Source organism: Streptomyces atratus (genome assembly GCF_900119365.1).
In the GTDB taxonomy this organism is placed as follows: domain Bacteria; phylum Actinomycetota; class Actinomycetes; order Streptomycetales; family Streptomycetaceae; genus Streptomyces; species Streptomyces atratus_B.
On record NZ_FPJO01000009.1, the window covers coordinates 114,505 to 172,175 of the forward strand.

The 57,671-nt window shown below is 69.3% G+C and carries 40 protein-coding genes and 4 pseudogenes (2 of these 44 only partly in view); 13 read left to right on the top strand and 31 right to left on the bottom strand.

The window, feature by feature from the left end:
- On the bottom strand, positions 1-559 hold the 5' portion of the coding sequence (locus tag BT364_RS17625; protein WP_072486131.1) for a lysine N(6)-hydroxylase/L-ornithine N(5)-oxygenase family protein. Its footprint begins 794 nt before the window's first position; only the first 559 of its 1,353 coding nucleotides appear in the window; the start codon lies at positions 557-559; its stop codon lies beyond the left edge, outside the window.
- Positions 560-804: 245 nt separating this feature from the next.
- Here BT364_RS17625 and BT364_RS17630 point away from each other — a divergent pair, with 245 nt between their 5' ends.
- The gene (locus BT364_RS17630; protein ID WP_072486132.1) at positions 805-1,752 is read left to right on the top strand and encodes a methionyl-tRNA formyltransferase; all 948 of its coding nucleotides are present in this window, start codon (positions 805-807) and stop codon (positions 1,750-1,752) included.
- A 55-nt stretch (positions 1,753-1,807) separates the two neighbouring features.
- On the opposite strand, the gene BT364_RS17635 is transcribed toward BT364_RS17630, so the two are convergent.
- From BT364_RS17635 to BT364_RS17660, 6 genes are all read right to left on the bottom strand, one after another.
- Positions 1,808-2,398 (bottom strand): hypothetical protein, encoded by a 591-nt coding sequence (locus BT364_RS17635; RefSeq protein ID WP_072486133.1) that lies wholly within the window; start codon positions 2,396-2,398, stop codon positions 1,808-1,810.
- 14 nt (positions 2,399-2,412) lie between these two features.
- Positions 2,413-3,576, bottom strand: coding sequence for an ROK family glucokinase (locus BT364_RS17640; protein WP_072486134.1), 1,164 nt, complete (start codon positions 3,574-3,576; stop codon positions 2,413-2,415).
- A gap of 132 nt (positions 3,577-3,708) precedes the next feature.
- Positions 3,709-4,569 carry an ATP-binding cassette domain-containing protein gene (locus BT364_RS17645; protein WP_072486135.1) on the bottom strand — a complete coding sequence of 287 codons (861 nt, stop codon included), beginning with the start codon at positions 4,567-4,569 and terminating at the stop codon, positions 3,709-3,711.
- Positions 4,566-5,618, bottom strand: coding sequence for an ABC transporter permease (locus tag BT364_RS17650; RefSeq protein WP_072486136.1), 1,053 nt, complete (start codon positions 5,616-5,618; stop codon positions 4,566-4,568). The genes BT364_RS17645 and BT364_RS17650 overlap by 4 nt, the downstream gene beginning before the upstream one ends.
- Positions 5,615-6,628, bottom strand: a complete 1,014-nt coding sequence (locus BT364_RS17655; protein WP_442759020.1) for a sugar ABC transporter substrate-binding protein — start codon at positions 6,626-6,628, stop codon at positions 5,615-5,617. The genes BT364_RS17650 and BT364_RS17655 overlap by 4 nt, the downstream gene beginning before the upstream one ends.
- Positions 6,629-6,804: 176 nt before the next feature.
- Complete coding sequence (locus BT364_RS17660; RefSeq protein ID WP_072486138.1) at positions 6,805-7,563, bottom strand: GntR family transcriptional regulator; 759 nt, start codon at positions 7,561-7,563, stop codon at positions 6,805-6,807.
- Positions 7,564-7,696: 133 nt separating this feature from the next.
- On the opposite strand from BT364_RS17660, the gene BT364_RS17665 reads away from it, so the two are divergent.
- Positions 7,697-8,719, top strand: a complete 1,023-nt coding sequence (locus BT364_RS17665) for a Gfo/Idh/MocA family protein (RefSeq protein ID WP_072486139.1) — start codon at positions 7,697-7,699, stop codon at positions 8,717-8,719.
- A gap of 93 nt (positions 8,720-8,812) precedes the next feature.
- Here the strand turns inward: BT364_RS17665 and BT364_RS17670 are convergent, their stop codons facing one another.
- The 7 genes and pseudogenes from BT364_RS17670 to allB all read right to left on the bottom strand — a co-directional run bounded on the left by BT364_RS17670 (position 8,813) and on the right by allB (position 15,358).
- Complete coding sequence (locus BT364_RS17670; RefSeq protein WP_072486140.1) at positions 8,813-10,009, bottom strand: cytochrome P450 family protein; 1,197 nt, start codon at positions 10,007-10,009, stop codon at positions 8,813-8,815.
- A 63-nt stretch (positions 10,010-10,072) separates the two neighbouring features.
- Positions 10,073-10,255, bottom strand: a pseudogene (locus BT364_RS17675) (response regulator transcription factor); the annotation flags it as partial.
- A 112-nt stretch (positions 10,256-10,367) separates the two neighbouring features.
- Positions 10,368-11,585: a sensor histidine kinase gene (locus BT364_RS17680; RefSeq protein WP_072486141.1), complete on the bottom strand. Its 1,218-nt coding sequence runs from the start codon at positions 11,583-11,585 to the stop codon at positions 10,368-10,370.
- Positions 11,586-11,695: 110 nt separating this feature from the next.
- Positions 11,696-12,259: pseudogene (locus BT364_RS17685) on the bottom strand (DMT family transporter); the annotation flags it as partial.
- 45 nt (positions 12,260-12,304) lie between these two features.
- Positions 12,305-12,634: a putative quinol monooxygenase gene (locus BT364_RS17690; protein ID WP_072486142.1), complete on the bottom strand. Its 330-nt coding sequence runs from the start codon at positions 12,632-12,634 to the stop codon at positions 12,305-12,307.
- 262 nt (positions 12,635-12,896) lie between these two features.
- A complete protein-coding gene (gene alc / locus BT364_RS17695) occupies positions 12,897-14,012 on the bottom strand; it encodes an allantoicase (RefSeq protein WP_072486143.1) in 1,116 nt (371 codons plus the stop codon).
- A 2-nt stretch (positions 14,013-14,014) separates the two neighbouring features.
- A complete protein-coding gene (gene allB, locus BT364_RS17700; RefSeq protein WP_072486144.1) occupies positions 14,015-15,358 on the bottom strand; it encodes an allantoinase AllB in 1,344 nt (447 codons plus the stop codon).
- A gap of 362 nt (positions 15,359-15,720) precedes the next feature.
- Between allB and BT364_RS17705 the strand changes: the two genes are divergently transcribed.
- Positions 15,721-16,521, top strand: a complete 801-nt coding sequence (locus BT364_RS17705) for an IclR family transcriptional regulator (RefSeq protein WP_072486145.1) — start codon at positions 15,721-15,723, stop codon at positions 16,519-16,521.
- Positions 16,522-16,575: 54 nt separating this feature from the next.
- Here the strand turns inward: BT364_RS17705 and BT364_RS17710 are convergent, their stop codons facing one another.
- Entirely contained in the window at positions 16,576-17,256 is a 681-nt protein-coding gene (locus BT364_RS17710; RefSeq protein ID WP_072486146.1) for an ABC transporter ATP-binding protein, read from the bottom strand.
- Positions 17,253-18,347 carry an ABC transporter permease gene (locus tag BT364_RS17715; RefSeq protein WP_072486147.1) on the bottom strand — a complete coding sequence of 365 codons (1,095 nt, stop codon included), beginning with the start codon at positions 18,345-18,347 and terminating at the stop codon, positions 17,253-17,255. Before BT364_RS17715 ends, BT364_RS17710 begins: the two co-directional genes overlap by 4 nt.
- A 110-nt stretch (positions 18,348-18,457) precedes the next feature.
- On the opposite strand from BT364_RS17715, the gene BT364_RS17720 reads away from it, so the two are divergent.
- Together BT364_RS17720 and BT364_RS17725 are read left to right on the top strand one after the other, a co-directional pair.
- Positions 18,458-19,669 carry a sensor histidine kinase gene (locus tag BT364_RS17720; RefSeq protein ID WP_072486148.1) on the top strand — a complete coding sequence of 404 codons (1,212 nt, stop codon included), beginning with the start codon at positions 18,458-18,460 and terminating at the stop codon, positions 19,667-19,669.
- Complete coding sequence (locus BT364_RS17725; protein WP_072486149.1) at positions 19,666-20,310, top strand: response regulator; 645 nt, start codon at positions 19,666-19,668, stop codon at positions 20,308-20,310. Before BT364_RS17720 ends, BT364_RS17725 begins: the two co-directional genes overlap by 4 nt.
- 21 nt (positions 20,311-20,331) lie before the next feature.
- On the opposite strand, the gene BT364_RS17730 is transcribed toward BT364_RS17725, so the two are convergent.
- Positions 20,332-20,634, bottom strand: a complete 303-nt coding sequence (locus tag BT364_RS17730; RefSeq protein ID WP_072486150.1) for a DUF5955 family protein — start codon at positions 20,632-20,634, stop codon at positions 20,332-20,334.
- Positions 20,635-20,892: 258 nt separating this feature from the next.
- Between BT364_RS17730 and BT364_RS17735 the strand changes: the two genes are divergently transcribed.
- Complete coding sequence (locus BT364_RS17735) at positions 20,893-21,498, top strand: nucleotidyltransferase family protein (protein ID WP_072486151.1); 606 nt, start codon at positions 20,893-20,895, stop codon at positions 21,496-21,498.
- 241 nt (positions 21,499-21,739) lie between these two features.
- Positions 21,740-23,359 carry a malate synthase A gene (gene aceB / locus BT364_RS17740; RefSeq protein ID WP_072486152.1) on the top strand — a complete coding sequence of 540 codons (1,620 nt, stop codon included), beginning with the start codon at positions 21,740-21,742 and terminating at the stop codon, positions 23,357-23,359.
- A gap of 84 nt (positions 23,360-23,443) precedes the next feature.
- Here aceB and BT364_RS17745 read toward each other — a convergent pair whose 3' ends face one another.
- The 6 genes from BT364_RS17745 to BT364_RS17770 all read right to left on the bottom strand — a co-directional run bounded on the left by BT364_RS17745 (position 23,444) and on the right by BT364_RS17770 (position 35,752).
- Positions 23,444-25,570: a DEAD/DEAH box helicase gene (locus BT364_RS17745; RefSeq protein ID WP_072486153.1), complete on the bottom strand. Its 2,127-nt coding sequence runs from the start codon at positions 25,568-25,570 to the stop codon at positions 23,444-23,446.
- Positions 25,567-26,898 carry a BREX system ATP-binding protein BrxD gene (gene brxD / locus BT364_RS17750; protein WP_072486154.1) on the bottom strand — a complete coding sequence of 444 codons (1,332 nt, stop codon included), beginning with the start codon at positions 26,896-26,898 and terminating at the stop codon, positions 25,567-25,569. Before brxD ends, BT364_RS17745 begins: the two co-directional genes overlap by 4 nt.
- Complete coding sequence (pglZ, locus tag BT364_RS17755; RefSeq protein ID WP_072486155.1) at positions 26,895-29,630, bottom strand: BREX-2 system phosphatase PglZ; 2,736 nt, start codon at positions 29,628-29,630, stop codon at positions 26,895-26,897. The genes brxD and pglZ overlap by 4 nt, the downstream gene beginning before the upstream one ends.
- Entirely contained in the window at positions 29,630-33,487 is a 3,858-nt protein-coding gene (locus BT364_RS17760) for a BREX-2 system ATPase PglY family protein (RefSeq protein ID WP_072486156.1), read from the bottom strand. The genes pglZ and BT364_RS17760 overlap by 1 nt, the downstream gene beginning before the upstream one ends.
- Positions 33,488-33,611: 124 nt before the next feature.
- Positions 33,612-34,238 carry a hypothetical protein gene (locus tag BT364_RS17765; RefSeq protein ID WP_072486157.1) on the bottom strand — a complete coding sequence of 209 codons (627 nt, stop codon included), beginning with the start codon at positions 34,236-34,238 and terminating at the stop codon, positions 33,612-33,614.
- A gap of 92 nt (positions 34,239-34,330) precedes the next feature.
- Positions 34,331-35,752, bottom strand: coding sequence for a PIN-like domain-containing protein (locus tag BT364_RS17770; protein WP_072486158.1), 1,422 nt, complete (start codon positions 35,750-35,752; stop codon positions 34,331-34,333).
- A gap of 295 nt (positions 35,753-36,047) precedes the next feature.
- On the opposite strand from BT364_RS17770, the gene BT364_RS17775 reads away from it, so the two are divergent.
- Positions 36,048-37,607 carry a hypothetical protein gene (locus tag BT364_RS17775; RefSeq protein WP_072486159.1) on the top strand — a complete coding sequence of 520 codons (1,560 nt, stop codon included), beginning with the start codon at positions 36,048-36,050 and terminating at the stop codon, positions 37,605-37,607.
- Between the two features lie 70 nt (positions 37,608-37,677).
- On the opposite strand, the gene BT364_RS17780 is transcribed toward BT364_RS17775, so the two are convergent.
- Together BT364_RS17780 and BT364_RS44210 are read right to left on the bottom strand one after the other, a co-directional pair.
- A complete protein-coding gene (locus BT364_RS17780) occupies positions 37,678-39,585 on the bottom strand; it encodes an ATP-dependent nuclease (protein ID WP_256259967.1) in 1,908 nt (635 codons plus the stop codon).
- A 130-nt stretch (positions 39,586-39,715) separates the two neighbouring features.
- Entirely contained in the window at positions 39,716-40,309 is a 594-nt protein-coding gene (locus BT364_RS44210) for an ATP-binding protein (RefSeq protein WP_371268602.1), read from the bottom strand.
- Between BT364_RS44210 and BT364_RS17790 the strand changes: the two genes are divergently transcribed.
- Complete coding sequence (locus BT364_RS17790; RefSeq protein ID WP_072486264.1) at positions 40,224-41,852, top strand: IS200/IS605 family accessory protein TnpB-related protein; 1,629 nt, start codon at positions 40,224-40,226, stop codon at positions 41,850-41,852. The genes BT364_RS44210 and BT364_RS17790 overlap by 86 nt on opposite strands.
- 5 nt (positions 41,853-41,857) lie before the next feature.
- On the opposite strand, the pseudogene BT364_RS40155 reads toward BT364_RS17790, so the two are convergent.
- The 4 genes and pseudogenes from BT364_RS40155 to BT364_RS17805 all read right to left on the bottom strand — a co-directional run.
- Positions 41,858-42,001 (bottom strand): annotated as a pseudogene (locus tag BT364_RS40155) (ATP-binding protein); the annotation flags it as partial.
- 162 nt (positions 42,002-42,163) lie between these two features.
- Positions 42,164-42,460, bottom strand: coding sequence for an AAA domain-containing protein (locus tag BT364_RS43020; RefSeq protein WP_371268603.1), 297 nt, complete (start codon positions 42,458-42,460; stop codon positions 42,164-42,166).
- Complete coding sequence (locus BT364_RS40160) at positions 42,343-44,487, bottom strand: DEAD/DEAH box helicase (RefSeq protein ID WP_256259969.1); 2,145 nt, start codon at positions 44,485-44,487, stop codon at positions 42,343-42,345. The genes BT364_RS43020 and BT364_RS40160 overlap by 118 nt, the downstream gene beginning before the upstream one ends.
- Positions 44,481-45,632, bottom strand: a complete 1,152-nt coding sequence (locus BT364_RS17805) for a hypothetical protein (protein ID WP_072486162.1) — start codon at positions 45,630-45,632, stop codon at positions 44,481-44,483. The genes BT364_RS40160 and BT364_RS17805 overlap by 7 nt, the downstream gene beginning before the upstream one ends.
- Positions 45,633-46,148: 516 nt before the next feature.
- Between BT364_RS17805 and BT364_RS17810 the strand changes: the two genes are divergently transcribed.
- Positions 46,149-46,985: a helix-turn-helix domain-containing protein gene (locus tag BT364_RS17810; protein WP_072486163.1), complete on the top strand. Its 837-nt coding sequence runs from the start codon at positions 46,149-46,151 to the stop codon at positions 46,983-46,985.
- Positions 46,982-47,188, top strand: coding sequence for a DUF397 domain-containing protein (locus BT364_RS17815; protein ID WP_072486164.1), 207 nt, complete (start codon positions 46,982-46,984; stop codon positions 47,186-47,188). Before BT364_RS17810 ends, BT364_RS17815 begins: the two co-directional genes overlap by 4 nt.
- A 69-nt stretch (positions 47,189-47,257) precedes the next feature.
- On the opposite strand, the gene pglX is transcribed toward BT364_RS17815, so the two are convergent.
- Entirely contained in the window at positions 47,258-50,971 is a 3,714-nt protein-coding gene (gene pglX, locus BT364_RS17820) for a BREX-2 system adenine-specific DNA-methyltransferase PglX (RefSeq protein ID WP_371268604.1), read from the bottom strand.
- Positions 50,972-51,377: 406 nt separating this feature from the next.
- Here pglX and BT364_RS41570 point away from each other — a divergent pair, with 406 nt between their 5' ends.
- Both BT364_RS41570 and BT364_RS43025 read left to right on the top strand, forming a co-directional pair.
- Positions 51,378-51,797, top strand: a complete 420-nt coding sequence (locus BT364_RS41570; protein WP_072486165.1) for an effector-associated constant component EACC1 — start codon at positions 51,378-51,380, stop codon at positions 51,795-51,797.
- Positions 51,794-55,609: pseudogene (locus BT364_RS43025) on the top strand (caspase, EACC1-associated type); the annotation flags it as partial. The gene BT364_RS41570 and the pseudogene BT364_RS43025, both read left to right, overlap by 4 nt.
- A gap of 896 nt (positions 55,610-56,505) precedes the next feature.
- On the opposite strand, the gene BT364_RS17840 reads toward BT364_RS43025, so the two are convergent.
- Positions 56,506-57,671 carry the 3' portion of a DUF3320 domain-containing protein gene (locus BT364_RS17840; RefSeq protein ID WP_072486168.1) on the bottom strand. The gene runs 5,599 nt beyond the window's last position, so 1,166 of the gene's 6,765 nt are visible here — the last part of the coding sequence; its start codon lies off the right edge, out of view; it ends in the stop codon at positions 56,506-56,508.

A 57,671-nucleotide genomic window follows, 5' to 3' on the forward strand; every position in this document is an offset into this window, starting at 1 on the left:
GGTCACCGCGCTCGACGCCCGCCGGCATGAGGGGGCGCAGCCCGGTGCCGATGACGAGGTTGCGGGCCCGGTGGACCTCCAGCCCCTCCTCCGACCGGACGGTCACGTCCAGGTACTCCACGACACCGTCGTGGACGAAGGGCGTGACGGAGACGACCTCGTGGCCGTAGGAGACCATGTCGTCGACCTTGGCCGCGGCCCACTCGAAGTAGTCGTGGAACTCCACCCGCAGTGGGAAGAGGTTCTTGTGGTTGATGAAGTCGATCAGCCGGCCCTTGCTCTGCAGATAGCAGAGGAAGCTGAACTCGCTGGCCGGGTTCCGGAGCGTCACCAGGTCCTTGAGGAAGGAGACCTGCATGGTCGCGTCGTCGATCAGCATGCCGCGGTGCCAGCCGAAACCAGGCTGCTGCTCGAAGAAGTGAGCGGTGACCGGCTCCTGCCTGCCGACGCCTGAGTTGTGCTCGCTCAGCGCAATCGCCATGGCCACATTGGAGGGGCCGAAGCCGATCCCGATCAGGTCGTGGACCAGTGGTGCGTCGCCAGGAAGAACCTGTGACATGTCACTCCCATCGTGCGGGAAAGCCGCCTGTCAGGCGTAGGGAAAGTACGAGAGGCAGGCACGCCGACCGGGCCGCCCGCCAAACTTAGGTGAGCCTAAGCTAATCACGCGAGGTTGTCGATAGAGCAATCCGGCATCGACGCACTGACGGACCGTCAACCACGGGCCGGGATAACCTTGTTGCAAACTAAGGTAAGCCTTGCTTTACTTGCTGCCGGTCTATCCCTGCCCTGAGGAGGAACCCCATGCGGGTCGTCATGTTCGGTTACCAGACCTGGGGCCACCGCACCCTGCAAGCCCTCCTGGACTCCGAGCACCAGGTGGTTCTGGTCGTGACGCACCCCAAGAGCGAGCACGCGTACGAGAAGATCTGGAGCGACTCCGTCGCCGACCTCGCCGAGGAGCACGGCGTCCCGGTGCTGATCCGCAACCGCCCGGACGACGAGGAGCTGTTCGAGCGCCTCAAGGCGGCCGACCCGGACATCATCGTGGCCAACAACTGGCGGACGTGGATCCCGCCGCGGATCTTCGGCCTCCCGCGCCACGGCACGCTGAACGTGCACGATTCGCTGCTGCCGAAGTACGCCGGCTTCTCCCCGCTGATCTGGGCCCTGATCAACGGCGAGTCCGAAGTGGGCGTCACCGCGCACATGATGGACGACGAGCTCGACGCCGGCGACATCGTCCGCCAGGAGGCGGTTCCGGTCGGTCCCGCGGACACCGCCACCGACCTCTTCCACAAGACCGTCGACCTCATCGCCCCGGTCACCATCGGCGCGCTCGACCTGATCGCCGGTGGGCAGACGGAGTTCACCAAGCAGGACCGCACCCTGGCGAGCTTCTTCCACAAGCGGTCCACCGAGGACGTCCGCATCGACTGGAACTGGCCGGCAAAGGACCTCGAACGCCTGGTCCGCGCCCAGTCCGAGCCGTACCCCAGCGCCTTCACCTTCCACAAGGGCAGGCGTCTGGAGGTCCTCGCCGCGGTGGTGTCCCAGAACCGCTACGGCGGTACGCCCGGCCGCGTCTTCTACCGCGAGGGCGAAGGCGTGGTGATCGTCGCCGGAGCCGACGCCCGCACCGGCCGCAACCACGGCCTGGCCATCACACGCGTACGCACCGAGAACGGCCGGGAGATGCCCGCGACGGAGTACTTCACCTCCATGGGCGGCTACCTGACCGACCGCCCCTGACACACCGTCGTCTCCAGGGTCCCGGGGTGCCCCTCCCTCGGGCCGAACGGTCGGGTCAGGGGGTCGCCGCGGACACGACGTAGACGACGGGGTTCATCGGATCGGTCATGTTCACCATGATGTCCTGGGTGGGCCGCGGGTCCTTGTTGGTGTGCGTGGTGCCCGCCCACTCGACCCCGGGACCGAACTTCCAGCCCGAGACCTGCTGGTCGCGGGCGCCGATGGTCACCTTGCCGGGCTCCAGGTCGGAGCGCCCGCTGCCCATCCGGCCGAGGAAGCGGTCGAGCCCGGCGGAGGTGGTGCGGAACTCCACGTACAGCCGGCTGGCCTTCCAGTTGTTGGTCTCGTAGTACTGCACGTCCAGGGAGTTGCCGGGCATCGGCAGCTCGAAGATCCGGCGCTGCATCCGGGACGGCCAGCCCTCCCGGAGCCCCTGCGCGGAGGCCTCGGCCTCCTTGTTCTGACCGGCGCGGCGGCTCTGCCCGGCAGAGATCAGCAGATAGCCGGCCGGGATGCCGATGAGCAGCACGATGATGGTCGCCGTGATCAGCCGACGGCGGATCATCCGGCGCCGGTCCTGCGGCGGCCGGCCGTCGTCGGGCGGCGAGGACTGACGCGGCAGGACGGGGTGCTCGGCGGCGGTCATGTGTCTGGGAATCCCTAGGAGGTGCGGGTGTTGCGCGTATTACGGATGGTGCTCGCGGCCTGGTCGTAGATCTGGGCGTACCGCTCGTACCGCTCGACGCGGCGGCGGTTGGTACGGCGGAATCTGCGGGCCACCAGCCGGGCCAGGTCCGCGGCGCCGACCATACCCGCCTCCGGGCCGAGCTGTGCCTTGGCGATCCGGGCCTCGGGCCGGTAGCCGCGGCCGGTGAGATGGCGCTTGAAGGCGTCCCTGGCGGGGCCGATGAGCAGGTCGTCGGCGGCGCTGACACCGCCCCCGATGACGAAGCAGGAGGGGTCGAGCGCGGCGGCCAGGTTGGCGATGCCCACGCCGAGCCACTGGCCGATGTCCTGGAGCAGCTCGACGCACATCGCGTCGCCCTCGCGGGCCAGTTCGGTGATGAGCGGCCCGGTGATGTCGGGGATGTTGCCCTTGACCCGCTCGATGATTCCGTGGGCCACCGGGGAGTCCGCGGCGGCCAGCTCCTTGGCCTCCCGGACGAGCGCGTTGCCGGAGCTGTACTGCTCCCAGCAGCCGCGGTTCCCGCAGGGGCAGCGGTGGCCGCCGGGCACCACCTGCATGTGGCCGAACTCACCGGCGACGCCGTACTTGCCGCGCTTGACCTGGCCGTCCTCCAGGATCGCGCCGCCGATGCCGGTGCCGAGCGTGATCATGACGAGGTGGTCCTCGCCGCGGCCGGCGCCGAAGCGCCACTCGGCCCAGGCGGCGGTGTTGGCGTCGTTGTCGACCATGACGGGGACGACGAGGCGGGAGGCGAGGGCGTCGCGCAGGGGTTCGTCGCGCCAGGCGAGGTGCGGGGCGAAGAGCACCTTGGAGCGGTCCGCGTCGACCCAGCCGGCCGCGCCGATTCCGACGGCGTGCACATCGTGCCGGTCGGAGAGGTCCAGGACCAGCTCGACGATGGTGTCCTCGACGACCTTGGGGCTCTTGGACTTGTCCGGCGTCTCGGTGCGCAGCTGCTCCAGGATGTTGCCGTCCGCGTCGACGACGCCCGCCATCACCTTCGTACCGCCGATGTCGATGCCGACGGTGGGGACCCGCGGGGCCGTGAGGTGCGAGCGCCGCTCCCGGGTGCCCACGGTCCGCAGGACGGTGGCGCGGGCGGAGCCGCGGTGTGTGAAGTCGCGGTACGTGCTCATCGTCCCTGCGGGGTCTGGGGGAGCCGGGGCGGTGCTCCCGGCGGCGGACTGCGCCCGTCGGCCTCGATTCTGCCACTGCCCGCGCACCGGGGCTGGCGGACCGGTGGGTACGGGGCCGGTGCCGGCCGGGGGCTACTCGGGCTTGCCGGGGACCGGGTGGCCGCCGAGACGGGTCGGTGCGGGGGCCCGTTCCAGCTCGTGGCTGAGCTCCTCCAGCTCGCTGCCGCCCGCCATCTGGCGGGTCAGCTCGTCCAGCGTGACGCTCGCCCTGGTGTGGCTGCCGGACATCGCGCCGCGCTTCAGCAGCACGAAACGGTCACCGACCAGATACGCGTGGTGCGGGTTGTGCGTGATGAGGACCACGCCGAGACCCGCGTCGCGGGCGGCCGCGACGTACTTCAGCACGACCCCGGACTGCTTGACGCCGAGCGCGGCGGTGGGCTCGTCCAGGACGAGGACCTTGGCGCCGAAGTAGACGGCCCGGGCGATGGCGACGCACTGGCGCTCGCCGCCGGAGAGGGTGCCGATCGGCTGGTCGACGTCGCGCAGGTCGATGCCCATGCGCAGCAGCTCGGAGCGGGTGGTCTCACGCATCAGCCGTACGTCGAGGCGCTTGAAGGGGCCGGAGCCGGTGGTCGGCTCGGAGCCGAGGAAGAAGTTGCGCCAGACCGGCATCAGGGGGACGACGGCCAGGTCCTGGTAGACCGTGGCGATGCCGCGGTCCAGGGCGTCGCGCGGGTTGGCGAGGGTGGTCTCCTCGCCCTCGATGAGGAAGGTCCCGGCGTCGTGCCGGTGCAGCCCCGCGATGATCTTGATCAGGGTGGACTTGCCGGCGCCGTTGTCGCCGAGCACACAGGAGATCTCGCCCGCGTGGACCTCCAGCGAGACGTCCGTCAGGGCCTTGATGTTGCCGTAGTACTTGCTGACGTGGTCCAGCTCGACGAGCGCCCGGTGGGGCGCCTCCTGGTCGGCCGGTGCCTTGGGGGCCGTCACTTCGTCGCCTCCGCGCGCTTGCGTACCCATGCGTTGAGCAGGGTGGCCAGGAGCAGCATGGCTCCGAGGAAGAACTTGAACCAGTCCGGGTTCCACTCCGCGTACACGATGCCCTTGCTGGTCATGCCGAAGATGAAGGCACCGACCGCGGAGCCGATCGCGGAGCCGTAGCCGCCGGTGATCAGACAGCCGCCGATGACGGCCGCGATGATGTAGATCAGTTCGTTGCCGACGCCCTCGCCGGACTGCACCACGTCGAACGAGAACAGCAGGTGCTGGCCGGAGACCCAGGCGGCGAAGGCGACCCCGAGGTAGAGCCCGATCCTGGTGCGGATCACGGGGACGCCGACCGCGCGGGCCGCGTCGGCCTCGCCGCCGACGGCGAAGATCCAGTTGCCGAAGCGGGTGCGGAGCAGGATCCAGGTGGCGATCGCGACGAGTACGGCCCACCACAGGATGGTGACCTTGAACTCGACGCCGCCGACGGTCCACTGCGAGGCGAAGACCTTGCGGGCCGAGTCGAAGCCCTCCATGTCGCCGATGGCCTTGGTGGACACGGTCCCGCTGATCAGCTTGGTGAAGCCCAGATTGAGGCCGGTCAGCATCAGGAACGTACCGAGGGTGATGATGAAGCTCGGCAGTTCGGTGCGGGTCAGCATGAAGCCGTTGAACGCCCCGATGGCCAGGGTGACCAGCAGTGACACGAAGACGCCGACCCAGACGTTCGCCGTCATCTGATAGCTGAACATCGACGAGATCAGCGCGGAGCTGGTGACCAGCACACCGGCGGAGAGGTCGAACTCGCCGCCGATCATCAGCAGCGCCACCGGCGCCGCCATGATCCCGATCGTCGAGGCCGCGTACAGCACCGTGCCGAGGCTGGAGGCGCGCAGGAAGCTGTCGGCGACGATCGAGAAGAAGATGAAGACGGCCGCGGCACCGACCACCGAGCCGAGCTCGGGGCGGCCGAGCAGCCTGCGCAGCGGTGAGGTGCGCATCAGCCGCTCGTCGGTCCCGGCCGGCGCGGACGGCCCGGCGATCGTGCTCATCGGGTCCCCCGCTTCGTGTACTGGGCGAGTTCGGCGGCGTCCTTCGAGGTGATGATCTGCGGCCCGGTGAGGACCGGGCGGCCGCCACCGAGGACATTGCCGTTGTAGCGGTGGAGCCAGAGCAGGTCGACCGCCTCGTACCCCTGGAGGTAGGGCTGCTGGTCGACCGCGAAGCCGAGGGTCTTGTCCTGGAGGGCCGTGGCGACCTTGGCGTTCAGGTCGAAGGTGTCGATCTCGGCCTTGCTGCCCGCGGTCTTCTTCGCCTTGACGGCGGCGTCCGCGAACGGCGCGCCGAGGGTGACGACCGCGTCGATGTTCTTGTCGGCCTGGAGCTTGGCCTCGATGGACGCCTGGACGTCGGGCATGTTGGTGCCCTCGACGTAGAGGTTCTGCATCTGTCCGTCGAAGGTCTTCTTCGCTCCGGCGCAGCGCTGCTCGTGGCCGACGTTGCCCTGCTCGTGCAGGATGCAGAGCGCCTTCTTGCGGCCCCGTGCGTTGAGCTCCTCGCCGACCGCCTCGCCCGCGATGGACTCGTCCTGGCCGATGTGGGTGAGCGCGCCGAACCGCTCGGACTCCGCGGAACCCGAGTTCACCGTGATCACCGGGATCCCGGCCCTGGTGGCCTTGGCCACGACGTCCTTCATGGCATCGGGCTTGGCGAGGGTGACGATCAGCCCGTCGACCTTCTGGTCGATGGCGGCCTGCACCAGCTGGGCCTGCTGCTGCGCCTCGTCGTTGTGCGAGTACAGGAACTTGATGTTGTCCTTGACGGCCGCCTGCTCGGCACCGCGCTGGACGATGTCCCAGAAGGTGTCCCCGTCGCCCGAGTGGGTGACCATGGCGAAGGTCCAGCGGGGCGTGTCCACCGCGGCCCGGCCCTCGGCGGCGGCGCGGGCCGCGCGTTCCTCCGCCCGCTTGCCACCGGTACTGCTGCATCCCACGAGGGAGGCCCCGAGCACCGCCGCAAGCACGGCGCCCATCGCACGTACCCCTGTCCGAACCCTTGCCACGACGCCGTGCCCTTCTTGTGCTGCTCGCTGTGCTGCTTGGAGTGGCCGGGGATGGTGCACACCCGGCCCGGCTGGCCAAGTATCCCCGAGCGGTCGGCGGCGCCGCCCGGCAGGGGCGGGAGGCGTGTGTCGGCACCGGGGCGTACGGGGACGTCGACGGAGCCGTGCGGCCGTCGTCACCGTACGAGCAGCTGGAAGTCGAAGCTGTAGCGCGAGGCCCGGTAGATGTGGGAGCCGAACTCGACGGCCCGTCCGGTGTCGTCGAAGGTGGTGCGCTCCATCGTCAGCAGGGCGGCGCCCTCCGTCTCGGCGAGCCCGGCCGCCTCGTCGGCGGTGGCGAGCCGGGCGCCGACGGTCTGGCGGGCGCTGTGCAGGGTGATCCCGGCGCCGCGCAGCAGCCGGTACAGACCGGTGGCCTCCAGCCGTTCGGTGTCCAGGTCGACGATCCCGGGCGGCAGGTGGTTGCGCAGCAGCGCCAGCGGCTCGCCGTGGGCGTACCGCAGCCGCTCGACGAGGTGTACGCCGGTGCCTTCGGCGACCGCGAGGGCCTCGGCCACCTCGGGGCCGGCGGGCTCGACGGTGTTGCGCAGGACGCGGGTCGTGGGGTGCCCGCCCGCGGCCTCCAGGTCGTCGTAGAGGCTGCTCAGTTCGAGCGGGCGCCGGACCGTGCTGTGCACGACCTGGGTGCCGACGCCGCGGCGGCGGACCATCAGCCCCTTGTCGACCAGCGACTGGATGGCCTGGCGGACCGTGGGCCGGGACAGGCCGAGCCGGGCCGCGAGCTCGATCTCGTTGCCGAGGAGGCTGCCGGGGGCGAGCCTGCCCTCCTCGACGGCCGCTTCCAGCTGCTGGGCCAGCTGGAAGTACAGGGGGATCGGGCTGGTGCGGTCCACTCCGAGTTCAAGTGCGGCGGGGTCGGTGGTGGGTTTGGACACGCGTGGAGGGTAACCCTCACGTCAGAACCTCCGGTAGTCCGGTCGTCCTGTTGTCCGGACAGCAGGACGAATAAGCCGCACCTTGTAAGGACATATGGTTGACAGCGCAGCCGGCGGGCGGCACGTTGGATCCATGCGTATCGGACTCATCGGCACCGGCCGGATCGGTTCCTTCCACGCGGGCGTGCTGGCCCGCCATCCCGAGGTGGACGCCCTGGTGGTGACGGACACCGACGCGGCGCGGGCCGCCGAGGTCGCGCACCGCACCGGCGCGACGGCCGTGCCGGGCGCCGCCGAGGTGTTCGGTGCGGGGGTGGACGCGGTGGTGATCGCCTCGGCCACCTCGGCGCACGCGGGGCTGATCGGCCGGGCGGCGCGGGCGGGACTCCCGGCGTTCTGCGAGAAGCCGATCGCCCTGGACCTGCCGGGCACCCTGGGCGCGCTGCGCGAGGTCGACCGGGCCGGGAGCGTACTCCAGCTGGGCTTCATGCGCCGGTTCGACGCGGGCTACCGGGCGGCCCGCGCCGCCGTGCGGGCCGGTGCGCTGGGCAGGCTGCACACCGTGCGGGCGGTGACGATGGACCCCGCCCCGCCGCCCGCCGCGTACCTCCCGCTCTCCGGGGGGCTGTACCGGGACTGCCTGGTCCATGACTTCGACATGCTGCGGTGGGTGACGGGCCGCGAGGTGACGGAGGTGTACGCCACCGGGTCGGACGCCGGGCCCGGGATGTTCCGGGCGGCGGGCGACGTCGACACGGCGGCGGTCCTGCTGACCCTCGACGACGGCACCCTGGCCACCGCGGCGGCCACCCGCTGCAACGGCGCCGGTTACGACGTACGGATGGAGCTGGCGGGCGAGCTGGACCAGATCACGGTCGGCCTGGACGGCCGCACACCGGTCACCTCGGCCGAGCCGCAGGGCCCGCCGGCCCCCGCCAGCCCCTGGCCCGGTTTCCTGGAGCGGTTCGCTCCGGCGTACGAGGCCGAACTGGACGCGTTCGTACGGGTGGTGCGGGGTGAGCTGCCCAATCCGTGCGACGGCCGGGAGGCGTGGTTCGCGCTGCTGGTCGCGGAGGCGTGCGAGGTGTCCCGCCGGGAGCGCCGCCCCGTGACGATCGCGGAGATCGCCGACGGCGCGGCGCAGCCCTCCGCCTGAACGGCGCCGGGCCCGGCGTCCGGTTTCGGCCGGCTGTCGAGCACCTTCCACGCCATCCGCAGGTCAAGTCCGGTCATGACGGAGCTCCTTGTCTCACCAGCGGACGGGCAGCCCGCGCACCCCGCGCATCAGCATCCCGGGAATCCAGTCCAGCTCCCCGGCCGCCGCGTCCGGCGCGAGGGAGGGGCACCGCTCCAGCAGCGTACGGATCGCGATCCGGCCCTCCAGGCGGGCCAGCGGCGCACCCACGCAGAAGTGCACGCCGTGGCCGAAGGCCAAGTGCCCCTGGGCGTCGCGGCGGATGTCGAAGGTGTCCGGTTCCGGATAGCGGCCGCGGTCCCGGTCGGCGCCCGCCAGGGACACCAGGACCGGGGCGCCCGCCGGAATGACCCGCTGCCCGATCTCGACCTGCTCGCGGGGATAGCGGAACGTGGCGTTCTCCACCGGACCGTCGTAGCGCAGCATCTCCTCGACCGCGCCCCCGATCAGCTCCGGGTCGTCCAGCAGGGCCGCCAGCTGGCCGGGGTGGTCGAGCAGCGCCCGTACACCGTTGGCGATCAGGTTGACCGTGGTCTCGTGTCCGGCGACCAGCAGCAGGAAGGCCATGCCGACCAGTTCGTCGGGCGAGAGACCGTCGCCCTCCTCGTCGCGCGTCCTGACCAGAGCGCTCATCAGGTCCTCGCCGGGCGAGCACCGCTTGTCCTCGATGAGTTCGCGGAGGTACTCGTTCATGGCGCGCACCGCCTCGAACTCCTGCTCCGGCGAGGCGGGGGTGATGACACCGCGCGACAGCCGGCGGAAGGCGCCGCGGTCCAGGTCCGGCACACCGATCAGCTCGCAGATGACGGTCATCGGCAGCGGGAAGGCGAGCGCTTCGACGAGATCGGCGCGCCCGGCGGGCACCATCGCGTCGAGGAGCTCGTCGGTGATCTGCTGGACGCGCGGGCGCAGGGCCTCGACCCGGCGGGCGGTGAACTCCCGGGCGACGAGCTTGCGCAACCGGGTGTGGTGGGGCGCGTCCAGCTCCAGCATGTTGAGGAAGATGGGGTCGCTCTCGGCGGGCGCGCCCGGCAGGCCCCGCCAGTCCTTGGCGAACCGCGGGTCGGCGAGGGTCGCGCGGGCCTCGTCGTAGCCCACCACCAGCCAGACGCGCTCGAACTCCTCGGTGCGCACGGTGTGCACCGGGCCCGCGGCCCGCAGCTTCTCGTAGTACGGATACGGGTTCGCGGTGAAGTCCGCGAACCCGCGCAGATCGACATCGACCTCGGCACGGCCACTGGCATCGGACATGGGATCGCCCCTCCCGGTCTGACGGCTCGTTCGGACCGGTCGCTCCGGACCGGCCGGTTCAGCCTATGTCGCCGGCTCCGCGCCGTCGTCGTCGAGCAGGCCCGCGTCGTGCACCAACAGCGCGATCCGGACACGGTTGTTGAAGCCGAACCTGGCCAGGATCCGGGACACCTGCGTCTTCACGGTCGCCACGCTGAGATAGAGCGTCGCGGCGATCTCGGCGTTGGAACGGCCGCGACGAGCAGCCGGACCGGCTGCGCCGCGGGGTCCATCGGGGTGCGGGTGGTCATGACGACAACCGTAGCCAGCCCCGGCCGCCTCACGCGCCGGGGACCGTCGGTCCGGGCCGGTGCGAGGGTCAGGCCGGCCACGGCAGCGAGGCCCGGACGCGGAAGCCGCCGTCCGGTCGCGGCCCGTGACCGAGGCTGCCCCCGGCCAGGGCGGCACGTTCCGTGAGGCCGATGAGCCCCTGGCCGGAACCGGGGACCTGCTCGAAGGGTTCGGTGGGCGCCGGATTGCACACCTCGACGGTGAGCCCCTCGCCCCGGGCGCCGGTGACCGTGACGGTGACCTCGGCGCCGGGTGCGTGTTTGCGGGCGTTGGTCAGGCCCTCCTGGGCGATGCGGTAGACGGTGCGGCCGGTGGCGGCGGGGGCCGTGGCGGGGTCGACGACGCGGTTGTCGAGGACGACCTTCATGCCGGCCAGCCGGGACTCGGAGATCAGCGACTCCAGCGTGGCGAGGGTGGGCTGCGGCCGGTCGCCGTCGCTCTCGCCGGGGCTGCGCAGGACTCCGATGATCTCGCGGAGGTCCTGGAGCGCCTCGTGCGCGCTGTCCCGGATGACCCCGGCCGCGCGGGCCACCTCGGCCGTGGGTGCGTCGGGGCGGAATTCGAGGGCGCCGGCGTGGACGCTGAGCAGGGTCAGCCGGTGGGCGAGGACATCGTGCATCTCGCGGGCGATGGCCTCGCGGGCCAGCCGCTGCGCCTGTTCGGCGCGGAGCTCCGCCTCGGCCTCGGCCCGGCGGGCCCGCTCGCGCAGGGTGACGACGAGCTGGCGCCTGGACCGTACGACCATGCCCCAGCTGATCACCAGCAGGGGCAGCAGCACTCCGACGACCGTGGCCCCGGTGAACGAGGTATCCGGATCGGGGCGCAGATACGGCTGTACGGGGGCGAGGGCCAGGGCGAGCGCCCCGATGGCCGCCACGGGCCGGAACGGGCGGTGCACGGCCACGCCGAACAGCGCGACGAGCACGGCCCCCGCCGAGACCGGCTCGACCGCGGCGACCAGGACCAGGGCCACCGCGACACCGACCGGCCACCGCCGCCGCACCCACAGGGCACAGCAGGCCAGCGCCCCGATCACGACGTCGGCGAACAGGACGCCGTCGGGGGTGGTGGGGTCGGCTTCGATCGCGGCCGCCGCGAGCACGCCGATCAGGGCCGCACAGAGGAAGGCGGTGAGGTCGACGGCCCAGTCCCGCACGGTGCGCCGGGAGCGGCCGCGCCGGTCGCCGGGCAGCTCGGGGTCGGCCATCGCCGAGGGCAGCAGCCAGCGGTACTCCGTACGCGTCATGCCACAAAACTACCCAGACCGGGCGGATGCCCCCGGCCGCACGGACGCGTCGAGCGACCAAAGTCGCTGAACACGAGACTTTCGGACCGGGCCGGAGGCCGCCGCCCGGCTCAGGGAGCGGCCGGAGTCACCGCCCGGCGGCCCCAGGCGGTCCCGGCCAGGACGAGCACCGCACCGACCCCGCCGAGCACGCCGAGCCGTTCGCCGCCGATCGCGATGCCCACGGCGGCGGCCCACAGCGGCTCCGTGCCGAGCAGCAGGCTGACCCGGGACGGCGAGGTGCGGCGTACCGACCACATCTGCACGAAGAAGGCGAAGAGCGTGCAGAAGACGGAGAGGAAGAGCAGCCCGTCCCACTCCCGGACACCGAATCCCGCGGCCACGGTCCACGGCGCCTCCCCCGTGCCGGGCAGGGCCGCGAGCACGGCGAAGACGGCGACCGAGCTGCCGAGCTGGACCGTGGTCAGCGACAGCGAGTCGGCCCCCTGCACCGACTTGATGCGGGCCATCAGCAACACGTGGACGGTACGGGCGAGGGCGGCCACCAGCATCAGCAGGTCGCCGACGGACGGAGTGGTGAATCCGCCGCCCTGGGTCAGCAGCACGACACCGGCGACGGAGAGCGCCGCGGCGGCGAGGAAGGCCCTGGGTGGCCGGACGCGGGTCACGGCGGCCACGCGGCCTGACCGGTCCTTTCGAGGCCCCGGCGGCCCAGGGATTCATCGCGAGCGCGGGGTGACCTCCGCCATCCGGGACCAACCCTCGCCCGGCACCTCGACGTTGATGATCTCCGGGGTCTCGGCGACGAGATCCGCCATCAGGTCCATGGCCGAGGCGAAGTGCTCGGACTTCACATGGGCCTCACCGGCCTCGGGGGAGGCGAAGGCCTCCAGCAGGACGAACTGGTCGGGGTTCTCGACGCTGTACGACCACTCGAAGAAGACATTGCCCGGCTCCTGCCGGGTGGCGAGGGTGAAGGGCTCGACGGCCGGGAGCCAGTTGTCGCGCTCTTCGCTGCGGACGGTGAACTTGACGGCGATGAAGATCATGCGTCAAGGGTCGCATATGCCCCGGAGGCGGACTCATCGGGCACACCCGGATGGCGCCGGACGGGCTGGACACCGGCCCGTCCGCCGACAGGGCCTAGCAGGGCCTGTCCGGCGGATCATGGCCGGGGTCACGGCGTCTGGCACGGCACCTCGCGGCGTTGCCGGAACGTCCGAATAGCTCCGCTATCAAGACGCTCCGGCGCCTTGCGATGCACCGCACCAGACGCCGCGCCCTGTCCGACCCTGATCCGCCGGACAGGCCCTAGCCTCCCAGCTCGCGGTGGCGGGCCGTCAGCCGTGCGGCGCCCTCCTCGGTCGGTGAGCCGAACAGCCGCAGCCGGGAGATTCCGCCGTCCGGGAAGATGTCGATCCGGATGTGCGTGGCCCGGACCGCCTCCGGCAGGACGAAGCGGTGGTCGGTATCGGGCTGCAGCCGGGTCCGGGGCAGCACCTCGGTCCAGTCGCCGCTCTCGCCGTCACGGGCCCAGAGGCTCGCCCAGCCCGCCGCGTTGCCCTTCAGATACGCGGTGTCGATCTCGGCCGCTCGGATCTCCGCCTGCTCGACGAGCCGGTAGCGGATCCAGTCGTTGCCCCTGTCGCGCCGGCGGCGGGTCTCCCAGCCGTCGTCCATCTTGCGGGACCGGCCGGGCCGGATGGTATTGGTGGCCGGGGAGTAGAAGCGGTCGGAGGCATCCTCCACCGTGCCGCCGTTCTCCAGGGCGACCAGGTCGAAGGTGCCGAGGGCGGCCAGCCAGGCGGGGTCGGGGGTGACCTCGCCGTACACCCGGAGGCGGGCTATTCCGCCGTCGGGGTGCTGGTTGACCCGCAGATGGGTGACGCGCTGCTCGGCCGCGACCACGAAGCCGTTGGCCGCGTGTCCGCCAACGGCCGTACGGGGTACGAGCGTTGTCCACTCGACCTCGGGTGCGAGGAGTTCCTCGGGCGAAGGGGAGCCGGGCACACAGGCCGCCTCGACGGAGACCGCCTGCGGGTAGTTGCCGCGGAAGTGGGCGGTGTCGACGACGATGCCGCGGACGATTCCGGGCGCGCCGAGCCGCACCAGCGCCCAGTCGTGGTCCTCGTCCGCGGGGTGCGGCACGTCCGCGCTCGCGCCGCGACGGCGGCGGGTCTCCCAGCCGTCCATGATCTTGCCCTTGTGGCCGAAGCGCTCGGGGTCGAACTCGGCGGGCTCCGGCCTGAGCAGGTTCTCGCGCTCGGCGAAGAACTCGTCGTTGGCGGCGATCACACCCGCGCCGAGCCGCCGGTCGGCGAGGTCGACGAGGCCGGTGAAGGGGAAGCCGGCGGTGCGGTAGTCGGCGTACGGGTCGCCGCCGCCGTACGGGCTCGCGTCACCGGTGAAGCGCTCGGTCGCCGTCATGGTCACTGGTTCCTTTCGAGGAGTCGGCCGGTGGGTCCGGCGACCGTGCCGTCGGCCGCGATCCGTTCGCCGCGCAGCCAGGTCGACTTCACGACGCCGTACAGGGTCCTTCCGGCGTACGCGGTGACCTGGTTGCGGTGGAAGAGTTCGGCGGGGTCGACGGTGAACGTGTCGTCGGGGGCGAGCACCGCGAAGTCCGCGTCCCGGCCGGCCTCGATGGCGCCCTTCCGGGTCAGCCCGGCCAGTTCGGCGGGGGCGGCCGACATCCAGCGGGCGACGTCGTCGAGCGAGTGTCCACGCTTCCTGGCCTCGGTCCAGACGGCGGGCAGTCCGAGCTGGAGGGAGGAGATCCCGCCCCAGGCGGAGGCGAAGTCCGGCGTCTTGAGGTCGGTGGTGCACGGCGAGTGGTCGGAGACGATGCAGTCGATCGTCCCGTCGGCCAGCCCCTCCCACAGCGTGTCCTGGTTGGCGGTCTCACGGATCGGCGGGCAGCACTTGAACTCCGTGGCGCCGTCCGGAACCTCCTCGGCGGTGAGGGTGAGGAAGTGCGGGCAGGACTCCACCGTGATCCGTACGCCCTCGCGCTTGGCGGCCGCGATCATCGGCAGGGCGTCACTGGAGGACAGGTGCAGGACGTGGACGCGGGCGTTCAGCCGCCCGGCGTGCGCGATCAGGCCCTCGATCGCGGTGTTCTCGGCGTCGCGCGGCCGGGAGGCGAGGAAGTCGGCGTACGCGGGGCCGCTGCGCTGCGGGGCGGAGGCCAGGTGGCTCGGGTCCTCGGCGTGCACGATCAGCAGCCCGCCGAATCCGGCGATCTCCGCCATGGAGCGGGCCAGCTGTTCCTGGTCGAGCTCCGGGAACTCCTCGACGCCGGAGGGCGAGAGGAAGCACTTGAAGCCGAACACCCCGGCCTCGTACAGCGGCCGCAGGTCCTTGACGTTGGACGGGATCGCGCCGCCCCAGAAGCCGGTGTCGATGTGCGCCTTGGGGGCGGCCACCTGCTGCTTGGTGCGCAGGTGGTCGACGGTGGTGGTCGGCGGGAGGGAGTTGAGCGGCATGTCGAGCAGGGTGGTGATGCCGCCCGCCGCCGCCGCGCGGGTGGCGGTGAAGAAGCCTTCCCACTCCGTGCGGCCCGGATCGTTCACATGGACATGCGTGTCGACGAGTCCGGGCAGCAGGACGTCGTCGCCGAAGTCCTCCAGCCGGGCACCGGCCGGCACCCCGGTGTCGTACGGCAGGACGGCGTCGATTCTCCCGTCGGCGACGGCGACCGCTGCGGGGCGTGTCCCGCCCGGGGTGACCACACGCGTCGAGCGCAGTACCAGCTTCACGTCCGCACCGGACACCCGTGCTCCTCACTTCGGACTTTCGAACGCCGATGAATTCAACGAACTGTTGAAGGAGTCTTCACTCGGGATTCGGGCCCGTCAAGACCCCACTTTCCTCGCCGGACGGTCGGCGGGCCACCCCTCGCCCACAACCGGAGATTTCCACAAAGCAAAAGACCCATTTCGGAGAGCGGAACGTAGCATGGGACCAGTGCGGTCGCGCAGAACTGCCCCGCCGACTGCCGACACCGGGACAAACAGGCTCTGACCGGCCAGGACGCCGCACCCGGAGCAGTGCGCCGACCGGGAACCGCCCGGTAGGCTGCTGGGTGCCTCGCCGGGCGGGGCACCCGCTCTTCCGCCTCGAAAGGACCGTTGACGTGCCGCCGTCCCACGCCAGCACATCCGACTCCAAGCCCGCCGCGTCCAGCGGTGGTGTGCAGTCCCTTGAGCGTGCCTTCGATCTGCTGGAGCGGATGGCGGACGCGGGGGGTGAGGTCGGGCTGAGCGAACTCTCCGCGAGCAGCGGGCTCCCGCTGCCGACCATTCACCGCCTGATGCGCACGCTGGTGCTCTGCGGATATGTGCGCCAGCAGCCCAACCGGCGCTACGCGCTGGGCCCTCGGCTGATCCGGCTCGGCGAGTCCGCGTCCCGGCTCCTCGGCACCTGGGCCCGCCCCTACCTCGCCCGCCTGGTCGAGGAGACCGGCGAGACCGCGAACATGGCGCTGCTCGACGGCGACGAGATCGTGTACGTGGCGCAGGTGCCGTCCAAGCACTCGATGCGCATGTTCACCGAGGTGGGCCGCCGGGTGCTCCCGCACTCCACCGGGGTCGGCAAGGCGCTGCTGGCGCACACGCCCCCGGAGGAGGTACGCGCCCTGCTCGCCCGTACCGGAATGCCGGCCGCCACCGAGAAGACGATCACCACTCCCGACGGCTTCCTCGAAGCGCTGGAGCAGGTCCGCCGGGTCGGTTACGCGGTCGACGACAACGAACAGGAGATCGGGGTCCGCTGCCTGGCGGTCTCCGTCCCGGACTCCCCCACTTCGGCGGCGATCTCGATCTCCGGTCCGGCGGGCCGGGTGACGGACGCGGCGACGGAGCGGATCGTGCCGATCCTCCAGCAGGCCGCGAAGGAACTCTCCGACGCGCTGGCGAGCAGCGGCTCCACCGGCTGAGACAACGCGAGAAGGGGGTAGGTGGCACCGGCCACCCACCCCCTTCTCCCCTTCTCAGACCGGTTCGGGCGCCGTCAGGCGGCCGTCGTCCATCCGGACCGTGCGGTCCGCCCGGTCCAGATGGATCAGGTCGTGGGTGACCAGCACCGTCGCCGTCGACCGTTCCCGGGTCAGCGCGACCAGCAGGTCCAGCACCGCCGCGCCCCGCTCGTGATCGAGCGCGCTGGTCGGTTCGTCGACCAGCAGCACCGCCGGGTCGTTCATCAGGGCCCGCGCGATGTTGATCCGCTGCCGCTGTCCGCCCGACAGCTGATGCGGCCTGCGTCCGGCCTGGTCCGCCAGGCCGACCGCGTCCAGCAGTTCCAGCGCCCGGCCGCGGGCTCCGCGTACCGCGCCGCCCGAGAGGTGCGTCATCACCTGGAGCTGTTCGGCCGCCGTGAGCGAGGGCAGCAGGTTGGGCTGCTGGAAGACGATGCCGATCTGCTCCCGGCGCAGCTGTGCCTGTTGCGCGCGGCCCAGGCCCATGGTGTCCGTACCGGCGACGGCCACCCGGCCCTCGTCCGGGGTGACCAGGGTCGCGGCCACCGCGAGCAGGCTGGACTTGCCGGAGCCGGAGGGTCCGACGACCGCGGTGAGCGTCCCCGCGGGCACGTCCAGCGAGATCCGGTCGAGGGCGGTGAGCCGGCCGTCGCCGTCCGGGTAGGTGAGGGTGACGTCGGCGAGGGTGAGGGTCATCGGGCACTCCCGAGTGCGGTGAGCGGGTCGACGGCGGTGATCCGCCGGATGGACAGGGCCGCCCCGAGCGCACCGAGGACGATCATGACGGCCGCCGGGACCAGGACGGTCGCCGCGTCGAGGACGAACGGTACGGCCCCGCCGCTGATCAGGGCGCCGAGCCCGGAGGCCAGCGCGGTGCCCACGCCCGTACCGATGACGAGCATCACGACGGCCTGCCCGAGCGCGTCGCGCAGCAGATACCGGGTGGAGGCGCCGAGCGCCTTGAGCACGGCGACGTCGCCGCTGCGCTGGATCGTCCAGACGGTGAAGAAGGCGCCGATGACCAGGGCGGAGATGGCGAACAGGAAGCCGCGCATCAGCTGGAGCGAGCCGTTCTCGGCCTGGTAGGAGCCGATGGCGGTGAGCGAGTCGGCGAGGGAGAGCGTGCTGGTGCCGGCGGCCTTGTCGCCCGCGCCGAGATCGGCGCCGTCGGTGGTGGTCAGGGCGATCACCGTGGCGTGCCGGGCCCGGCCCTCCCCGTCGCCGCCGAACCGCTGCCAGTCGTCGAGCGAGGTCCACACGACGGGTGTGTGGCTGTACGAGGCGTCCCCCGCGACGGCCGCGACGGTGACCTCGGTGGAGCCGAGCCGCAGCCGGTCACCGGCCCCGATCGCCAGGTCCTCGGCGGCCTGCCCGGACAGCACCACCTTCCCCGGGCCGACCCGCGCGCCACCGGTGGGCGCCAGGCCCCCGCCGGGCTCGACCCCGAACGCGGACACCGCGGCGGTGTGCCCGCCCCGGACGGCGGCGGCGTTGAGCGTACGAATGCCGAGCGGTTCCGCGCCGCTCACACCGGGACGCTTCGCCCAGCTCCGCCAGGCACTCTCCTCGACGGTCGAGTCGGTGAAGGACACCGACCGGCCGTCGGGCGGGGCGGCGAAAGCCAGATGGTCGGCGTTCAGCCCGGTGACGGCCGAGGTGTTCTCCCGGGCCAGACCGGCGGTGAGCCCGGACAACAGGCCCACGAGCAGCGTGATCAGCATCACGACCGTGCCCATGAGCGCGAACCGGCCCTTGGCGAACCGGAGATCTCTCCATGCGACGAACATGCCCCCAGCCTCGTCGTCCGGGCCGCCGGAAACATCGCTCGGCGGTGGGGCCCGACATCAACCTTTCGATTGACCGGCCCCTGCCGGCCCGCGTCTACGCTGGACGAATCATGGATACCCACGCCCACCCCCCGGTCACCGCCGCGCTGCGGCTGTGTCTGCACGCGCTGCTGGTGGGGCTGCTCGCCCTCGCGGCGGTACGGGCCGTCGGCGACGGCACCCCGCATGCCACCGCCGTGGTCGTGGTGGCATGCCTCATGGCCGCCCTGTACGCGGCGGGTGCGCTCGCTCCCGCCGTACAGCCGCGCACCCGGGCCGCCGCCCTGTGGCTGGCGGCCCTCGGCGCCGTATGGCTGGCGCTGCTCGTCCTGTCGCCGGACAGTCTGTGGGTGGCCTTCCCGCTCTACTTCCTGCAACTGCATCTGCTGCCGACGCGCTGGGCGCTGCCGGTCGTCGCCGCCACCGCCCTCGCCGCCATCGCGGGCTTCGTGCTGCACGGCCAGGCCGTCAACCCGGGCACCTTCATCGGGCCGCTGCTCGGGGCGGCGGTCGCGGTCGCGACGGTCCTCGGGTACGAGGCGCTGTTCCGGGAGAGCGAACGGCGCCGGGAGCTCATCGAGGAGCTGATGTCGACCCGGGCGGAGCTGGCCGAGGCGGAACGCACCGCGGGCACGCTGGCCGAACGCGAGCGGCTGGCCCGCGAGATCCACGACACGCTGGCGCAGGGCCTGTCCAGCATCCAGCTGCTGCTGCGCGCCGCCGAACGCACCCTGGACGCCGACGCCCCCGCCACCACGCACGTCCGCCGGGCCCGCGAGGCCGCCCAGGACAATCTCGCCGAAGCCCGCCGCTTCGTACGCGCCCTGTCGCCGCCGGACCTGGAGAACGGCTCCCTGGCGGCCGCCCTGGAACGCCTCTCGTCCCGCACGACCGGCCCCGGCCTCACGGTGCAGTTCGCGGTGAGCGGCACGCCGGTGGAGCTGCCCACCCCGTACGAGGTGGCGCTGCTGCGTACCGCCCAGTCGGCGCTGGCCAACACGGTGCGGCACGCCGGGGCCCGGCGCGCGGAGATCACCCTCAGCTTCATGGACACCTCGGTGTCGCTGGACGTCGTCGACGACGGCCGGGGGTTCACCCCGGGCCTCGGGCCGGTCGCCGCGGACCAGGAGACCGGGGGCTTCGGACTGCCCGCGATGCGTGCGCGGGCCCGTTCGCTGGGCGGCACCCTCAGCGTCGAGTCGGCCCCCGGTCAGGGCGCCGCCGTCGCCCTCACCCTTCCCCTCCCGATCCCCGACGGCCGGACAGGACAGGACGCCGCATGACCACCCCCGCCGACACCCCCATCAGGCTGCTGCTCGCCGACGACCACCCGGTGGTGCGGGCGGGGCTGCGGGCCGTGCTCGACTCCGAACCCGGCTTCCGGGTGGTCGCCGAGGCGGCCACCGCCGAGCGGGCCGTCGCGCTCGCCGCGGCCGGCGGCTTCGACGTCGTCCTGATGGACCTCCAGTTCGGCGCGGGCATGCACGGCTCGCAGGCCACCGCCGCCATCACGGCCCAGCCGGACGCGCCCCGGGTCCTGATCCTCACCACGTACGACTCGGACGCCGACATCCTGGCCGCGGTCGAGGCGGGCGCAGCCGGCTATCTGCTCAAGGACGCCCCGCCGGAGGAGCTGGCGGCGGCGGTACGCACGGCCGCGGCCGGCCGCTCGGCGCTCGCGCCGGCCGTCGCCCACCGGCTGATGGACCGCATGCGGACACCCGCGGAGGCCCTGACCAAGCGCGAGCTGGAGGTCCTGCAACTGGTCGGCGAGGGGCTGTCGAACCTCCAGATCAGCAAGCGGCTCTTCCTCAGCCAGGCGACCGTGAAGTCCCACCTGGTGCACATCTACGCCAAGCTGGGCGTGGACTCCCGCACCTCGGCGGTCGCGGCGGCGACGGCCCGCAGGCTGATCCGCCGCTGAACCCGGCCGCCGCCCTGCCGGTCAGCCGCGCGGCGGCTCACCGAAGAGGTCGACGGCGACCCGTACGTCCCTGAGCGCGGAGGCCAGGGCGCTCACCGAGCCGATCGCCCCCGCGATCAGCAGCAGCGAACGGCGCAGGCGCGGAATCTCGGGCACACCGCCCACCGCCATCGCGTTCAGTGCGGCCAGTTCGTCCTCGGCGATCCCCCGGTCCGGGAATTCGCCCGGATGCCCCGCCAGCTCGCGGCGGAGCCGGGAGACGGCCGTGCGCAGCTCGGTCACCCTCGGATCCTCACCGCTGCCGGTCACTCGCGTCTGCCCCACGCTTCGCAACAAAGCACTCCCCCTCGCACGTCCTTGTGCCAGTGTTCCGACCGGTCCCCCACACCTTGGTCAAGTATCCGGACGTGCGCGCAAGTTAACGCCATGAAAGGTGTCGAGCGCCACTCCGCGGACAAGATTCGGGGTCTCCCGTAAGGGTGATTCACTTGTAGCCCGGTGGACGCCGCTGCCCGCTCGCACCCCCTCCGCTTGCTTGAGCGAAGGGTGCGTTTCCCGTGGCTGCCGGGGTATCCAGGCCGCATGACTCCGACAACACCCACCCCCGAGGTCGCCGGACTGCTGCTCGCCGCGGGCGGCGGACGGCGGCTCGGCGGCCGCCCCAAGGCACTGCTCGAACACCGCGGCCGGCCACTGGTCGAACACGCGGTGCGGGTGCTGCGGGACGGCGGCTGCGGCCTGGTCCATGTGGTCCTGGGCGCCGCCGCGGACGAGGTCCGGGCCCGCGCCGACCTCGGCGGCTGCACGGTGACCGTCAACCCCGGCTGGACCGAGGGCATGGGCTCGTCGCTGCGGGCCGGGCTCGGGGCGCTGGCCGGCACGGGGGCGGACGCGGCGCTCGTTCTCCTGGTCGACCAGCCCGGCATCGGCGCGGAAGCGGTGGCACGGGTGCGTTCGGCGTACCGCTCCCGGACCGGGATCGCGGCCGCCGCGTACGGCGGGGAACGCGGCCATCCGGTGCTGTTCGGGGCCGGTCTGTGGGCGGAGATCGCGGCGGGGGCGGCGGGCGACCAGGGCGCCCGCGCCTATCTGCGGGCGCACCGCGATGCGATCACGCTCGTCGAGTGTTCCGATGTGGCTCAGGCGTACGACATCGACACGGTGGAGGACCTGAGACACCTCGGGTGACCGGACTGGCACGCTGCGCCGGCAACGCACCACTTCTGTTTCTGTCGACCCGGAGAATCTCGACATCAACAAACCATTGAACTTCCACCATAAGGAAACTACTATCCACTGGTCAGAAGCCCTCTGCATCCCGGACGGCGTCCTCGCCCGCATCCCGGAGCCCTGGCGCGCCTTGCCATTTCAGGCGACCCGGCGGTCGTGAGACGCCGCCCCGCACCGCCCGCTGAAGGAGTGACAGCTCATGTCCGCACCAGCGCCGTCCCCGCTGGCCATCGTCGCTGCCGAGCCCTTGCCCCGGCAGGACGAGGTCCTGACCGACGCGGCCCTCGCGTTCGTGGCCGAGCTGCACCGGCAGTTCACGCCCCGCCGTGACGAGCTGCTCGCCCGCCGCGGCGAGCGCCGCGCCGAGATCGCCCGTACGTCCACGCTGGACTTCCTGCCCGAGACGGCGGCGATCCGCGCGGACGACTCCTGGAAGGTCGCGCCGGCCCCGGCCGCGCTGAACGACCGCCGGGTGGAGATCACCGGTCCGACCGACCGCAAGATGACCATCAACGCCCTGAACTCGGGCGCGAAGGTCTGGCTCGCCGACTTCGAGGACGCGTCCGCCCCCACGTGGGAGAACGTCGTCCTCGGCCAGCTCAACCTGATCGACGCGTACACCCGCACCATCGACTTCACCGACCCCCGGTCCGGCAAGTCGTACGCCCTGAGGCCCGCCGAGGAGCTCGCCACCGTCGTCACCCGCCCCCGCGGCTGGCACCTGAACGAGCGTCACCTCCAGCTCGACGGCACCCCGGTGCCCGGCGCGCTGGTCGACTTCGGCCTCTACTTCTTCCACAACGCCCAGCGCCTCATCGATCTCGGCAAGGGCCCGTACTTCTACCTCCCGAAGACGGAGTCGCACCTGGAGGCCCGCCTCTGGAACGACATCTTCGTCTTCGCCCAGGACTACGTCGGCATCCCGCAGGGCACCGTCCGCGCGACCGTCCTGATCGAGACGATCACCGCCGCGTACGAGATGGAGGAGATCCTCTACGAACTCCGCGACCACGCCTCCGGGCTGAACGCCGGACGCTGGGACTACCTCTTCTCCATCGTCAAGAACTTCCGCGACGGCGGCTCCGAGTTCGTCCTGCCGGACCGCAACGCGGTGACGATGACCGCCCCGTTCATGCGGGCGTACACCGAACTCCTCGTCCGCACCTGTCACAAGCGCGGAGCGCACGCGATCGGCGGGATGGCCGCCTTCATCCCGTCCCGCCGCGACGCCGCGGTCAACAAGGTCGCGTTCGAGAAGGTCAAGGCCGACAAGGACCGCGAGGCGAACGACGGCTTCGACGGCTCCTGGGTCGCCCACCCGGACCTGGTCCCGATCGCCATGGCGTCCTTCGACGCGGTCCTCGGCGAGAAGCCCAACCAGAAGGAGCGCCTGCGCGAGGACGTCGCGGTGGCTGCCGGTGACCTGATCGCCATCGACACCCTGGACGCCAGGCCCACCTACCAGGGGCTGCGCAACGCCGTCGCGGTCGGCATCCGCTACATCGAGGCCTGGCTGCGCGGCATGGGCGCGGTCGCCATCTTCAACCTGATGGAGGACGCGGCCACCGCGGAGATCTCCCGCTCGCAGATCTGGCAGTGGATCAACGCGGACGTGGTCTTCGAGAACGGCGAGCACGCCACGGCGGAGCTGGCCCGCAAGGTCGCGGCCGAGGAACTGGCCGCGATCCGGGCGGAGATCGGCGAGGACGCGTTCGCGTCCGGCAGGTGGCAGCAGGCCCACGACCTCCTGCTCCAGGTCTCCCTGGACCAGGACTACGCGGACTTCCTGACGCTGCCCGCGTACGAGCAGCTGGGCTGACGCCGCTTGCGTACATGACTGCCCCCGGTGCCGACGGCACCGGGGGCAGTGCCATATCGCGATGAACTCGAAGTCAGAAAGGCGTCAGGAAGGTGTCAGGGTGACAAATCTGACCGGCTCTTCCAGGACGGCCTGTGCACCTTCAAGGTCGGCAAACCTCGTCGCCAGAGTCGCCTGTGCAAGGCGAGGCGGAAGTGCCTCACCGAACTTCAGCCCCTTTACGGCCCGCTGGTCGACGTCGGGCAGACAGAGCTGGTCCGACACATCGGCCACAGCCTGCTTCCAGTGCTGCCGGTCCACATCCTCCCGAAGCCGAACCCAGCAGTCGTTCACCCGCTGGGCGGGCGCAACAACGGTGCCGAGCGTCGCCGCGAGCGTGGCGTTGGCTCGGTGACCTGCCCAGGTCCACCAGCGGACCTGCCCGCCGGAAGTGCGAGTGATGAGTGTGCCGCCCGGGTGCACAACATCCATGAAGTGGTCCCGCGCCTCAGCTAGCGCCGTGACCGCACGCTTCGAGAGGGCTACGTCCGGGTCAATCCCCAGCAGGACCTCACGCATGGCTCGCATCAGTTCGAAAGAAGTGGCACGTTCGAAGCCAAGACCGCTCCATTTGGCTTTCCCTCCGCTGTCGGTCGGCTCGACGAAGCAGCGTTTGCGATGCCAGTCGATGTACGTCACGAGCCAGCTCCGGCCTGCGAGGAGCAGCTTGCGCGGCCCTTCGATCTCCTCGGTGAGCAGATCGGGATCGGTTCTGCCGATCTCACTGCGCCCCTGCAGCACGGTGAACTGGGGAGGCGAGGTAAAGACGGCCGTGAGATTCATGAAGTGCCGTTGCCCGAAACGTCGTTCCGCCTCAGGACCGATGAAGAGCATGCCGCCGTCCTGGTCCAGGTATCCCTCTTCCACGAGATGGCGCACGATCGGCTCGGCCGGCTGCCCGAAGGGACCGAAGCCGTTCCACCACTCCTGCCACAGCTTGTCGCCCACCTGGTGTTCCTGGAGACACAGAGCAAGGAGCTGTTGAGCCACGATGTGGCGGGGCTCCGGGGGCGCGACGACAGGCTCGACCCAACCCCGTTTCCACTGGAGCAACAGAGCCGCTGCGGCGAGAAGTCCATCCTCGGTGAGCGCGAGAAACAGACAGTTGCGCCTGGTCCCCGCCCGGCGGCCGGTACGTCCGAGACGCTGCAGGAAGGATGCCACCGTCATGGGGGCATCGAGCTGAATCACTCGGTCCAGGTCGCCCACGTCAATGCCGAGTTCCAGCGTGCTGGTCGAAACGATGACGCAGTCGCGCGCGTCGGCGAATGCCTGCTCCGCACGGCGTCGCTCGTCAACCGACAGAGAGGCGTGCGACAGAAACGTGGTCACGCCTCTCAGGCGGAGCTTTTCGCCCAGCTCTTCGACCAGGCGGCGCGATTCGCAGAACACGAGGCGCTTCTCACCCCGATGGAGTGCCGCGATCACAGTCGCCGCGTTCTCGACCGAACCGACGTAATCAAGTTCGATGTCGCACGGCGCCGCATGCGCGCCCTGCTGCCGCGGCTCGTCGAGATGCGGTGCGACCACACGAGCCGAACGGCGGCCCGCAGCCGAACCCTGGAGCCAGTGGAGCAGCTCGGCAGGATTGCCCACGGTCGCGGAGAGCCCAATGCGTTGCACGGGGCGACCGACTGTCTTCTGAAGCCTCTCCAGCACTGCCAGTAGGTGCCACCCGCGGTCATCGCCGGCGAACGCATGGACTTCGTCCACGACGATCGCCTGCAGACCCGAGAAGAATGCTCTGTGGTCGACGTTGGCACTGACCAGCATCGCCTCGAGAGATTCCGGTGTGGTGAGCAGCACGTCCGGCCGGTCGGCCAGGATCCTCTTTCGCCGCCCGGCGGTCACGTCCCCGTGCCAGAGCGCCGCAGTACGCCCGAGCCAGCCGGTATACGTCTCAAGCCGTGGTAGCAAATTGTTGAGCAGGGCCTTGAGGGGACACACGTACAACACCGATGTCCCCGCCCAGCGTTCCGCCGTCATTCTCGACAGCAGAGGAAAGCTGGCCGCCTCGGTCTTTCCTCCCGCTGTGGGAGCCAGCAGAATGGCGTCCTTCCCGGCCATGACAGGCCCGATCGACTCCTCCTGCAGGGGGCGCAGTCCGCGCCACCCGAGGGAGTTGACGATGTGGTGCACCAGGATCGGATCCAGATCATCGAGAGGGCTCACGGCAGTTCCAGTTCGATGTCGCCCGCACTCGACGCCGCCGCGTTGCGCTCCACTTCGTTCAGCTCGGCGCTGGACACGGTGAGCGCATAGTGCTGCCGAGGATCGAACTCGTCGAACTCGTCGACCCGGTCGAGCACATCGGCGACGATTTTGCGCAGGAAGAGCCGCGGTGCCACGCCGACCTTCCCGCCGAGGCCGCCCGTCACCGCGGCGGCCAGTTCGCCGATGTACGCGTCATCGACCCGCGCCACGATCCGCTCGGGGTTCCGGGCCGCTCCCACGTACAAGTCGCGTACGTTCCGCCCCAGTTCCCCGAGCCGGGGCAGATCGAATCCGGCCAGCCGCAGTTGCACGGCGCGCGGTGAGTCGAATCGCGGGTCGGTCGTGAAGTCGGTGGCGAGTCTCTGGGCAAGCGGGGGGAGCCGTTGCACGCCCTGCTGTCCGTCGTAGAAGGCGGGCGTCCCTGTAATCACCAGGAAGAGGCCGGGAAAGCGGCCTGTGTCGATTTCGTCGAGCAGTTGCCGCAGGGCGTTGAGGCCCTTCTCGCGCACGTCTCCGCGTACGCGCTGGAGGGTCTCGATCTCGTCGAGCACCACCAGCAGCCCCGGGTGGCCGCAGTCCCGCAGCACGGTCAGGAGCCCTTGGAGAAAGCCCAGTGCGCCAAAGTGGTCGAGATCGCCGCGCACACCGGCTGCACGCCGCGCGGAGGATGCGACCGACTTCTGACCGCCCAGCCACGCGATGAGCGCCTCGGCCGTAGCGGCATCCCCGGCAGCCCTCGCTTCGCGGTAACCGCGAAGGGCTGCGGCGAACGCGGGAGTGGTGCGTGCGACCTCGGCGAGGCGCTGCTCCATGAGTGCGTCGACGGCAGTCCCGAGGGCCTTCTCGTCGTCGTCCTCCACTTCACCCGCGTCGAGGACTTCCTCCTCGAGGGTGTAGAACCACGAGTCGATCACGGCCCGTAGGGCACTGGGCTGGTGGGTGGCGGTGGTGAGTCGCTCGGTGAGTCGGCGGTAGACCGTTTCCAGCCGGTGCAGCGGTGTCTCCGTCTCGGAGATCTGCACTTCGGTGGTGGCAAGGCCTGCACGCTTGGCCCGCTCGGCCAGCCACCTGGCGAAGAAGGTCTTGCCGGAGCCGTACTCACCACGGATGGCGTGAAAAGCGGATCCACCCCGTGCGACGGTCGCGATGTCGTCGTTCAGCGCCCCGCTGAAATGGTCGAGGCCGACTGCGAAGAGATCGAGCCCGGACTGGGGAACGGTTCCACGGCGCAGGGCGTCCACCACTTCGCGGCGGCGTGCCGCGCTGACCTCGGTTGCACCGGTCATGGCTGCTCCGTTCCGAACTGCTCCTGCAGGAGCGGGATGTTGAGTTCCACGGTCCGCCCCGCGTCCACCAGGTTGATCACGCCGTATCCCTCGATGTTCAGGAGCCGCTGCACGACGGTGACGAAGACTTCCGCGTTCCGCTGCGACCGGCCGGTGGCCTCGGCCGCCGCTGCGGCCACGGCGTCCGGGGTGAGTTTGCCACCGGCGTCGGCCAGCGCATCGATGACGGCGACGACAGCCTTGCCGTCCGGCGGGCGGCGTACGAATTTCCGCTGCGTCTTGTAGCGCTGCGAGCCGACGACCTTTCCGCCGAGTGTCAGCATCGCCGGTGTCACTTCGTCAGCGGCGAACAGCGCCTCGCCGGCCTGGGTTTCCGCGCGGCGCCGAGGCTTACGTGCCGTCGGCTCCTCGGTCTCCGCAGGTGCTGTTGCGGCGTCGTTGCCGGCCCGCCACCAGGCTGGCACGGTCTGCTCGTTCGGCAGCACCACCCAGCCGGACGGCAGCAGTTCCTGCGACGGAACGAGCATGATCACGGGCACGGTCACCTCGGCAAGCGCGGCACCGCCGTGGTAGCCGGCTTTGCGTGGCGTGTATCGGATGTCCTCGCGCCACGGCGCGACGATGGTGCCGCCGCCTTCCCTCACCCGCGGGCCGCTGAGCTCGACTTCGCCTTCGCCCGCCTCGCCGGTACGCCAGCGGGCGCTCTGTGCCCCGGGCGCTTTCAGGGGCCCCTGCCCTTGCAGCGAACGATCGAGCACATGCCCGTGGTCGGATACGAGCATGACGGGACGGCCATATCCGCGTGCCGCGTTGAGCAGATCCAGCAGGTGGCTGATGTCCCTCAGCCGCCAGCTGGTTCGCTCGCCTTCCTGCCCGTGGTCGAGGGCGTCGTCGATGGTGTTGAGAACGACGGCGACGATGGCGTCCCCGGCGAGCGCATCCAGCAGTTCGGGGGCGAGTCGATGTCCCTCGGCGCCGCCGATCTGCCCCTTGTGGAAGAGCCTGCCGACGCGCCGATGCCGCTTCCAGAACGCCTCGAACCCACTGGTCTCCGCGGCCTGTTTGCCGTTGGTCGGTTCCCCCGAGAGCAGGGATGCGCGGCTGATGGTGGTGACGGAGGGCAGCATGGAAACGGCGGCATGGCGTCGCGGAGGAACGGCAGCCTGCGGCGCAGGAACGATCTCGGTCCACACCCGGCGGTCGATCTCGTCGCCCAGTTGGGCCGCTATCGCGGCGCTCATGCCGTCCAGCACGAGCACCAGCGGGCTCGTTCCGGATGCCAGCGGCACCGCCAGCGTCTTGAGTACGTCCTCGATCAGGAGGGCTCCTCCCGGCGCCTGGGACGACGCGGTGCGTGTCCAGCCGGCAAGACGTGCGGCGAACTGCTCGTCGAGAGCACTGCGCCGTGCTCGTGCATTGCCGATGAGCAGGTGGTACGCCTGCCCCACGACCGGATCACCCATGGGGTCCCCGGCCGCCAGGACACGCAGCGCCCGGTCGGTCCACCCCCACTGGGCGAACTGCTCACCGACGGCCTGGCCAACGGACTCGGCGGTCGGGGTCGGCCCGTCGAGCCACCGCACCACCCTCACTGCCATCCGCGCCGCCTCGCAGCTCGCCGGGTGCAGGCGTGCCAGCTGGTGTGCCAGTACCTGGTCCAGAGCAGCCTCGGCCGTCTTGGAGGAATCCGGGAGAGCGGCGGCCAGATCCCGCAGCCGCGCCCTGAAGCCCGATGGCAACAACGGGTCGACGCGCAGCGCCTGCCCCAGCCCTGCTTCGGAGGCGAGTTCGTCGGCCCGGTCGAGCACGGCGTACACGCGCTGGCGCGCCTCGGCGCCTGCAGGGGTACTGACCTCGGCCTCGGCGATCCAGCGGGCCAGGGTACCGATCACCGAGGCGGTGAACTTCGGCAGGTCCTCCACCGAGCGCAGGGTGGAGCCGAAAAGGCCCCCCAGCGCGAAGCTTGTCCCGGCAGGGGCCTCTGGTGCGCTCAGTACAGACCCCAGCACGCCGAGCGCCATCGCATCCTGCCCCCGGCCATCGGCGACCAGGGAGAGCAGGGTGGGTGCGGCTGCTCCGACGGTGTCGGTGAGCCAAGCGGTCAGGCCGCTGCGTTCCGCCCCCGGCAGCTCCTGGAACCGGGCAGGACCGGCTGTCGTCCGGGACCAGGCGAGCAGGGCGTTCGTGTCCAGTTCGAGGCGGTGGCCCGTGGAACCACGTCCGAGGCCCAGCCGCTCGCCGATCAGCGCCCGTACTGCGGCGTCCCGGGTAAGAACCGAGCCGCTGCGCGGCCAGCCGTCCACCGGTTCGGCTTCCAGCAGCGCCGTGAGCAGCCATGTCTCCCTGATCATCCGGGGATCGAGGTCGGTAGCACCGAACAACTGCTTGACGATCTCGGCCCGGTCGACGCCGAGGCTGCGGCGCCCCACCGCGTGTGCGCGTACATCCCAGCCCAGAGCAGTTGCCGAAACATCGCTGGTGACGACGAGCAGCCGATCGGCTTCCGAGCCGTCCAGAAGCTCCTGCCACGCGGCGACGATCCCGAGAACGGAGTCCTGGTCGCTGACCCTCACCGGCCGTTGCCTGCCGTCGATGCGGGCAGTGAACTCCGTCGGAGCCGTGCTGTCGTACCGCGCGTTGACGAGCAGAAGTCTGCAGTCCGCGGCACGGCGTAGCTCGGTCTCCAGAAGGGCTTCGACGATCCGCCGGTCGATGAGCGGCCGCAGAGCCATCAGGACTGCGTCTCGTCTTCGGTGGAACTGGTGGTGCCGTCCTCGGCAGGGACCACCTGCCACGTGATCTCCACAGCCATGCCGGGGTGTGCGGCCGAGTAGGCCAGGATCTCGTCCCAGAGATTGTCGATGGCCTTGTTCAGCGAGTTCTCGACGTGGCTGGGCTGGAGCCTGACCGTACGGGAGAGGCCCGTGCTCGGCTGACCGGGGGCCGTTGACGTGGCGGGGTCGCTGGAGGGGACGGACGGCCTGCCGTGCTGGGTGAGGGATACGTCGTCGGCGGCGGGCGGTTCGGGAACCGCCACCGGCTGCGGTGTGACGGGCGTCTCCACCTGTGTCAGCCGGGCCGCGTCCTGGACCAGGACCACGGCCTTGGCCCGGATGGACCCGAGTACGGGGATCAGCGAGCGCTCGAATTCGCTGGTCGCAGCGGTCTCGGCGATCTCCGCGATCAGCCGTTCGGCCCGTTCCCCCACACTGTCCTGCCGCCCCGCAAACCCCCGCACACCGTCCAGCAGCGCCCAGTCCGCGTCGTCGAGCGCCTGGAGGACATCGCCTGCCGAGGTGATAACGGTGGCGAGGACAGCGTCACTCGTGTCGTGGGAGGCACCTGCCAGCTCCCGTACGAGCGCAGTTGCGTCCCGGTGGCGCCCGAGACGGGCCAGGAGGTCCGCCGCGTCCTTTCCGGAGGACAGCCGTTCACTGGTCTCCCGGTCCATACCGAGCGCCTCCGCGTGCCTGCTCAGCGAGGTGCGCAAGGCGTTGACCGACTGCTCGAACTCCGCGGCCTTCTCGCTGACACCGGTGAAGAGCTTGTTCACATTGCGCGCGAACAGGGTCGGCTGGACGGCCACACCGAAGAGCTTCGCCGCCCGTAGCCTCGCGGTCGCATACTCCTCATCGGTCGGCAGCTGCTGTGCTCTCAGCCCGTAGCCGGCGCCGATGCGCTCCAGCTCGGGCGGCTGGGGCAGCGGGCTGCCGTGGTAGGTCCAGGCACGGTCGTCGAGCAGTGCGTAGGTCGCGATGATCAGGCTGCTGGTGTTCTTGTCCAGACCGGTCCAGCCGAGATCCTCAGCAATCCAGGTGCGGACCTCCTCGGCCGTGAGGTCCTCGACCCCAGGGCGGTGCTGGTGGGCGGCCTGGTTGATACGCGCACGCCAGTCGTTGCGCAGAACCAGCGGGCCATCGTGGACCTGGCCGAGTTCCAGCGGTTCGACGATTCTCTTGACGATCTTGAGATGGTGGCTGTCGACCTCGATGCGGCGGCCGCCGTCGTCCATGGCACGGGTGATCCACGTCAGAGCGGTCTTCAGTTCTCCGAGACTGACAGCCTTGCGGTCTCCGGTCCTGCTGAAGTCGGGGTGCTTGGGGTAGAGGGCGCGAAAGACACCGTCGGCGAGGTGCTGCAGATTGTCCTGGAAGGACTTGCCGCCCTGCAGCTGCGGCCTCGCATACTCGGGCAGCAGCGACAGGATGTGCTTCCCCTCGCTCACCTCCGCGGAGACGCTGTTCTCGTCCACCTTCGCAATGCCGTACAGCTGAGCCAGCGTCGCGGTGAGCTGTGAGGTGAGGGTGTCGCGCTGGGCGGCGAGCTGATGGCGCACGCGCACCCGGTCGTCGGAGTGGAGGTGGCCTGCATAGTCGTCGAGCCGGTCCCGCTCCAACAGATAGTTGATCTTGATCAGCCGACCGAGCTGGGCACTCTTCTGCTCGGAGAAGAACGAGGGCAGCCAGACCAGCGTCGGAGCCATGAGCCCTTCGGACCGGAGCGCCTCGACGCGCTGTGCATCGTCATTCGGGTAGTGCTGACCGTCATCGAAGGGATAGTCCAGAATGAACCGGACCCGCCCGTCCACGCCTGGGCAGAACTGGTCGGCGGACAACTGCGCGGTGTCACGGACGTTCTCGAAGACGAACTCGGCGGTGCGCTTCGTTCCCTGCCACACGATGTCGTGCTCACACACGAAGGCTCCGGAGTCCTTGAGTCCCAGCGCCTTCCACAACTGGTCCTTGACCCAGATCCGCCGGGCTCCGGTCCTGTCCTCGTCGGCGACCATGTCGAGCAGCGGCTCGATGTCCAGGTCGGACAGGTGAAGCGTGAAGACGGGGTCCTGGTCACCATCGGCGCGAATTTCGCCGAACTCGGCCTGCAGCTCACGCAGTCGGGTCACCACGAGCGACCCGGGAGCGACGGTACGGGAGCGGATCGAGCCGTGGTTCAGCGCAGCGATCCGCCCGCCGGTGAGTCTCTTGAGCGCCGGGACGTCGGGGGCGAGCGCGGCAAGAAGCAGGGTCTTGACGAACCGGTCGTCGGCGATGAACTTTTCGCTCTGCTCGGAGCCGTACTTCTCCAGGAGGTGTGCCCGGACCTTGGCGTGGAAGGTGTGCGCGGCCTCGGCCTCGTTCTTGAGGCGGTCGGTGAAGGCTTCCCCGGTACCGTCCGAGAGCACGTCCCACAGATCACCGAGCGGGATCAGTTCGCCCAGCTTGATGTCCCCGCGCCGCCTCCGAAGCATCTCCTGCAACAGTTTGAGACCAGTGCGTTCGCGCTGCAGGGCACCGGAGAGCGCCACAAGAACATTGAGCAGTGCAGGCGAAAGGGGATATACCGCCCGAAAGTCTGCCCAATCAGCATGCGTCGCACCATGAGCGTCGAGCAGAACATCCTTGACCTGCGAGTTGCTCGACTCGATGGTCGCGAAGGCATCATCGAGAGCAGCCCGGGCGAGCTGGTCCTTGGGCTTGAGAATGCGCTCCTTGATGATCTCCGGCAGATTGCGGTCCTCAAGACTGATCACATCGAAGCGCCCGGCAAGGTACTCGACCTGCTGCTCCAGATTCTTCACGTCCGCGCCCACTACATCGGCGCCGACGAGCTGGGAGAGATCGCGCTGTCGGGAGATGAGCGAAACGATCGGTACCGGCCGCGCGCTGTCCCCCGACTCGATCAGCTTGACCAACTTGCTGACCTCGGAGTTCACCTTCTCGCGGTTCGACATGTGTGCCTGCAACCAGAGGATCAGCTCATCGAGGAAGAGGATGATGCCGTCATAGCCGAGGGATTTGGCGTGCCGGCTGATCACGGCGAGACCGTTCTCCAGCGGCAGGAACGCGTGTGCATCGCCTCGGGCGCCCTCGGCGTACGAAGACATCGGCCCGGTCAGCAGTGCGGAGACCAGCCGATCCCGCAGAGGATCACCGGCGAGCGCGGCGAAGGCCCGGTGCAGTTCGGCCGGTGTCCACTGCGTGGTGGCCCCGTCGATCACATCCAGATCGTCCTCGACCACTTCGGACGTGCCACCGGTCACAGGCAGCAACTCTGCAAAGGCCGCGTCACCGATCGCCCCGCGAAACCTCTCCGCGTCGGCGAGCATGGAGTCCGCTCGATAGACGGGCGGGACGGGCGCATCAGGGTGGAGCCGCCGCACCTCAGCGACGTACCCACCGAGCAGTGCCGAGTCCAGGTCGGTCGAGCCGACGAGGTGGTACGGCACCATCAGGAACCGCTTGCCTTTCAGCCAGTCGTCGTGTTCGGCAATGACTTCCTGGAGCCTCGGCTTGGCACGGGCAGCCGGCGCGTTGTTCAGCACCGCGTGCAGCACGGTCAGGAAGTGGCTCTTACCTGAACCGAACGAACCGTGGAGGTAGGCGGCGTGCGAATTACCACTGCGCGCAGCGGCGCGCACGATCCCGAGGGCCTTGCCGAAGGCCGCCTTGAGCTGGTCGGTGACCACATACTCGGCGACCCGGGCATCGGTCTCGGTGAAGCCACCAGTGAGCTCCACCTTGAAATCGCCGGCATGGACGTCTTCCTTGATGTCGATGACATCCCGCAGGAAGAGCTCATTCGTGGGCATCGGTGACTCTCGTTCCCTCACTCGGCGGTTCACACATTCCGCGCTGCGCGCATCTCGCCCCTATCTTGCCAGCTCACACGGCATACCAGCCAAGAGATGGAAACATCAGCAAAGGCTCTTCGAATCACCTCCGCGCCGGGGCCAGCGGCTCGACGTGCGACCAGCTGAACGTCCGGTCTCCGTCGAGGTGCGCGTCGCCCCAGTGGATGGCGTGAATACCGTCCTCCCACGCGGAGGTGAAGAACACGGAAACGAGCTTCGTGGTGCGCCCGAGCTCCTCGAAAGCCTCGTGGAGCTCCTCGTAGGCGTCCGTGGTGAGAATGTCGTCCAGCGGGAAGAGGCCCTCCGGCGCCTCGGGCCCGTGGGCGGTCAGCATGCGCCTGCGCTGAGGCGAGACATCGGCCCGCAACCGCGCACGGTCGAGTGGGACCGCTCGGTCGGCATAGCGAAAGGGAAACAGAGCGTGGCCGTTGATCACCGCGTAGGCGTAGCCGCGCAGCTCACGGACCGTGCCGCCGAGCGCAACGGCTTCATCGGCCAGCTCCTCGCGTACCGCTTCGGCCAGGACGTGTCCATACGGTCCGCGCTTTTTGAGATTCGCCTCGGCATGAACGGCCCTCGCCCGCTGATGTGCCCGCGTCAGCCGCTTCGGTACGCCCGCAGCGAGACCGCTCGCCTGTGTGCCGAAGCGCTTCTGTGCCCACGCCGAGGGACTCGCCCCCTTGCCGTTCCACACCGCGCCATCGTCCATGATCGCCCCCTGTCTCCTGTATCGCCCCCACCTGTGTGACATGGGCGGATGACAGGGACAAGGGCGCGAATCAGCCGGAGGGCGCCGATCGCCTACGACTCGTCGCGCTCCGATGCCTTGTCTTCCTCATCGGACTCAGCACCGCCCTTGGAGAAAGCCGGCCAGAGCTGACCGCCCTCGAAGGACTCACGAAGCAGCGGGATCGTCTCGTCCGGGATACGGAATCCGCTGGCCCAGGAGGGTTCCGTCAGTGATCCGTAGATGGTGTGCAGCAGGAACGGCTCCTCGCCGCTCAGCACCCCCAGGTCCTCCAGCTCACGTGCCACTGTGCTGACCGGCCGGGTGAATCCCTTGAGCTGCCGATCCGGCGAGTAGCCCGCGAGGTCGTAGACCGTGTTCCGGTCCACGAACCCTCCGTTCGCAGCAGCGGCGACGATCACCTTGGCATGCGCCGGATAGCGCGCGACAAGCTGCTCGATGAACGCGTCCAGCGACTGCTGGCTCCAACCTTCGTCCAGCTCGTCGTCGTCCCGGTCCGCTCCGCGCAGCTGCTCCAGGTCGTCCACCGAGTCCTTGTCGACGTGCAGCCCTTCGAGCAACTGCTCGGCCCAGGTGAGCAGCTCCGCCGGAGTCAGCATGTAGAGGCGCACGTCTGCCTGCTCCCTCAGCTCCACCACGAGCTCGGCCCTGGGTCGCGCCGGGATGTCACCATCTCGCTGCTGCCACCAGTCCTTCTTGACGTCACCCGTCACCAGCAGCACATCGCAGGTACGTCGCTGAGCCTCCTGCAGCAACTGCAACCACAACAGGTAGTCGCCAGCAGCCCGCTCGGCCGGCTTGGTCTTGAAATCCTCGTACCCGGGCGGGATTTCCTCGTCGGCCCGTTTCTGAGCTGTCTGGACAGCCTTGTCGTACTCATCGGTCGGCAGGGGCTCGCCGATGCGGCCCGACAGGAGAGGCTCCAGCTCCACGAGCACGGGGTCGCTGTGGGTCTCGGCCGTGCCCTCCAGCGCGTCGCGCTCGGCCTGACCGTCGATGATCCCCTGAAGTTCCTCCACGGTCTCGGTGAGTGCGGACAGACTCTCGTTGATCCGCTGGGTGACGCCTTCGTCGTGCTTGAGGCGTACGTCCTTGACCCACCGATCGACGGCGTCACTCGCGGACCGCCGAACCCGCTCCAAGGCCGCCGAGGTTTCCTTGGCCTTGGTGCTGTGGTGGTGGCGGACGGATTTCTGCTCGCGGTTGCGCCAGAACTCGGTGAGCACCTGGTGCGGCACCCAGAGCCGGTCCCGTAGCTTCGTGAGCACCGCCAGGGTGTCCTGCCGGGTACGGGCGTTGGAGCGGTAGAGGTTGAGCAGTACGTTGGTGTCGAGGACGACCATCCCGCTCTGGAAGACCCGCTCGTAGTCGTTCTTTCGCGGGCTCTGATGGGCTCCGTCGCAGTCGAAGATCCCTCGTCCGAGCCCTGTTCCGGCCTCGGTCCCGTTCTCCGCCGGATCATCCTTGAACGCCATGGTGCTCTGTGCTTCCCCTCGTTGGCCCCGTCATGCTCCCCGGGGCGATGAAGCGCATGGTTCCAGGCTTGGCCGTGATACGAGAGAGCTATCTCGGCCAACTGAGCACGACCGGTGCAGGAGCGCTGACGGCGTGCGGGAGAAGTATCGGAACGGAGAGAGCGGCATGTTACGAACGCTACGGACGGCCACCCGACGATCGGCCGGAAGGCCGGTACCGGGCCCGCGAACCGGGTCCGGGTCCGCCGGTCCCGGTGACCCCGGAGGTTCTGTCGACCGTGCGGACACGGCGGCCTTGCCCAACGAGCCCTTCAACCGCCGGATCGAGGTCCTGGTCGCGGTCGTCGACAGCCCGGACGAGACGAGTCTCACGGCACAGCTCCTGGAGGGGCGTGGGTGGTCGGTCCGGCCATGGCTGCCCCGCGACGACACTGCGGACGCCTCGGCGCTCGGCCCCGGCCGTGTGGGGCTGCTGGTCGAAGTACGGCTGCACGGTGCGCGTTTCGGCGCAGTGCAGGCTGCGGTCTCCGAGATCGAGAACCTCGCTCGCCGCCACCAGGCGGGCATGTGGGTGGTGGATGCGTTCCTCATCGAGCACGACCTGGCCCACGACTACCGTTCCGTGTTCCACGCCCACCGCCGGCTCCTGGAGACGTCCGCTCTCCCGGGTTCACCCAGCCCACGGACCTGGATCGCAGCTCTTCGCACCTCGCTCGGTGTGATCTCCACGGTCCGCATTCTCAAGCAGACCGGCCGCCCTTCCGTCGAAGCGCTCGAACGGCGCCTGGAGCGCGGAACACTCACCGGGCGCCCGTACGACCCGCAGGCGCTCCAACTCCGCATCCCTATGGGCATGGAAGGCCGGGACCCCGACGGGCCGCCGCCGAGTCCGGTGTCGGCATGGCGTCTGGCGGGCCCCATGCTGGCGGGCCTGGGCGCGGCCGGTGCCTGCGGAATCGCTGCTGCGGCCGCGGATGGCCTGTTCATGCTGGTGCCGCTGCTCGTGGCATGCGCCCTGGTGTGGCCCGTAGGCCACGAGATCACCAACCGCAGGGGGGAACAACCTCTTGCCGACACCATCGTCTGGGGCGCTGCGGCTGTGGCCCCGATGACTGTGGCCGGCCTGTTGCTGGCCCTCATCATGCCTGGTCCCCCGGCGCAAGTGGCTCGCGTGACGGCGTACATGGTGCTCGGGGTGGCTCTCTGTGCCCTGATGCTCTACGGACTGGGGTACGCCCTGGTTCACTCCTGGTTCAGCCGCAACGCCAACTGGGCCGTACCGGCGCTCGTCCCCGCCCTCGCCCTGAGCCTGCCCTGGTTCGGCGGCCTGCTGCACACGATGTATCTGAAGGCCGGGTTCGGCGTCCCTTCCGACGCCATCACGGTCTCGGTGTACTGGTCCTACGCGGCCTCGCTCAAGCCCACCGGTATCGCACTCGGGCTCGCGGCAGTGGTGCTGGCGATCGCCGGCTGGTTGCGCCACTACCACCAGTGGGTCCACGCGCGGGGCATGGTCCGGATCGGCGTTCCGCTCATGAGCCTCTTCGTCATCGGGATCTCACTGACCGCCGGACTCGTCGGAGCGGAAGCGGCCGCGAACCGAGCACGCGTGGCTGCAGCGTCTGGCGAGAACCCGGCGGCTTACTACGGAGTCCAGGGCCGACTCGTTTGTGTGAAGCCCGTGTCCAAGGGGATCCCTGTCTTCAACGGTCCGCTTGCCAATAGGCGCTCTCTGCTCACCTTCGGCACTTCCGGGGACCGCGTTTGGCTGTGGGATCCCCGGCGCGACCAGTCCCTGTCCGTCCGGCTTGAGGACGTGGTCGTTACGGAGGCTGGGGCGAGCACCTGCGGCTGAGGCGGCGCCGGACGATGCGGTGGAGGGCACGAGGTGCGTGCCCTCCACGGAACTTCATCAGGTCGGAGAGTCAGAAGGCCCTGGTCAAGGCCCGTACGTTCTCCAAGGCCGCCTGGAGAACGTACGGGGGCTCGGTCGTCGCCGTTCGGGCGGCCTCACGGTAGGTAGCCGCATTCTTGTCGGACACCCCGTCCCCCGTGTCGATCAGCTCCTGCCGACGAGCGCCCCAGGCCGGCCAATGCTCCGAGAGGGACGTCTCCAGGACGTCCTCGAACACCGTGTACCTCGCGGCCGAATCGGTCGCGGGCCAGGGCGTCCGAGAAGCTCCCAAGTAGCCCAGCAGGCTCGCGTTGCTGTCTGCGAGCCTCCGCGCCTGCCGCTCGAAGTCTTGTACCTTCTGTGCCCGCTTCGCAGGATCCAGGTGCTGTACGGACTCCGTCTTACGGTCCAGCATTCCGGCGTCACCGTCGAAGATCACATGACACGGCACGCCGAGGGCGCTGAGAATCGCGTGGCAGAGAAGGATGTTGTCCCTCCCCGTCACATCGATGACCGTGATCCCCTCCGCGCCGAGGCTCACTCCGGCCCTTTCCGCGCAGCCGGTGAGTACAGCCCCGTCCGTAGTGCCCTCGGCGAGTACGACCGCATGAGCGAAGAAGCCTTCGGCCAGCGAGCCCGCCAGCCGGGGACCCGTCCGTCGCTTGATCGCATCCGCGCCCACCAGCCCCGTGAGCGACGCACACAACTCGGCCTCGGACGCCTGCCAGACCCTGGTGACCGGATGCGCCTCCCCCACCTCACGGCTGAGCCGGCGAATCTGGTGGTAGCCCTCCGGGTCGATGAACACAGGGCTGTGCGTCGCGTACATCACCTGGGTCCGACCCTCCACGGACGACGCGACCAGCCCGCGCAGCACCTCCGCGAACACTCTTGCCTGCGGCGGGTGCTGGAACAGCTCAGGCTCCTCGACAGCAAGGCAGAGCGTGCGCGTCCCTCCGTCCGCACGTCGCTGCTCGGCCAGGTACTTCAAGGTCGCGATGATCAGCGCGCGCTGGAAGCCGTGCCCCTGGCGATACACGGAGGTCTTGGCAGCCCCGTCCATGACACTCGCCTCGAACACGGTCTTGGAGGCCCTGGGCGCCTGCACAGTGGGGGTGACGACAATGTCCCGACCGGTCGTGAACTGCGCCACCTCCCTCGACAGCGCAGCCGACAAATCCTGGAGCACGGTCCCGTAGACGTCGGCGTGCACCTTCTGGCGTGCGAGGTGGGCGGCATCCTCGATCTCACCGAGCTGCGCGTTCGCCTGGGAACGGTCCACCGAGTAATTGAGGATGCGGGCGAGAGCCGTCGCCTTGGAGTCGTCAGCCTCCTCGTAGGCACGGAGGTCGGCCGAGATGAAGACGAAGTCGATCAGCTCGGCCAGCTTGCTCTGCCCCGCGAACCCGAAGAAGTGTGTCCCCTCGATCTCGGTCTCGGTGAGCCGGTTCCGATTCGCCAGCTCCCAGAGGTTCATGGCCTCGTCAACGGCCTCGGCCTTCCCGGCCGGGGGCAGTCCGAGCCCGGGGTCGCTCTCTCGGAGATCGTTGTACGCCCGGCGCTTGTCCATCGCCTTGGCGTGCCGTCGGATCTCCTCGAAGGGGCTGTAGGCCAAAGCCTTCCCGGTGATCTTGTCGTCTCCCGCCTCCCAGGTCCGCCAAACGCTGACGGTCTCGGCGCCCTCGGGTGCGTATCGGCCGAGGGCATCGCGGTCGTGAGCGGTGAGCCCGTCGAACTCGACCTCGACGGAGATGCGCTCGCCTTCGGCCGCCGAGTGGACATCGTCCGTGCTCAGCGAGACCGAACGTTCGCCGTTGAAGAACCAGTCGAGTGCGCGCAGCACGGTGGACTTGCCGACACCGGTCGGGCCGATGAAGCAGGTGATTTCCTCGAAGGCGATGTCCACCTTGTGCAGACAGCAGAAGTTCTCTACGCGCACGCGCTTGATTTTCACGGTCGTCCTGGAAAGTGGTTCGGGTGAGCCGGATGGGCCCACTGTGACAATCATGATGTTAGCGACGAAAGTGACTGGGAATCAGATGATTTTTCGTCGGCCAACTCGGCTGGAACTACCGGTGATTGATTTCGAGTTCCGCCCATACGCTCTTGCCCGGTGCTCCGACGCGGGGTGCCACGCACCAACGGTCGGCAAGCTGCGAGACGAGAAACAGGCCACGGCCTGTCTCCTCGTCGGTAGCCGGCGGAGTGGGCGTCTCGGGGGAAGGGCACCGCTCGGTGCGGGTGTCAGCAACCTCGATGCGGAGAAGGGTCGTTGCCGTGGACGTGCATTGGATGAGCCTCACGTGGAAGTCGCGTCCGGACACGTGGCCGTGACAAATGGCGTTCGCGGCCAGCTCGGCGGTGATCAGGGTCAAGGTCTCGTTGGGGGTGGAGTCGTAGGGGTTGTGAGCTGCTGTCGGTTTGCTGAGCTGAAGTGCGTTGTAGTGAGCAGGAGTGAGTCCTGTCGGTGGGTTCACCGAGTGGGAACGGAAGTTCTGGGATCGAATGGGTGACCTTGGCGTCTGCTGCTCGTTGGGCAGGTGGCAGGTGTCCAATCTCGTGGGAGGGGGTGTTGTGGTGGGTGGTGTGCGGGAGTTGGCGGCACCCTTCGTGGCGCCCGGGCCGTGCGGGGTGGCGATCCGGGACCGTCTCAAGCACCTCACGCCCCAGGACGAGATAGTCCTGCGTGTGGTCGGTGAGCATCAGGGCCGTCTGGCTTCCCGTGATCTCAGGACCCGTTGTGCGGATGGTCTGGAGCACAGCGCGGACACCTGGGCATCGCGCAAGCGGGACCTGACCGCACAGTCGTCATCGCGGATCGCCGGTGCGATTACCAAAGCCACACACGACCAGTGGGCACTGGCCCGTCGTTGCCAGGCCGCGTACATCCAGACGCTGGAAGCCGGGATCGGGACGCTGCGGCACCGCCTGTCCCTCCCCATCGGCGCGAGGGGCACCAGGCGGGCAGCCGGTGGCTACCGCTCCAAGGACGAGTGGTTCCACAAGTCCCGCCGCCTCGTGGCGCTGGAAGCCCGGCACGATGCCGCGGTCCGTGACCGGCAGGCCGGACGCGTCCGGGTCGTACGCGGGGGCAGACGCCTCCTCAACACCCGCCACCACCTCACCCAGGCCCGGCTGACCGAAGAGCAGTGGCGGGAACGCTGGGAAGCGGAACGCTGGTTCATCGCCGCCGACGGCGAGTCCGGGAAACGGTTCGGGAACGAGACCATCCGCGTCACCCCGGACGGCGAGGTCAGCATCAAACCGCCCGCCCCGCTCGCACACCTAGCCGACGCCAAGCACGGCCGCTACACCCTCACCGTCCGTATCGGCTTCGCGCACCGGGGCCAGGAGTGGGCCGACCGCATCACCGCGAACCGAGCCGTCGCCTACCGCATCCACCTCGACACCGACCGTGGCCGCTGGTACCTCACCGCGTCCTGGCAACGCCCCGCCGTGCAGACCATCCCGCTGGAGACGGCCCGAGCCCGGGGCGTGATCGGCGTCGACACCAATGCCGACCACTTCGCCGCCTACCACCTCGACCCACACGGCAACCCCATCGGCGAGCCCCGGCGGTTCTTCTACGACCCGTCCGGCACCACCACGCACCGCGACGCACAGATCCGCCACGCCCTGACCCGCCTGATCAACTGGGCCAAACAGGCCGGTGTCACCGCGATCGCCATCGAAGACCTCGACTTCACCACCGAGAAAACGCGGGAGAAACACGGCCGCAAGAAGAGGTTCCGGCAGCTGATCTCCGGCATCCCAACCGGCAAACTCAAGGCCCGGCTGGTCTCCATGGCCGCCGAACAGGGCCTGAGCATTGTCGCGGTCGACCCCGCCTACACCTCGATGTGGGGTGCCCAGCACTGGCAGAAACCGCTGGCCACCCCCAAGCGAAAGATGTCCCGCCACGATGCCGCCGGCATCGCGATCGGACGACGCGCCCTCGGACACCCGGTCCGGCGTCGGACGGCACCGCCCCCACACGACCGGAGTGATCGTGCGGGGCATCGGACCGCCCAGGCCAGGCCAGGCACCCGAGGACGTGACGGAACCCGCCCACCCGCAACGGACCACGCCCCCAGAGACGTGCCGCCGAACGGGACGAGAAAGCGGCAACCCAGCGCATCCAAAACCGTTCGGGATGCGCCCAGTACACATCAGTGGGTCCAGGACTCACTCATGCACACTGGCTAGGAACGGTGGCCCCACTCGTCGAGCCGGTGCGAGACGAGGCGCCGAGCGAGCCGGGCGCCGCGTGGAGTGGAGGTGAATTGCATGGCGAATTCGCGTACGGGTGCCGCCGGTTGCTGGACGGGCACCTCTGGGGTAGTCGCTCGGCTCATGACGACGACAATCTCGGCCCCGGCATACCGTTGACCAGGGCAGACGCGCGGACGGGAACGGGCTGTACGCGTCAGTGCGCGTGCTGTACACGGAACGGAGCATGAGAGGCTCGGCGCGGAGGGCCCGCTTCGGCCGCCGCCTCGGGTGGACTGCGCCCTTGCCTATCGGCAGCGGCACCCTTCGGCCAGCGCCGTCGGGGCGAGTTCCCACATGGCCGCCTGCTCGGCCTCCGAGATGCACGGCAGCTGACGTGCGAGTACGTCGAAGTGCTGGTGTCCACGCCATGCGTCGTGGTCACCCACGACGAACAGCCGCCGACGAGCGCGACTCACCGCGACGTTCAGCAGGTTCGGGGCAGAGGCCGCCCAGGCTCGCGGGCCTGCCTTCTCCCCGCCCGCGCCGAGGACCAGCAGCACCACATCGGCTTCCTTCCCCTGGGTCGTATGCACGGTTCCCACCCTGTCGCGCGGGACAACCCGGCACAGGCTGCACGGAGTCCGGCCACGACATCCCGGAACGGGCTGATGACGAAGAGCTCACGCTCCGGGTCAAGGCCCTGGTCGACCAGCCGGTGCACAATGACGTTCGCGCAATCCCCCTCGTCCGGCGACCACTTGCCCTGCGATGCGCGCCCGCCGCTCACCGGCCACCACACGCCGCGCCGGGCCACCGCGTACTCGTCGTCCCGGTGCACCCCGTGCACCATGAGCCCGTCGTAGGCGATCTCGTTGCTGATCGTGAACATCGGGTCGTCGCAGCGCCGGTGCACACGCAGAGGCGACCCCACCCACACCCGGTCGTCCTCCGAGCCCTGGGGCGCGGGCAGCCAGGTGCCGTAGCGGTTCAGCCGGTCGGCGACGCGCTGCGCCGAGGTGCGGGACGGTTCCCACTCCTCAGCCACACCGAAGGTGCGGCGAAGCGCCTGCTGACCCGTGTGCGGCAGCGTGACCACCGGCTCCAGCTGCAGCGGATCGCCCACGATGACGCCTCTACGCGCCCGCCACAGCGCACCCACCGGCATCTGGGCGGTCGCCTGGCCGGCCTCGTCGATCAGCATCCAGCCGAGCGACCGGGGCCCCAGCCCCGTGAACATCCGGTCCAGTGAGGCGAATGTGGTGGAGACGACCGGCAGAGCGAGGAAGAGGCTCTGCCAGGCCGCAAGCACCACCTCCGGCTTCAGGGTCTTGGGAGCGTCGCCGCAGAGGACGTCCATCGCGGCGTCGAGGTTCTTGCGCATCCGGTCGGCCGCACCTTCGATGAACGCACGGTGCAGATCCATCGCGGCGAGAAAGAGCCGGGTGCGGGCCCGGGTGAACTCCGGATCGGACCAGGGCGAGGAGAGCTCCCTGGCATCCTCCTCTGTCCGCTCGCCGCGCTCTTCTTGGCCCGGAATGAAAGTGTCCCAGCGCTCGAGGGCTGCCCCCAAGGTGGCCCGGAGTTGTGCGTGGCGTCCTTCCGCCGCTTGGAGCACCCGCCTGGCTTCGTCCAGGACACCTCTGCGGGCAGCTTCGGCCCGGTCGAACGCGGCGGCCGCCTGGGTGTGTTCCTCGTACGCGGCCCGGGCTGTCTGCTCCGCTACGGCCAGCAGTTGGTCCTCCGTTTGCCAGTCGCGCTGCGCCGCGCCGAGGGTGAAGATGCCCGCGGTCAGGCCGGGACGGTGCCGACGGTGCTCCGCCCTCCGGCCCGCAGGGCCGGCGAGGTCCCTCTGTGCCCTGCCGCGAGCCGCACGGGCCTCCGCAGCCGGTTGCCGAAGTGCGTCCAGATCCTGCTGAGCGCTGAGAACCGCCTCCTGGGCGGTAGTGACGGCCGCGTCCGAACCGTTGAAGTCCAGGAGCGCCCCATAGGCTCGCTGACGCTCGTCCTGCAGGGCCTGCACCGTCTGCCGTGCGCCCCGGAAGCGGGCCACGGATTCCCGCCACCACATCAGGTCGAAGCCGCGCGAAGCAGCCGCCTTCAGGACGTCCCGCATGCCCTCACCACGCTCGGCCCGCTCCTCACGCGGAGGGCCGAACCAGTACTTGTTGCGGAAATCCGAACGGTTCCCCTTGTTGCCGAGCTTCGCGGCGAGGGTTCCCCACGACGGTGCGCCGTCGAGAAGAAGGCGACCCTGTTCCGGGAAGAAGGACGCTTCCTCCCGCCACTCCGCAGCGACGGATTCGAGCGCCGGGATCTCGTTGGAGACGTTCTCGACAGCGCCGTTGTTGGCCGACGCGATCACCATCTCGTAACCCACCAGCTCCGGTTTGAGCGACGCGACCGACCGCTGGTAGGTGCCGGTGCTCCAGCGGTGCGTCTGGCCGGTGAACGCGTCACCGGGCCGCCGGAGTTCGGCCAGGCGCTCCGCCCTCATGACCAGGACGGATGCAATGAGGTCCCGCAGCTGTGTGGTCTTGCCCGTACCGGGCGGGCCGTTCACCGCGTACAGCCCGTCGGTGTCGGCGAGTTGCTCCACGATCCGGTTGACTGCGAACTGCTGGCTCAGCACCAGCGGGTGCTCCGTCTTCGCAGGCCATCGCCCGAGCGGGAAATGGACGGGCTGAACGCCGTCGAGTACCGCTCCGGGTTCGTGCTTGAGGTCGATGCGCGTACGCCGCGCAGCGTGGTCGAAGCGGTCAGGTAGTCCCGTAGCGCAGGCCCTGGCTCGTCCTTGGAGAGGCTGCCCGCGACCAAGCCGAGGTCCGCCGCGATAAAGCTGTTCAGGAAGTCCGACCCGCCCGACCGGCCGGCCTTCCGCCGGGACACGGACTTGCACTGGACCCGAATCGTCTCCGGCCGCAGGTCGTCGGTGACGCCGAACTGTTCTGCGACCCAGCGGGTGACGGCCGACAGGTCACGCACGGTCAGCGGCTTCTCCCCGAGCCGGGGCGGAGCCTCGTCGCCGTCCTCCGCATCGGCTGCGTTGCCCTCGTCCAACGGGCTCTCGTCCAGCGACCCCTCGTCCTCGCGCCTGGCGGAGCGCCTGGCACCACCGTCGGCCACCGCATCGACGGCGCCGGAGAGGGCACCGACCGCCAGGTCACCGAGCACCGGTCCGAGCACGGCGTTCAACGCGCCGCCGACCGCGCCGACCGTGATCTCGCATAGCAACCCCGCGAAGGGCCGCTGCCGCCGCCCCGGCGCCGTGTCCGCGATCGTCACCTTGCCGTCGCCGACACCCAGCACAACGCCTTCGCACGCGTCGGCTTCCGCCTCGAAACCGTCGAGCCAGCCCTGGGCCCCGGGGCCGGGCTTACGGCTGCGCCCCGTCGCCCAGGCGCACGCGGAGAAGGTGATGGAGTCCTGGACCAGCAGCCCCTCGTCCGTGACCTCGAAGGCCAACAGGGCACTGTCACCGTCCACCCGGCCGTCGTGGTCCTCCTCGCTGCTGCCGAAGACATCAAGCAGGACATCGCGGACGGACGCGACCGGGTACACGCCGCAGTAGACGGTGTGCTGCCTGACCATGTTCCGGCCCGGGTTCCGCCGCCGTACGGGATGCCCCTCCTCCCACGGCAGCGGGCTCCTGGATTCCACGGGGTACATGCCTTTCGGCGGCGAGGTCTTCTCCACCTTCTGTGGGCTGAACATCTCCACCGCGCGCCAGTAGCGCACGATGTCCGCCCTGCGCCGTCGCTCACTGCTCGCCGCCATACGGCCCGCCCCCTCGTTCCGGTCCGCCAGGAACGATCACCCTAGCCAGCTCCGCGCGCGGTGCGCAGTGGGCGTTGGCGCATATGCGACGTCAGGTCGGGGTCCGCTGCGCCGCTGGCAGCGAACGGAGAGCCGGACGACCGTCAGGAATCGAGCTGGACCAGGCATTCCTTCGAGTCCTCGGGGCTGCCCCCTGAACGTGCAACGCGCCCTGGATGGCGTGGATTACGAGTCCGCCGAGAGACGAGTTGCGCGATGCGCACCTCACTCTCCTCGCCGGGCGGCCACAGGGTGCGCACGTCTGGGGGAACTGCTCGGTTCATCCAGCAAACGATCTCGACGCGTGCATACCGTTGACCAGGAGAGACGCGCCGACGGGTCCCTGTTGTACGCGTCCGCGCGCGGGCTGTACGCGGTACGGGGCATGACCGGCTCCGGTGAGCGGCGTTGGCCGATGCGTAGGTGGGACGTTCGGGGCAGGGTAGGGCGACGCGGGACGTTACGGAGGCGTGGGACGTGGACGATCAGCGACAGCAGCCGGAGCATGAGTACGAGGTCGGGTCGGGCATCTTGCATGTGTTCGGCCAGCACTTGAAGCTCTTCCGGGTGCGGGCGGGGCTGGAGCGGGCGGAGTTCGGGGCGATGACGGGGTACTCGGCGTCGAGCATCGCCTCATTCGAACAAGGGCGCAGAATCCCGCCACCGAAGTTCATCGACCAGGCGGACGAACTGCTGGACGCGGGCGGGGTGCTGAAGGCCAGCAAGGAGGAGGTTGCTCGGGCGCAGTATCCGGCCTTCTTCCGGGATGCGGCGCGGTTGGAGGCGGAGGCGGTTGAGCTGCATCTGTACGCCGTTCAGGCCGTGCCCGGCCTGTTGCAAACGGAGGAGTATATGCGTGCTCTGCTCACCAGGCGGCGGCCTCTCCTGGATGACGAGACCATCGAGCAACGAGTGGCCGGGCGCCTGGCACGGCAGGAGATCTTCAGCCGGTGGCCGGCCCCGCTCATGAGCTTCGCCATCGAAGAAGCGGTGCTCCGCCGCCCCTTCGGAGGTACGAGCGTTCTCCATGGCCAGTTGGAGCAGTTGCTTCTCATCGGTGAGAAGCGCAATGTGGAGATTCAGGTCATGCCGCTCGACCGAGAGGACAATGCCGGAGTCGACGGACCGTTCACCCTGATCTCACGCAAAGGTGGGGAACAGGTTGCGTACTTGGAAGTTCAGGGGCGCAGCACCTTCGTGACGGATCCCGAAGAGGTCCGCTCCCTCGCAGCCCGCTATGGGATCATCCGAGCGCAGGCTCTCACGCCCCGGGAGTCGCTTGCCTTTGTCGAGAAGTTGCTGGGAGAGCTATGAAGATTGCGGAGACCAACACGGCAGCTACGGAGCTGGCTTGGTACAAAAGCAGCTACAGCGGAGCCGAGGGCGGCGAATGTGTCGAGGTCGCGGCCCGGCCCGGCACTGTCCATGTCCGCGACTCGAAGGACACGGCGGGGCCGACCCTGTCTGTCGCCTCTGGCGGCTGGGCGGCCTTCGTGGAGTTCGCCGCGCACGGCTGACTGCGCGTGGACGACGGTGCCCCGCCACCGAGGCATTCCGGTGGCGGGGCACTCTCTTGATCAAGGCGGTCAGTCAGCCTTCTGCGCCCGACCGCGGGTCTTCCTCTCCGGCCGCCACGCCCTGAGGTCCTCGGCCGAGAGTCCGTGCTTGGCGCGCTGCTCGTCTAGGTACGCCTGATACTCCTCAGCGGGCGTGCCGTCCCACTCTTCGTCGTACTCACCGTGCCACTGGTGAACCCACGGCATCAGCTCCTGAATGCCCGCAATAAGCGGCATCAGGCGCGGAGTCTCCCAACCCGCCTGCTCGGTACGGTCATTGATCACGTTGATCAGAGCCTGCACCTGATCCTTGTGATCCCAGCCGGCCCAGCCGAGCAGGAGAGTCGGATCCGAGTCGGGCGACGCGTCGGGGTAGGAGATGAACCGCTCCTTGGGCACGTCCGCCTTCCCTCGGTGCGACCAGTAGGACGCCTTGAGGAAGTCGGCGGGCACGTACTTCGGAGGTACGGGGATCTCGATCCGCTTCCCCGTTTTGTCCTCCTCGCGCTGCAGGTCCCAGACCCGCTCCCACTGCTCACGCTTACGCAAGCCCGGTTCCTTGTAACGCAAGGCGGCAAGGAACGGGACGTGCTCGGGGGCGATGATGTCCGCCAGCACCGCCGCAAGTGTCGCGTCGCGTTTACCCATGTGGTCGGCGGCGTACAGTTCGGCCACCGCCTGCACGTCGTCGCCCTGCCGCAGGCCGTCGGCAAGTTGCGAGACGGTGAGAGTACGGGGTGCGCGGAAGCCGTCGCGAAGGGCGAACCAGAGATTCTCGTCCTCGCAGCGCTCAAGCAACCAGGTGCGGAGAGCTTCCTTCTCCTTCTTCTCCCAGGGCTCGGAGGCCCAGCGCCGCTTGCAGTCGGGTCGCTCGATGAGAGCGATGTCCTTGCGCGAGTTGATGATGTCAATGCGAGCCTGAACGACGGTCCTGTACTCGTCGGACCAATGGGCAGGAATCTCGGTCACCGGCGCGGATCCATGCCGTTCGAACCAGGCAGTCTCGGCCTCGCCGGCAGCTACCGCTCTAGCCAAGACAATCTCGAAGGCCCGCTCACCGAGGGCCACTTCGGGCACATCGGCAGTGCTCAGAAGAGTTGTGCACGCCACTGCGTCGGGGGTAAGCAGGTTGTACAAGCCGTAGACGGTCCAGTCCAGCTCCTCTTGGAGCGCGATCATCTGGGAGCGCAGGGAGTCTTGCGCAGCGTGGGCATCGCCAAGGCTGGCCCTGGTGGGGAGACCTGAGGAGGCGACAGCGGAGGGTTCGCGGGCGGCCAACTCATGAGCGAGAGAGTCGATAGTGCGTCCGAGTTCGAGCGGCAGACGCGCCGGGATCGGGAACTCCTGAAGTTTGGTCCCGGTGAACTCGTAACGCTCCTCCCACCCTTCATCTTGCATTCCCCTGCCAGTTCCACCGCCTGCCTTGGCTTGGCTAACCTGCTTCAGCCAAAAACAGGTCGTTGATGAGTTCAGAACCCCCAACAACTCTATGTACTGTTCTTCCGTAGCCCCCTCTGGCAGCTTGACCACCGGCGCAGTCTGCTTGAATACTTTTCCGCCTCTATCAAATGCGAAGTGGTTATGTGTTGAGACAAATGGAAACGCAATGCCCAGCGGAACGCTGAACCGTTCAGGGTGCCAACGGCTCCACTCGAACCAGGTCAGACCGATCTCTTCATGAGTACCACCTGGTTCGCGGCGCAGGCGCAGTTGAGACCGATGAAGCCAAAGGCTACGGCAAAGAGCAGGGTCGCTGTCGTCTGCCTTGAGTTCTTCACCGTAAGGAAACAATGCCTCCGCCTCTGGCGCCACGATCCAATCACGAATGGCCGTACCCTCTACCAGTGGCACCGTATATTCCTCAGGAACGCCCCGCCGGCTCCAGGCACCCGGGGTTACGAAGTAGGCATCATCCGCACCAGTGTGCGCCGTCCGACCAATCAGTTTGACTCGATCACCGAGGCTATTTTGCGACGAACCTTCAAGCGCGGTGAGCAATGCGTGAGACCCACCGCCCTGCAGCGACCACGGAAACTCACGGAAACGCTCACGCGGAGCATCTACCGCAGAGACCCACACCGATTCACTCCCGGGTTGACCGGTCTGCCGCTTAATGGCCAACCACACCAAGCCCTTCGCCGCGTCCGCTGGCTGGTTCGGTTCACCACGCACGCCCAGCACCGCCCTGATCTGGTCAGCCTGCCGCGCTACTTGGTTTCGGCCAACCAAAATTACCGTCGGCGTCCCGTGCCCAGGAACGTAGGCTCCCGAAGTGTCGAGAACATGAGTCAGCTCAACTCCTGCAAAGTCACGCCTACGCGTAGTCTTTCCGTCCTTAAATTTATATTCGCCACCGTGAAAGAATGATTCAATGAGGGTCTTGCCAAATTCCCTCTTCATGAAAGAATTCGATGTAATCTGCCCAGCGAATCCACCATTTCGGCGATCACCGCCGGAGCGAATAGCCAGTTCGAAAATACGCTGAGCGAACGGCACCGACAACGCATAGTTCCCGGAACAGGCGAAATACACCTTTCCGTAGTTTTCTTTTTCTTTCTTATCTTTCACTGTGATGTAGGGGGGATTCGCCACAACAACGTGGTAGCTGCCACGCCCCAGGAGGTCCACTCGATTCCCGAACTCAGAAGCGTCTTCGGTGCGGTAGAGGAAGGCCCCGCTCTGATGTGCGTCGTCCAGCGTGCGGTCCGCGTCCCGCCCCGCCCCCCGCCCATGCAGCAGCGAGTCCCCCACCGCCACATTGATCGGGAACTCCGGAGCCGCCGCCAGCCGCCGCTCCCCGCACGCCTTCAGCACCGCCACCAGCATCCGGAATCGAGCGATCGCCACCGCGAACGGGTTCTTGTCGCACCCATGCACCGACTCCAGGGACCGTCGCACCAGCTCCCAGTCCGCCGTGCCGGGCTCCGCCTCACGCCACTTCTTCAGCAGCCGCTCGAACATGCCCAGCAAGAAGTGACCGGACCCGCACGCCGGGTCGATGCACCGCAGGCCCCGTACCACCGGTTCCTCGCCCGGCCACCCCGCCGGCTTGTGCTTCCACGCCGGGTCCAGGCCGAATTCCTCGACCGCCGGTTCCAGCGTCAGATCGAGGATGAACTCCTCCACGAACTCGGGCGTCTGCAACAGCGCGTACGTCTTCCGCGCGTGCTCGCTCAGGTCCTGGTAGAGGTCGCCCAGGAAGCGGGTGTCCAGCTCCCCGTCCGTGAAGTCGTGGATGATCTCGCCGTCCGCGCCCCGCTCGCGCCAGAAACCGAGCAGCCGCGTCGCCGCCTCGTACGACGGGCTCAGCTCCCACAGCGCGTTGTGGCCCCGGTCGAAGAGCCCTGCCACCGCCTTGTGCGCGCCCGACAGGTGATCGAAGCCCGCCACCAGCCAGTCCCGGTCGTTCAGCTCCGGCTTCTCCCGGAAGAACGCCGCCTGCCGGTCTTCCGCGTCCGCGAGCCGCTCTCCCGGGCCCGCGATGAACGGGTCGTCGACCAGGCCGTTGTCCTCGCAGAACCGTACGAACACCGTGGCCAGCGCCCAGGCCGCCGCCGCCTGCGTCACCCGCTCGTCCCGCCAGGCCCCGTACGTCGCCGCCGTACGGCTCGCCTCGCGGGCCGCCCCGTACTCGCGCTCAAGCTCAGTTCGGTACTCGTCCACCGACTCCGTGCGAGCCCGGAGGTCGTCCTCCAGCGCGGTGACCTGCTTGCGCAGATCCTTCAGCAGTGCGGCCTTGTCCACCGGGGCGCCCCTCTTTCCGTGACCCGGACCCCACCCGGGCCCGCAGCTCATCCCATCCATCCTGCCAGCCCTGCCGCCCCTCCCCGGACCCTTCATCCGTAACCGGACAGCACGGCCCATGTCGCTCCTGGCGAAGAGCACCTCCAGCTCACTGGCACCACCCTCCTCAGGCGTGCAGAAAGGGGCCCAGGTGTGCTCCCCCAGGCGCTGCGCCGGCCTCTCCGTCAGGAGGCCGCGGCTCGCCTCGGTGACAGCTGCTCGTCAGCGCGGATCCCTCCGGTGCGAGGCAGTCCCCCGACGGTGTCAGGCCCGCCACAACGGGACCGGAAACCGGCTAGGCCCGTTGGGATCGGACATCGTAGGGTGGCGCCCCGCGACGTGCGAAGAGCGATCCGCTGGAGGAAGCGTGCGCATTACCGTCTCCGTCGAGGACGGTGATTCCGGCGGCTTGCACGACCTTCGCCGCTGGCTGTCCGACGAGCCCGAGCTGAGGGGACGGATCCGCGGGCACACAGCGTCACCGATACCGTCCGACGCCATGGGGCTGGGTGCGGAGGCCCTGCTCGCGGTGCTCGGGCCGGGTGGCGTGGCCGTGGTCTTCGCCGGAGCGCTCGTCGCATGGGTGCAGAGCCGCCGGGGCGACCAGACCGTCACGATCACCCGGCCCGACGGGACCACGGTCACCGTCTCCGCGACCCGTGTCAGAGGAATGAACGCGGAACAGAATGCCCAGTTGGCGAGGGAGCTGGCCGCCCTCCTCGGCCCGGGAGCCGACCCGGTGCCGCCCGCCGACGGCGAGCTGTCGCCAGAGGCCCCACAGCGGTGATATCTGGAGCAACCGGACTCGCCGCGGCCGGTGCCCATGCCGTCCTGTTCGGCAGTCACAGGCACGTATCCGGTTCAGAGCTGCATGATCTGCCCTCGGTCGCCACCACGCTCGACGACCTGGAGACCGCCCTGCGGGACGTTTGTGGAGTCAGCCCGGAGCATGTACATCGCATCCCGGCCGACGCGGACACCGAGGAGGTGCTCGGCGTAATCGAGCGGGTGGCGCGCGAGGCGACCGGGGTCGTGTACGTCCATTACGTCGGACACGGACTGCTGGGTCCCCGCGACGAGCTGTATCTGGCGACCCACGGCACCCGGTCCCACGAGGAGATCTCACGGGCCGTGCCGTACCACACGGTGCAGGGTCTCTTGAGCGCGTGTGCGGGTGGCGGCATCGTCGTACTGGACTGCTGCTACTCCGGGCGGGCCGACGTTCCCGACGGCAGCGGTGTCCCTGCCCGGGGGCCGTTCGTATCCGTCCGGCCGGACGGCAGCCTGCTGCTCAGTGCCACCTCTCGCTACGACCTGTCCTTCGCACCCGAGGAGCGGCGTCACACGTTGTTCAGCGGCCGGCTGCTGCGGCTGCTGACCGAGGGTGATCCGGCCGGTCCGCCCTGGCTGACGATGGACAGCCTGTACAGCGCACTGGACCGCGCGTTCGCGGAGGGACCGATCCGGCCACGGCGTCAGAGCGAAGGTTCGCTGGGCTCACTGCTCATCGCCCGGAACCGGGCCTATCGCGAAAGCGGCGACACGTCACACGATGGAGCGGCTTGGCGGGACGATCCACCGGCCGATGTTCCGTGCCCCTACCCCGGCACGGAATACTTCAGCGCCGCCGACAGCCACCACTTCTTCGGGCGGGAAGAACTCGCCCGACGGCTGATCGACACCGTGTGCGCAGCCACGCCGGACGGCGCGGCGCCCATGACCGTGGTCATCGGCGCCTCCGGAGTGGGTAAGTCGTCCCTGCTGAGAGCCGGGCTGCTGGCCGGACTGGAGCAGCGACACTCCTCGATGGCCCAGCCACACGACCTGCCGTGGCCGGCACTGTTGTTGTCCGCCCCCGGGGAACACCCTCTCCGGGCGCTGGCAGAGTTGTGGGCGCGGGCGACGGGACGGGCCTCGGCCGACGTCCACCGCGTACTCGCCGAAGGCGGTCGGTTACCACCACCGAAGTCCGGCCGGCCACCCTGCGGGTTGCTGGTGGTCGACCAGTTCGAAGAGATATTCACCCGCTGCGCGGACCCCACCGAGAGGGCTCGGTTCATCGAGGTACTCGTTCTCGCTGGGCACGAGAACGCAGACGACAGCGAGGCGGGCAAGGAACGCGGCATGCGCGTGGTCCTCGGTCTGCGAGCCGACCACTACGGCAGCTGCCTCGCCCATGACCCGCTCGTCCCCGTCCTGGGGGAAAGCCAACTGCCGGTCCCTCCGATGACCGACGACGAGCTGCGCGCGGCGATCGAGGGTCCCGCCGGCGTCGTAGGACTGGATCTGGAGCAAGGTCTGACGGATCGGCTGATACAGGATCTGCGGTGGGGGCAACTGTCGAACGGGACCGACGACGCGAGCACCGCAGACGTTGCGGACGCCGAGAGCACACCCTCGGCCACGTCGGCGTTCGGCACCGCAACCGCCTCCGGCCCCATGCCTGCCGTGACCGTGTCGGGACCCGACCTCGACACCGCGCTCCCCTTCCTCGCACACGCGCTGCGCGAGACATGGCGCAGGCGTAGCGGAACCACGCTGACGCTGGCCGGGTATCAGGCCACCGGCGGCATCTGGCACTCCATCAGCACGACGACCGAGCGCCTCTATCAGGACCTCGATACAGCGGGCCAGGATGCGTTGCGCGAACTGTTGCTGCGCCTGGTTCACGTGACGGTGGAGGGCACCGGCACTGCCGTACGGCGCAAGGTGGCCCCCGACGCACTGCTGGACGGCTTCCCGTCGCAGCAACAGGACCTCACAGCAGCCATCCGTGACCGTCTCGCCGCGGCCAGGCTGATCAGCGTCGATCAGGACGGCACTCAGCTCTCGCACGAGTCGCTACTGCGGTCGTGGTCCCGGCTGCACCAGTGGATCGAGGAGGACCGCAGCGTCCTGATCGCGCGCCAGCAGCTCTCCGAGATCGCGCGTGCCTGGGACGCGTCCGGTGGCGACCCGGGCTTTTACTACCGGGGCAGCCTGCTGGAAGCCGCCCTCGGACTGATGCATGAGGAACGGCTCAGGCACCGGCGGTTGCCCCGGCTGGACGAGAGGTTCGTGGCCGCGAGCGACGAGGCCGACCGTTCTGCACGAGCCCGTGAGGCGCGCCGCACTCTGCGCCTCAAGCAGGCGCTCGGCGCAGCCGTATTCGCTCTCGTCCTGGCGCTCGTCGGCGGCGCGCTCGCTCTCCAGCAGCAAGGCGTGGCGAAGGAACAGCGCAAATCCGCCACCCACCGGGCGCTCGTCGCCGAGGCTGTGGCCAGGCGTGCCGCCGACCCTCGGCTCGCGCTGAAGATCGCGATGGCAGCGCACGGGCTGCGGGCCACCGCGGAGACGCGGGCAGCAGTGTCGGACACACTGGTCCAGAGCCGACTCACCGGCAGCTCTGCCTATAGCGAGAAAGACCCGCTGCTGAGCCCTGACGGCAGGCTGCAGGTGGCGGCGCAGGCGGACAGGAAGCGGCTGGTATTGCGCAGTGTCGGTGACAGAGCCCGGAATACCCGACTGGCTTCCTTCTCCCCCTGCGCCGGCGTTGCGCGCAGGCCCGCCTTCAGCCGCGACTCCCGTACGCTCGCTGTGATCTGCGACAACGGCGTGGTGAACCTGTGGGACATCACCCGGCCCACACAGCCGCGGCGCGATGGTTCACTGAGGTCCCCGGACGTGTCGGGCAGACCCAGTGGGTCCGATTTCAGTCCCGACGGCACACTGCTTGCAGTCGGGAGGTACGCGCCGTCGGACGAATCACAAGCGCATGGCTCGCTTGTCCTGTGGGACATCCGCAACCGCGCCCGGCCCACCTTGCTCAAGGTACGCAAAAATGTCTACGACAGCACCTCGGTGCTCTTCGCCCCGGACGGCAGAACACTCGTCAGCTCCACCGGCATCGTGTCCTTCCGTGACGACGCGGTCAACAGCGATTCGGTCACCCACACATCGGGCGCGACGCTCTGGGACGTGTCCCGCCCAGCGGCCCTCCGTCGGCTGACCCGGCTCCCACGCGTCGGCGAGGACCAGAGGTTCAGCCGGGACGGCAGGCTCCTCGTCACCAGGCGCCACAGGACCGTACAGGTCTGGGATGTGAAGAACCCGGCGACCCCCAGAGAGCTGTCGAGCTGGACCGCCCACAAGGACTACGTGACCGCGGTCGAATTCAGCCCCGACGGCCGCACTCTGGCCACGGGAAGCGCTGACGAGACCATCGCCCTCTGGGATATCTCCGACCCCGCACACCCCACCGAGTCCGCCCGGCTGAACGGGCACACCTCTACGGTGGAGACGCTGCGCTTCTCCGCGGACGGACGCTCGATCGTCTCCGCCGACTGGGACCGGATCATCCAGTGGGACCCGGTAGGCGGCGGCCTGCCGCGTGCCGTCGCCACACTCGGGGGGAAGGCCTCCCTCACCTCCGCGGCCTTCACGCCGGACGGGCGGACGCTGGCCACCGCTGGATTTGACCAAGCTGTCACGCTCTACGACATGAGCGTCCCCACCAGCCCAAGGCGTACGGCCGCCGCGCCGATGCCCGGGTTCGTCACAGATGTCGCGATCAGCTCCGACGGACGGCTGCTCGCGGCGGGCGATCGGCTCGGCAACGTGCTGATCTGGGACATCAGGGACCGTGCCCGTCTGCGGAAGGTCACCGACCTCTCCCGCAATACCGATCCCATCACGTCCGTGGACTTCGGCAAGCAAGGCGAGAGTGTGATCGTCAGCGGGGCGAAAACCTACTTCTCGCCAGGCTGGGCCACAATGTGGGACATCAGAGAGCAGGGACGCCCTCGTGCGGTCGGCACGTTCAACGACGTCTCCACCATTCACTCTGCGCACTTCGGTGCCGATGGGACTCTCGTGGCGCTACCAGGGTTGGGGACGTTCCTGTGGCCTGCCGACAATTCCTACGAAGCAGTAGAACTCGATGACAGCAACGGCAGTTCCGCCTTCAGTCCCGACGGCAAGACTCTGGCGACGGGCGGCTCGCAACGCGACATCGTCCTGTGGGACATAGAGAACCCGCGCAGCCCCAGAAAGACAGCAGAGATACCCGAGGAACAGAACAACTTCGCCACGTATGTCTTCCATCCTGCTGGAAACCTGGTTGCAGGCCTCGATGAAAGCGACGGCGTCACCTTGTGGAGTGTGGCCGACCCCACCCGTATCCACCTGGCCACCACGATGGCCCGTCACGGGCAAGAGATGACCGACCTCGCGTTCCACCCGGACGGCAGATATGCCGTCACGGTGAGCGGGGACGACAACCCGCTCACCGTCTGGGACCTCGGCCGCCTTCCCGGTATCAGCGCGGATCTCGTCGAGACCGCCTGCACCGTGGCCGGAGGCGGACTCACCAGCGAGGAGTGGAAGCAATACGTACCGGGCCAGCCCTACCAGGACACCTGTGACGGGCACCTGGCCGACGGAGGCCAGGCCCGGGGCGACGCACCAGGCGAACACAGCCTTGCGTGCATGCCGGGCGACGTTCACACCCCGGCGTGTCAGTCGCCGTCCCCAGGCAGCAGCCCCCCGTCCGTCTCGTCCAGCGCCCCCTGGGCGACCAGGTCATCGATGTCGTCCGTGAGCGCGTCCCGGATGTCCGAGCCGAGCCGAGCCCACCCGAAGAAGCGCGCCACTTCCCTCAGCAGTTCCGCACGCTGCACACCCGGACTCTCCTCCACCACGCTGCGGAGCGCGAGCTGCCGCTCGGCCGACGGAACCTGGGTGACCTTGCGGGTGAACCTCGACGTCGGGGTGCGGGCGACCTCCACCTCATGACCTGGGCGGTCGTACGCGTCGCCGACGCGGACGATCTCGCCCTTGGTGACCAGCTTCCGCAGGACCCGGCGGATACGGTCCTGGATGACCTGACCAGAGCGGGCGAGGCCCCATGCCGAACGAACGCGGGTGAAGATCAGCTCCTCCGTGACCGGGCCCTCGACCTCGATCACACACCGGACCACGTCCCCCACCACGCCGCCGGCGTCCGGGTCCTGGAGCTCGATGCCGTGCCGGTTCCGTCGGCGGGCCGAGGCGATCCGCAGCTTGACCAGCTCGATGTCCTCCGCCTCCTGGTACGGCCGGCTCCAGGGCGCCGGGCCGTCGTCCACCGGCACGAACGTCACCGTCGGTCCGGAGGCGGCCGGGGGCGCTGCGCTGGTCGCCGCAGGCGCGGCGGCATCCCGGGCCTGCGGGGTTTCCTCAACCACCACCGGTACGGATTCCGGCTCCGGCCTGTTCTCGTGCGGGTTCTGTGCGCAGGCCGCCTCCACCGCCGCGCGCAGGCGCGCCATGGCGTCCCGGCGGCTGCGGTACCAGTCCGTGCCCCAGATCCGGTGCAGCTTCCAGCCCAGATCACTCAGAACCGACTCGCGCAGCCGGTCACGGTCGCGGGCCGCCCGGGACGAGTGGTACATCGCGCCGTCGCATTCGATACCGAGGGCGTAGCTGCCGGGTGCGGCGGGGTGGCGTACGGCCATGTCGATACGGAAGCCGGCGACGCCGACCTGGGGCTGTACCGAGTAGCCCCAGCTCCGCAGTACGTCGAGGACCTCTTCCTCGAACGGGCTCTCCGGCGCGGCGTCCGGGTCGGCGGTCTGTGTCTGGAGGACCTGGGGGCCGTGCTGGGCGTACTGGAGGTAGCGCTTCAGGTGCTGCACGCTCTTGT

Coding starts and splice junctions, on each gene's coding strand:
- BT364_RS17630 (WP_072486132.1), top strand. CDS start 805: ATGCGGGTCGTCATGTTCGGTTACCAGACCTGGGGCCACCGCACCCTG.
- BT364_RS17635 (WP_072486133.1), bottom strand. CDS start 2,398: ATGACCGCCGCCGAGCACCCCGTCCTGCCGCGTCAGTCCTCGCCGCCC.
- BT364_RS17640 (WP_072486134.1), bottom strand. CDS start 3,576: ATGAGCACGTACCGCGACTTCACACACCGCGGCTCCGCCCGCGCCACC.
- BT364_RS17650 (WP_072486136.1), bottom strand. CDS start 5,618: ATGAGCACGATCGCCGGGCCGTCCGCGCCGGCCGGGACCGACGAGCGG.
- BT364_RS17665 (WP_072486139.1), top strand. CDS start 7,697: ATGCGTATCGGACTCATCGGCACCGGCCGGATCGGTTCCTTCCACGCG.
- BT364_RS17670 (WP_072486140.1), bottom strand. CDS start 10,009: ATGTCCGATGCCAGTGGCCGTGCCGAGGTCGATGTCGATCTGCGCGGG.
- BT364_RS17680 (WP_072486141.1), bottom strand. CDS start 11,585: ATGACGCGTACGGAGTACCGCTGGCTGCTGCCCTCGGCGATGGCCGAC.
- BT364_RS17690 (WP_072486142.1), bottom strand. CDS start 12,634: ATGATCTTCATCGCCGTCAAGTTCACCGTCCGCAGCGAAGAGCGCGAC.
- alc (WP_072486143.1), bottom strand. CDS start 14,012: ATGACGGCGACCGAGCGCTTCACCGGTGACGCGAGCCCGTACGGCGGC.
- BT364_RS17710 (WP_072486146.1), bottom strand. CDS start 17,256: ATGACCCTCACCCTCGCCGACGTCACCCTCACCTACCCGGACGGCGAC.
- BT364_RS17715 (WP_072486147.1), bottom strand. CDS start 18,347: ATGTTCGTCGCATGGAGAGATCTCCGGTTCGCCAAGGGCCGGTTCGCG.
- BT364_RS17720 (WP_072486148.1), top strand. CDS start 18,458: ATGGATACCCACGCCCACCCCCCGGTCACCGCCGCGCTGCGGCTGTGT.
- BT364_RS17725 (WP_072486149.1), top strand. CDS start 19,666: ATGACCACCCCCGCCGACACCCCCATCAGGCTGCTGCTCGCCGACGAC.
- BT364_RS17735 (WP_072486151.1), top strand. CDS start 20,893: ATGACTCCGACAACACCCACCCCCGAGGTCGCCGGACTGCTGCTCGCC.
- aceB (WP_072486152.1), top strand. CDS start 21,740: ATGTCCGCACCAGCGCCGTCCCCGCTGGCCATCGTCGCTGCCGAGCCC.
- brxD (WP_072486154.1), bottom strand. CDS start 26,898: ATGACCGGTGCAACCGAGGTCAGCGCGGCACGCCGCCGCGAAGTGGTG.
- pglZ (WP_072486155.1), bottom strand. CDS start 29,630: ATGGCTCTGCGGCCGCTCATCGACCGGCGGATCGTCGAAGCCCTTCTG.
- BT364_RS17760 (WP_072486156.1), bottom strand. CDS start 33,487: ATGCCCACGAATGAGCTCTTCCTGCGGGATGTCATCGACATCAAGGAA.
- BT364_RS17765 (WP_072486157.1), bottom strand. CDS start 34,238: ATGGACGATGGCGCGGTGTGGAACGGCAAGGGGGCGAGTCCCTCGGCG.
- BT364_RS17770 (WP_072486158.1), bottom strand. CDS start 35,752: ATGGCGTTCAAGGATGATCCGGCGGAGAACGGGACCGAGGCCGGAACA.
- BT364_RS17805 (WP_072486162.1), bottom strand. CDS start 45,632: ATGGCGGCGAGCAGTGAGCGACGGCGCAGGGCGGACATCGTGCGCTAC.
- BT364_RS17815 (WP_072486164.1), top strand. CDS start 46,982: ATGAAGATTGCGGAGACCAACACGGCAGCTACGGAGCTGGCTTGGTAC.